Source organism: Streptomyces sp. CB01249 (assembly GCF_001905735.1).
Classification (GTDB): Bacteria; Actinomycetota; Actinomycetes; order Streptomycetales; family Streptomycetaceae; genus Streptomyces.
The window spans coordinates 1,148,801-1,205,588 of record NZ_LISW01000001.1; the positions used below are offsets into that span (position 1 = coordinate 1,148,801).

At 72.2% G+C, this 56,788-nt stretch carries 50 protein-coding genes, 1 tRNA gene and 1 riboswitch (1 of these 52 only partly in view); of the genes, 30 read left to right on the forward strand and 21 right to left on the reverse strand.

The window, feature by feature from the left end:
* On the forward strand, positions 1 to 910 hold a 910-nt coding region (locus tag AMK18_RS35135), incomplete at its 5' end, for a glyceraldehyde-3-phosphate dehydrogenase (RefSeq protein WP_241836449.1).
* Between the two features lie 57 nt (positions 911 to 967).
* Here AMK18_RS35135 and fusA read toward each other — a convergent pair.
* Positions 968 to 3,058: an elongation factor G gene (gene fusA / locus AMK18_RS04850; protein ID WP_073861760.1), complete on the reverse strand. Its 2,091-nt coding sequence runs from the start codon at positions 3,056 to 3,058 to the stop codon at positions 968 to 970.
* Between the two features lie 705 nt (positions 3,059 to 3,763).
* Positions 3,764 to 4,687 (reverse strand): DUF2510 domain-containing protein, encoded by a 924-nt coding sequence (locus AMK18_RS04860; protein ID WP_073862293.1) that lies wholly within the window; start codon positions 4,685 to 4,687, stop codon positions 3,764 to 3,766.
* A gap of 175 nt (positions 4,688 to 4,862) precedes the next feature.
* Between AMK18_RS04860 and AMK18_RS04865 the strand changes: the two genes are divergently transcribed.
* From AMK18_RS04865 to AMK18_RS04880, 4 genes are all read left to right on the forward strand, one after another.
* On the forward strand, positions 4,863 to 5,603 hold the full coding sequence (locus AMK18_RS04865; protein ID WP_073861762.1) for a class I SAM-dependent methyltransferase: 741 nt from the start codon (positions 4,863 to 4,865) through the stop codon (positions 5,601 to 5,603).
* Between the two features lie 32 nt (positions 5,604 to 5,635).
* The gene (locus AMK18_RS04870; RefSeq protein WP_073861763.1) at positions 5,636 to 6,055 is read left to right on the forward strand and encodes a nuclear transport factor 2 family protein; all 420 of its coding nucleotides are present in this window, start codon (positions 5,636 to 5,638) and stop codon (positions 6,053 to 6,055) included.
* Positions 6,056 to 6,064: 9 nt separating this feature from the next.
* Positions 6,065 to 7,108, forward strand: a complete 1,044-nt coding sequence (locus AMK18_RS04875) for a S66 family peptidase (protein ID WP_073861764.1) — start codon at positions 6,065 to 6,067, stop codon at positions 7,106 to 7,108.
* 92 nt (positions 7,109 to 7,200) lie between these two features.
* Positions 7,201 to 7,953, forward strand: coding sequence for a FadR/GntR family transcriptional regulator (locus AMK18_RS04880; RefSeq protein ID WP_073862294.1), 753 nt, complete (start codon positions 7,201 to 7,203; stop codon positions 7,951 to 7,953).
* Between the two features lie 18 nt (positions 7,954 to 7,971).
* Here the strand turns inward: AMK18_RS04880 and AMK18_RS04885 are convergent, their stop codons facing one another.
* Positions 7,972 to 9,648, reverse strand: a complete 1,677-nt coding sequence (locus AMK18_RS04885; RefSeq protein WP_073861765.1) for an L-lactate permease — start codon at positions 9,646 to 9,648, stop codon at positions 7,972 to 7,974.
* Positions 9,649 to 9,856: 208 nt separating this feature from the next.
* On the opposite strand from AMK18_RS04885, the gene AMK18_RS04890 reads away from it, so the two are divergent.
* From AMK18_RS04890 to AMK18_RS04905, 4 genes are read left to right on the forward strand one after another with little or no spacing between them, the layout of a single operon-like run.
* Positions 9,857 to 10,624 (forward strand): (Fe-S)-binding protein, encoded by a 768-nt coding sequence (locus AMK18_RS04890; RefSeq protein WP_018100069.1) that lies wholly within the window; start codon positions 9,857 to 9,859, stop codon positions 10,622 to 10,624.
* Positions 10,621 to 12,159, forward strand: a complete 1,539-nt coding sequence (locus AMK18_RS04895) for a LutB/LldF family L-lactate oxidation iron-sulfur protein (RefSeq protein WP_018100068.1) — start codon at positions 10,621 to 10,623, stop codon at positions 12,157 to 12,159. The genes AMK18_RS04890 and AMK18_RS04895 overlap by 4 nt, the downstream gene beginning before the upstream one ends.
* Positions 12,156 to 12,803, forward strand: a complete 648-nt coding sequence (locus AMK18_RS04900) for a LutC/YkgG family protein (RefSeq protein WP_018100067.1) — start codon at positions 12,156 to 12,158, stop codon at positions 12,801 to 12,803. Before AMK18_RS04895 ends, AMK18_RS04900 begins: the two co-directional genes overlap by 4 nt.
* Positions 12,804 to 12,840: 37 nt before the next feature.
* Positions 12,841 to 13,608, forward strand: coding sequence for a sulfite exporter TauE/SafE family protein (locus tag AMK18_RS04905; RefSeq protein WP_018100066.1), 768 nt, complete (start codon positions 12,841 to 12,843; stop codon positions 13,606 to 13,608).
* A gap of 69 nt (positions 13,609 to 13,677) precedes the next feature.
* Here AMK18_RS04905 and AMK18_RS04910 read toward each other — a convergent pair whose 3' ends face one another.
* Together AMK18_RS04910 and AMK18_RS04915 are read right to left on the reverse strand one after the other, a co-directional pair.
* The gene (locus AMK18_RS04910; RefSeq protein ID WP_018100065.1) at positions 13,678 to 15,207 is read right to left on the reverse strand and encodes an amino acid permease; all 1,530 of its coding nucleotides are present in this window, start codon (positions 15,205 to 15,207) and stop codon (positions 13,678 to 13,680) included.
* A 50-nt stretch (positions 15,208 to 15,257) separates the two neighbouring features.
* A complete protein-coding gene (locus AMK18_RS04915) occupies positions 15,258 to 16,244 on the reverse strand; it encodes a hypothetical protein (RefSeq protein WP_073861766.1) in 987 nt (328 codons plus the stop codon).
* 345 nt (positions 16,245 to 16,589) lie between these two features.
* On the opposite strand from AMK18_RS04915, the gene AMK18_RS04920 reads away from it, so the two are divergent.
* From AMK18_RS04920 to AMK18_RS04930, 3 genes are read left to right on the forward strand one after another with little or no spacing between them, the layout of a single operon-like run.
* The gene (locus AMK18_RS04920) at positions 16,590 to 18,023 is read left to right on the forward strand and encodes an FGGY family carbohydrate kinase (RefSeq protein WP_073861767.1); all 1,434 of its coding nucleotides are present in this window, start codon (positions 16,590 to 16,592) and stop codon (positions 18,021 to 18,023) included.
* A 40-nt stretch (positions 18,024 to 18,063) separates the two neighbouring features.
* Complete coding sequence (locus AMK18_RS04925; RefSeq protein ID WP_073861768.1) at positions 18,064 to 19,488, forward strand: NAD(P)/FAD-dependent oxidoreductase; 1,425 nt, start codon at positions 18,064 to 18,066, stop codon at positions 19,486 to 19,488.
* A complete protein-coding gene (locus tag AMK18_RS04930) occupies positions 19,485 to 20,696 on the forward strand; it encodes an NAD(P)/FAD-dependent oxidoreductase (protein ID WP_073861769.1) in 1,212 nt (403 codons plus the stop codon). The genes AMK18_RS04925 and AMK18_RS04930 overlap by 4 nt, the downstream gene beginning before the upstream one ends.
* A gap of 11 nt (positions 20,697 to 20,707) precedes the next feature.
* Here AMK18_RS04930 and AMK18_RS04935 read toward each other — a convergent pair whose 3' ends face one another.
* Both AMK18_RS04935 and AMK18_RS04940 read right to left on the reverse strand, forming a co-directional pair.
* Positions 20,708 to 21,118, reverse strand: coding sequence for a hypothetical protein (locus AMK18_RS04935; RefSeq protein WP_198956938.1), 411 nt, complete (start codon positions 21,116 to 21,118; stop codon positions 20,708 to 20,710).
* Positions 21,119 to 21,197: 79 nt separating this feature from the next.
* Entirely contained in the window at positions 21,198 to 21,692 is a 495-nt protein-coding gene (locus AMK18_RS04940) for a DUF309 domain-containing protein (protein ID WP_073861771.1), read from the reverse strand.
* A gap of 110 nt (positions 21,693 to 21,802) precedes the next feature.
* On the opposite strand from AMK18_RS04940, the gene AMK18_RS04945 reads away from it, so the two are divergent.
* From AMK18_RS04945 to AMK18_RS04955, 3 genes are all read left to right on the forward strand, one after another.
* Entirely contained in the window at positions 21,803 to 24,436 is a 2,634-nt protein-coding gene (locus tag AMK18_RS04945) for an ATP-binding protein (protein WP_020207234.1), read from the forward strand.
* Between the two features lie 50 nt (positions 24,437 to 24,486).
* Positions 24,487 to 24,560, forward strand: a tRNA-Pro gene (locus AMK18_RS04950).
* Positions 24,561 to 24,868: 308 nt separating this feature from the next.
* Positions 24,869 to 25,201 (forward strand): STAS domain-containing protein, encoded by a 333-nt coding sequence (locus AMK18_RS04955; protein ID WP_073861772.1) that lies wholly within the window; start codon positions 24,869 to 24,871, stop codon positions 25,199 to 25,201.
* A gap of 14 nt (positions 25,202 to 25,215) precedes the next feature.
* Here AMK18_RS04955 and AMK18_RS04960 read toward each other — a convergent pair whose 3' ends face one another.
* From AMK18_RS04960 to AMK18_RS04970, 3 genes are all read right to left on the reverse strand, one after another.
* The gene (locus AMK18_RS04960; RefSeq protein ID WP_198956957.1) at positions 25,216 to 25,563 is read right to left on the reverse strand and encodes an SRPBCC family protein; all 348 of its coding nucleotides are present in this window, start codon (positions 25,561 to 25,563) and stop codon (positions 25,216 to 25,218) included.
* Between the two features lie 88 nt (positions 25,564 to 25,651).
* Complete coding sequence (locus tag AMK18_RS04965; RefSeq protein ID WP_073861774.1) at positions 25,652 to 27,394, reverse strand: immunity 49 family protein; 1,743 nt, start codon at positions 27,392 to 27,394, stop codon at positions 25,652 to 25,654.
* 53 nt (positions 27,395 to 27,447) lie between these two features.
* Positions 27,448 to 28,161, reverse strand: coding sequence for an NUDIX domain-containing protein (locus tag AMK18_RS04970; RefSeq protein WP_073861775.1), 714 nt, complete (start codon positions 28,159 to 28,161; stop codon positions 27,448 to 27,450).
* A 48-nt stretch (positions 28,162 to 28,209) separates the two neighbouring features.
* Here AMK18_RS04970 and AMK18_RS04975 point away from each other — a divergent pair, with 48 nt between their 5' ends.
* The 3 genes from AMK18_RS04975 to AMK18_RS04985 all read left to right on the forward strand — a co-directional run bounded on the left by AMK18_RS04975 (position 28,210) and on the right by AMK18_RS04985 (position 32,043).
* Positions 28,210 to 28,968 (forward strand): DeoR/GlpR family DNA-binding transcription regulator, encoded by a 759-nt coding sequence (locus tag AMK18_RS04975; RefSeq protein WP_073861776.1) that lies wholly within the window; start codon positions 28,210 to 28,212, stop codon positions 28,966 to 28,968.
* A 276-nt stretch (positions 28,969 to 29,244) separates the two neighbouring features.
* Entirely contained in the window at positions 29,245 to 30,177 is a 933-nt protein-coding gene (locus tag AMK18_RS04980; protein ID WP_073861777.1) for a helix-turn-helix domain-containing protein, read from the forward strand.
* Positions 30,178 to 30,450: 273 nt separating this feature from the next.
* The gene (locus tag AMK18_RS04985; protein WP_079199221.1) at positions 30,451 to 32,043 is read left to right on the forward strand and encodes a TROVE domain-containing protein; all 1,593 of its coding nucleotides are present in this window, start codon (positions 30,451 to 30,453) and stop codon (positions 32,041 to 32,043) included.
* 1 nt (position 32,044) lies between these two features.
* On the opposite strand, the gene AMK18_RS04990 is transcribed toward AMK18_RS04985, so the two are convergent.
* The 6 genes from AMK18_RS04990 to AMK18_RS05015 all read right to left on the reverse strand — a co-directional run bounded on the left by AMK18_RS04990 (position 32,045) and on the right by AMK18_RS05015 (position 37,418).
* Positions 32,045 to 33,427, reverse strand: a complete 1,383-nt coding sequence (locus AMK18_RS04990; protein ID WP_073861778.1) for a purine-cytosine permease family protein — start codon at positions 33,425 to 33,427, stop codon at positions 32,045 to 32,047.
* Positions 33,418 to 33,511: riboswitch (TPP riboswitch) on the reverse strand. It overlaps the preceding gene by 10 nt.
* 43 nt (positions 33,512 to 33,554) lie before the next feature.
* On the reverse strand, positions 33,555 to 34,049 hold the full coding sequence (locus tag AMK18_RS04995; RefSeq protein WP_018100049.1) for an FBP domain-containing protein: 495 nt from the start codon (positions 34,047 to 34,049) through the stop codon (positions 33,555 to 33,557).
* Positions 34,050 to 34,117: 68 nt separating this feature from the next.
* Positions 34,118 to 34,606, reverse strand: coding sequence for a nucleotide triphosphate diphosphatase NUDT15 (locus tag AMK18_RS05000; protein ID WP_073861779.1), 489 nt, complete (start codon positions 34,604 to 34,606; stop codon positions 34,118 to 34,120).
* 72 nt (positions 34,607 to 34,678) lie between these two features.
* Complete coding sequence (locus tag AMK18_RS05005) at positions 34,679 to 35,578, reverse strand: NAD(+)/NADH kinase (protein WP_073861780.1); 900 nt, start codon at positions 35,576 to 35,578, stop codon at positions 34,679 to 34,681.
* Positions 35,575 to 36,582, reverse strand: a complete 1,008-nt coding sequence (locus AMK18_RS05010; protein WP_018100046.1) for an SPFH domain-containing protein — start codon at positions 36,580 to 36,582, stop codon at positions 35,575 to 35,577. The genes AMK18_RS05005 and AMK18_RS05010 overlap by 4 nt, the downstream gene beginning before the upstream one ends.
* A gap of 206 nt (positions 36,583 to 36,788) precedes the next feature.
* Positions 36,789 to 37,418 (reverse strand): TetR/AcrR family transcriptional regulator, encoded by a 630-nt coding sequence (locus AMK18_RS05015; protein WP_073861781.1) that lies wholly within the window; start codon positions 37,416 to 37,418, stop codon positions 36,789 to 36,791.
* 148 nt (positions 37,419 to 37,566) lie between these two features.
* Between AMK18_RS05015 and AMK18_RS05020 the strand changes: the two genes are divergently transcribed.
* Both AMK18_RS05020 and AMK18_RS05025 read left to right on the forward strand, forming a co-directional pair.
* A complete protein-coding gene (locus tag AMK18_RS05020; RefSeq protein ID WP_073861782.1) occupies positions 37,567 to 38,382 on the forward strand; it encodes a phosphatase PAP2 family protein in 816 nt (271 codons plus the stop codon).
* On the forward strand, positions 38,379 to 39,314 hold the full coding sequence (locus tag AMK18_RS05025; protein WP_079199222.1) for a hypothetical protein: 936 nt from the start codon (positions 38,379 to 38,381) through the stop codon (positions 39,312 to 39,314). Before AMK18_RS05020 ends, AMK18_RS05025 begins: the two co-directional genes overlap by 4 nt.
* Before the next feature lie 33 nt (positions 39,315 to 39,347).
* On the opposite strand, the gene AMK18_RS05030 is transcribed toward AMK18_RS05025, so the two are convergent.
* Positions 39,348 to 39,884 carry a PadR family transcriptional regulator gene (locus tag AMK18_RS05030; RefSeq protein WP_018100043.1) on the reverse strand — a complete coding sequence of 179 codons (537 nt, stop codon included), beginning with the start codon at positions 39,882 to 39,884 and terminating at the stop codon, positions 39,348 to 39,350.
* Between the two features lie 48 nt (positions 39,885 to 39,932).
* Complete coding sequence (locus AMK18_RS05035) at positions 39,933 to 41,948, reverse strand: NADPH-dependent 2,4-dienoyl-CoA reductase (protein WP_018100042.1); 2,016 nt, start codon at positions 41,946 to 41,948, stop codon at positions 39,933 to 39,935.
* A gap of 234 nt (positions 41,949 to 42,182) precedes the next feature.
* Here AMK18_RS05035 and AMK18_RS05040 point away from each other — a divergent pair, with 234 nt between their 5' ends.
* Entirely contained in the window at positions 42,183 to 42,707 is a 525-nt protein-coding gene (locus tag AMK18_RS05040) for a DoxX family protein (protein WP_073861783.1), read from the forward strand.
* Positions 42,708 to 42,717: 10 nt separating this feature from the next.
* On the opposite strand, the gene AMK18_RS05045 is transcribed toward AMK18_RS05040, so the two are convergent.
* Complete coding sequence (locus tag AMK18_RS05045; RefSeq protein WP_073861784.1) at positions 42,718 to 44,352, reverse strand: FAD-dependent oxidoreductase; 1,635 nt, start codon at positions 44,350 to 44,352, stop codon at positions 42,718 to 42,720.
* A 21-nt stretch (positions 44,353 to 44,373) separates the two neighbouring features.
* Positions 44,374 to 45,288 (reverse strand): AurF N-oxygenase family protein, encoded by a 915-nt coding sequence (locus AMK18_RS05050; protein ID WP_073861785.1) that lies wholly within the window; start codon positions 45,286 to 45,288, stop codon positions 44,374 to 44,376.
* Positions 45,289 to 45,604: 316 nt separating this feature from the next.
* On the opposite strand from AMK18_RS05050, the gene AMK18_RS05055 reads away from it, so the two are divergent.
* From AMK18_RS05055 to AMK18_RS05080, 6 genes are all read left to right on the forward strand, one after another.
* Positions 45,605 to 46,030 carry a DUF3592 domain-containing protein gene (locus AMK18_RS05055; RefSeq protein WP_073861786.1) on the forward strand — a complete coding sequence of 142 codons (426 nt, stop codon included), beginning with the start codon at positions 45,605 to 45,607 and terminating at the stop codon, positions 46,028 to 46,030.
* Positions 46,031 to 46,202: 172 nt separating this feature from the next.
* On the forward strand, positions 46,203 to 47,753 hold the full coding sequence (locus AMK18_RS05060) for a pectate lyase family protein (RefSeq protein ID WP_073861787.1): 1,551 nt from the start codon (positions 46,203 to 46,205) through the stop codon (positions 47,751 to 47,753).
* Positions 47,754 to 48,034: 281 nt separating this feature from the next.
* The gene (locus AMK18_RS05065; protein ID WP_018100036.1) at positions 48,035 to 48,349 is read left to right on the forward strand and encodes a hypothetical protein; all 315 of its coding nucleotides are present in this window, start codon (positions 48,035 to 48,037) and stop codon (positions 48,347 to 48,349) included.
* A complete protein-coding gene (locus AMK18_RS05070; RefSeq protein ID WP_018100035.1) occupies positions 48,346 to 48,612 on the forward strand; it encodes a DUF4235 domain-containing protein in 267 nt (88 codons plus the stop codon). The genes AMK18_RS05065 and AMK18_RS05070 overlap by 4 nt, the downstream gene beginning before the upstream one ends.
* 134 nt (positions 48,613 to 48,746) lie before the next feature.
* Positions 48,747 to 48,992, forward strand: coding sequence for a DUF6480 family protein (locus AMK18_RS05075; RefSeq protein ID WP_073861788.1), 246 nt, complete (start codon positions 48,747 to 48,749; stop codon positions 48,990 to 48,992).
* Between the two features lie 158 nt (positions 48,993 to 49,150).
* On the forward strand, positions 49,151 to 50,809 hold the full coding sequence (locus AMK18_RS05080) for a catalase (protein ID WP_073862296.1): 1,659 nt from the start codon (positions 49,151 to 49,153) through the stop codon (positions 50,807 to 50,809).
* 50 nt (positions 50,810 to 50,859) lie between these two features.
* Here the strand turns inward: AMK18_RS05080 and AMK18_RS05085 are convergent, their stop codons facing one another.
* Positions 50,860 to 52,332: a non-reducing end alpha-L-arabinofuranosidase family hydrolase gene (locus AMK18_RS05085; protein WP_073861789.1), complete on the reverse strand. Its 1,473-nt coding sequence runs from the start codon at positions 52,330 to 52,332 to the stop codon at positions 50,860 to 50,862.
* A 304-nt stretch (positions 52,333 to 52,636) separates the two neighbouring features.
* Here AMK18_RS05085 and AMK18_RS05090 point away from each other — a divergent pair, with 304 nt between their 5' ends.
* The 3 genes from AMK18_RS05090 to AMK18_RS05100 all read left to right on the forward strand — a co-directional run.
* Positions 52,637 to 54,085 (forward strand): endo-1,4-beta-xylanase, encoded by a 1,449-nt coding sequence (locus AMK18_RS05090; protein ID WP_073861790.1) that lies wholly within the window; start codon positions 52,637 to 52,639, stop codon positions 54,083 to 54,085.
* A 152-nt stretch (positions 54,086 to 54,237) separates the two neighbouring features.
* Positions 54,238 to 55,773 carry a glycoside hydrolase family 43 protein gene (locus tag AMK18_RS05095; protein ID WP_073861791.1) on the forward strand — a complete coding sequence of 512 codons (1,536 nt, stop codon included), beginning with the start codon at positions 54,238 to 54,240 and terminating at the stop codon, positions 55,771 to 55,773.
* Positions 55,774 to 55,844: 71 nt separating this feature from the next.
* On the forward strand, positions 55,845 to 56,788 hold the 5' portion of the coding sequence (locus tag AMK18_RS05100; RefSeq protein ID WP_073861792.1) for a LacI family DNA-binding transcriptional regulator. 118 nt of this gene lie beyond the right edge of the window; only the first 944 of its 1,062 coding nucleotides appear in the window; the start codon lies at positions 55,845 to 55,847; its stop codon lies beyond the right edge, outside the window.

Genomic DNA, 56,788 nt, shown 5'->3' on the forward strand with positions numbered 1-56,788 from the left:
GCGCCGCGACTCCATCCACGGCCAGTTCCAGGGCACGATCACCGTGGACGAGGCGAACAACCGGATCGTCGCCAACGGCAACGAGATCCAGGTCATCTACTCGGACGACCCGACCTCCGTCGACTACACCGCCTACGGCATCGATGACGCCATCCTCATCGACAACACCGGCAAGTGGCGCGATCGCGAGGGCCTGTCCAAGCACCTGCGCCCGGGCATCGCCAAGGTCGTGCTGACCGCCCCCGGCAAGGGCGACGTCCTCAACGTCGTGCACGGCGTCAACCACGACATGATCAAGCCCGACGAGCAGATCATCTCCTGCGCGTCCTGCACCACCAATGCGATCGTGCCGCCGCTGAAGGCGATGGCCGACGAGTACGGCGTGCTGCGCGGACACGTGGAGACCATCCACTCGTTCACCAACGACCAGAACCTGCTGGACAATTACCACGGTTCCGACCGCCGCGGCCGCTCCGCGCCGCTCAACATGGTCATCACCGAGACGGGTGCCGCCTCCGCCGTCGCGAAGGCGCTGCCCGACCTGGAGGCGACGATCACGGGCAGCTCGATCCGTGTCCCCGTCCCGGACGTGTCGATCGCCATCCTCAGCCTGAAGCTGGGCCGCGAGGCCACCCGCGGCGAGGTCCTCGACTACCTCCGCGAGGTGTCGCTGACCTCCCCGCTCAAGCGGCAGATCGACTTCACGACCGCCCCCGACGCGGTGTCGAGCGACTTCATCGGCTCGCGCCACGCCTCCATCGTGGACGCGGGACCCACCCAGGTGGACGGCGACAACGCGATCCTCTACCTCTGGTACGACAACGAGTTCGGCTACTCGTGCCAGGTCATCCGGGTCGTGCAGTACGTCTCCGGCGTCGAGTACCCGACCTTCCCGGTCCCGGTCGCCTGACCCCGGCCCGTACGACGACAGGTCCCGCCCGCCACGAAGGCGGGCGGGACCTTTCCGTCAGCCGGTCCCGGAGGCCGTGACGGCGGGCGCGGGCGCATACCCCGTCGCCCGGGTGGTGAACGTGCCCCGGCCCTGCGTACGGCTGCGCAGCCGCGTCGCGTAACCGAACAGCTCGGCCAGCGGAACGGTCGCCGTGACCACCGCCGCACCGCCCCGCGTGGTGGAGCCGGAGACCCGGCCTCGCCGGGCGGCCAGGTCGCCGAGCACCCCGCCGACCGCGTCACCGGGCACGGTGACCGTCACCTCGACCACCGGTTCCAGCAGCACCATCGCGCTCGCCCGCAGGGCCTCCCGCAGCGCGAACCGCCCCGCCGTGCGGAACGCCATCTCCGAGGAGTCCTTGGGATGCGTCGCGCCATCGGTCAGCGTCACCCGCACCCCGGTCACCGGATGCCCGCCCAGCGGCCCCTCGGACAGCGCGTCCCGGCAGCCCGCCTCGACCGCCCGCACGTACTCCTGAGGCACCCGGCCGCCGACGACCGCGGAACCGAACGCGAACTCCGCCGCCTCGCCGCCGTCCCCGCCGGTGGCTTCCAGCGGTTCGACGTCGATGACCACATGCGCGAACTGCCCGGCCCCGCCGTCCTGTTTGACGTGCCGGTAGACCAGACCGGACACCCCGCGCACCAGCGTCTCCCGGTGCGCGACCTGCGGCCGGCCGACCCGGACGTCCAGACCGTGGTCGCGGCGGATCTTCTCCGCGGCCACCTCCAGATGCAGCTCGCCCATGCCCGAGAGAACGGTCTGACCGGTCTCGGGGTCCGTTCGCACCACGAGCGACGGATCCTCCTCGGCCAGCCGGACCAGCGCGGCCATCAGCCGCTCCGTGTCCGTGCTCCGCCGCGCCTCCACCGCCACGGACACGACCGGATCGGCCACCGTGGGCGGTTCCAGCACGAGCGGGGCACCGGGCGCGCACAGCGTGGCACCGGGGCGGACGGCCTTCGGGCCGATGACCGCGACGATGTCCCCGGCCACCGCAGCGTCCACGTCCACATGCCGGTCCGCCTGGACCCGCAGGATGCGCCCGACGCGCTCACTGCGCCGGGTGGTCGCGTCCAGCACCGTCTCCCCCTTCCGGATCGTTCCCGCGTACACGCGCAGATACGTCAGCCGGCCCGTCGCGGTCGCGTTCACCTTGAACGCCAGCGCGGCGAAAGGCCCTTGAGGATCGGCGGCCCGCTCCTGCACCGCCCCGTCGAGCATGCCCCGTACCGGCGGCACGTCGAGGGGAGAGGGCAGATACGCGACGACCGCCTCCAGCAACGGTTCGACACCCCGGTTCCGGTACGCCGAACCGCAGAGCACCACGACGCCCTCACCGGTCCGCGTCAGGTCCCGCAGCGCCCCGGTCAGCGTCTGTGCCGACAGCTCGGAGCGTACGCAGAACTCCTCCAGGGCCGCCGGATGCAGCTCCGCCACCGCCTCCTCCAGGAGCCGCCGGCGCCGGGCCGCCTCCTCGCGCAGCCCGTCGGGCACCTCGCCCTCCTCGTACGCCTCGGCGCCGTCCGCCCACACCAGGGCGCGCATGCGCACCAGGTCGACCACTCCGCGGAAGGCGTCCTCCGCGCCGATGGGCAGCTGCACCACGAGCGGGACGGTGTGCAGCCGGTCCCGGATCGAGGCGACCGCCGTGTCCAGGTCCGCACCGGCCCGGTCCAGCTTGTTGACGAAGGCGATGCGCGGAACGGAGTGCCGGTCCGCCTGGTGCCACACCGACTCGCTCTGCGGCTCCACCCCGGCCACCGCGTCGAACACCGCGATCGCGCCGTCGAGCACCCGCAGTGAACGCTCGACCTCGTCGGCGAAGTCGACGTGCCCCGGGGTGTCGATGAGGTTGATCCGGTGACCGTCCCAGGTGCAGCTGACGGCCGCGGCGAAGATGGTGATGCCCCGGTCGCGCTCCTGGGAGTCGAAGTCCGTGATGGTCGTACCGTCGTGGACCTCACCGCGCTTGTGGGTGGTGCCGGTGGTGTAGAGGATCCGCTCGGTCACCGTGGTCTTGCCTGCGTCGACGTGGGCCAGGATGCCCAGGTTGCGGACGGTGGTGAGAGCGGTGACGGGAGAACGGTGCTGGTGGGTACGCACGGCCGGTGGCCTTTCGGGATGATCCGGAAGAAGACGGCGCGATACCCCCGGACGAAACGGCCCGGATGCGGGCCTGCGGGCCCCACGTGACATGACTACATGTCAGAAAAGTCGCGGGGCCCGGGTGTTCGTCACGGGGTCCGGGGCCGGCCGCGCAGCCGGCTCCGGGCGGCGCGAGACACCAGGATCACCTCGAACCGCGACGGGGGGACGACGGCAGCGGTGCGGTAACGCACGGCGGTCTCCCCTCAACGGTCACGGCGGACGCGACGGCGGACGGCCGGCGCGCGGTGTGGGGCGAGTCTAGGGAACGCGGGGCGTGCGGGGGAACCGGTTTTTCGGCCGGGTGCGTCCCGGACCCAGCGGCCGGCAGGCGCTACGGCACCGGCGCAGTGCGCTCCGGCCGCAGCCGCGCCACTCGGCGGGCGACGGGCCCACACCCCGGCCACCCCGGGTGATCAGGGCGTTCACCGGCGTGTGCGGGTCCAGGGCCATCGTGCGCGCGAACAGCACGCCGATCACGAGCGGAGCGAGCGAGAGGGCCAGAGAAGTGCCGGCATTGGTGACGTGCCGCACGCGGAGGCGCTTCGGGTCGGGAGCCATGACCCCATTTCAGCGGCGGCGCCCCGGCCCGGGATCGGGGTACGTACTCAGACCGCACGGCCCGGATACTCACCCGGGCCGTGCGGTGCGCCCGCCGGACCTTCAGGCGTTGGTGCCGGAGCCCCCGCCCGACGCCGCCTTGATGCCCTTCGTGATCGTGTCCAGGACGGACAGCGAAGGCGCCTTGGTGTTGATGTCGAAGCCGGAGCGGATCACCACCAGCATGTCCTTGGCCAGCGGGGACGGGAAGGCCAGCGACTCGACGTAGCCGTCGTCGCCGTTCTTCGTCACCACCTTCCAGCGCACCCGGTAGCCCTGCTGCCCGGCCACCGTGACCGCCTCGGACTTCAGCTCCTCGTGCGAGGTGATGCCGCCGTAGATCTTCTCGCCGTAGGACTCGTTGGCGTTGGTCTCGATGTCCTTCTCGGCGGTGGCCTTCGCCGTCTTGGTGGTCAGCTTCAGCGCCTCGGCCGGGGCGGAGAACACCCCGCCGCGTACGCACTTCTCGTCGGTGTCACCGGGGCAGGCGTACGTCCCGGTGGTCACCCCGGCGCCCATGCCCGACTCGCCCTTCCAGCCGTCGGGGACCGGGATGCTGATGCCGCTCGCCAGGTCCGTCGCGTAACCGTCCTCGATCTGCGGCCGGCCCTGCTCCGGCGACTGGTCGTCGCCGCCACCGGAGCCGCCGTCGCCGCGCTCGTCACCGTTGCCGCCGCTGCCGCCCGGGCTGCCGCCGCGCTGCCGGTCGGGTCCGGGGGACGGAGAGGCGGACGGGGTGGTGGCGGCGGTGTCGCTCTTGCCGTCCGAATCGTCCGTCAGCAGATAGACACCACCCCCGATGGCGGCCAGCACCACCACGGCAGCGGTGATGCCCGCCCCGATGCGTATGCGCCTGCTGCGGACGGCCGCCGGCGGTACGCGCAGATGGTCGGTCCACTGGGTGCCGTCCCACCAGCGCTCGTGGCGGGGGCCAAATCCTGAATACCCGGGGTCTGGATGCCAGCCGGGCGGGCTCGTCTGGGTCACGCCCGACACGGTAACCGGACTGCCTGAGAATCCTATGAACTGGGTGGGTGCACCCCGTCGGTCCACCGCCCGCAGCTGCCGCCTTCCTTGGTCTAGACATGTGGAGGGGGTGTCGCTAGCATCCGCCGACGAGGCGCGGTGGACCCGCCCGACCGCGCCCAGAAGTGAGGGCCCCATGGAAGCGACCGCCGCCGACCGTCGTTTCGCCGAGGACTACCGCCTCGCCCGGGAGATCCCGCGCGACGGGCTCACCGCCTGGCGCGCCGCCGTCGCCGCCGAGGTGGAGCTCGCACCGGGTGCCACCGTCCTGGACGTGGGCGCGGGCACCGGCTCCTTCGCCTCCGCCTTCGCCGACTGGTTCGGCGTCCGGGTCCTTGCCGTGGAACCGGCCGCCGCCATGCGGGCACTGATCCCCCGGAACGGGCTGATCGAGGCGCTGGACGGGCGGGCCGAGGCGCTGCCGGTGCCGGACGGCTGCGCGGACGCGGCCTGGCTGGGCTCGGTCGTCCACCACATCGGCGATCTGCCCGCAGCCGCCCGGGAGTTGCGCAGAGCCCTGAAGCCCGGCGCCCCCGTGCTCATCCGCAACTCCTTCCCGGGCCGGTGCGCACGGGACCTACGGGTCCGTTTCTTCCCCGGTGCCGAACGCATCGTGGACGGCTACCCCACGGTGGAGCAGACGTGCGCCGCGTTCGCCGGGGCCGGCTTCACCCGCGTCGCCCTGCACGCGGTGCCGCAGGAGAGCGCGCCGAGCCTCGCCGCGTTCGCCGACCGGATCAGGCGGGACACCGACGCGAAGCTGCGCGGCCTCGGCGACGACGAGTTCGAGCGCGGGATGCACCGACTGCGCACGGCGGCGGAGCAGGAGCCGGACCGGCCCGCAGTGAGCTGGATGGACCTGCTGGTCCTCGCCTGACCGCACGCCCCACCGACGTAAGGTCGGTCCGTATGAAGCTCAGCGACGAGGAAGGGCGGGCCGTACGGGCCGCCATGGCGGGTGAAATGCGGCTGCTCGATCCGGCGGTACGGGCGTCGCCCGAGGCGGTCACGGAATTGCTCGACCCGGAATTCGCCGAGTTCGGCGCCTCCGGACGACGCTACGACCGCGCCTCCATCCTCGCCGTCACGTCCGCCGTGGAGGACTACGGCCCCGGCCCGGACGTCACCGATCTGTCCGGCACGCTGCTCGCCCCGGACCTCGTCCACCTGACGTACGTCACCGAGCACAACGGCCTGCTGTTCAGGCGCAGTTCGCTGTGGCGCAGGACCGGCGGGCAGTGGCGGATGTACTTCCATCAGGGCACCCCGGCCGGTCCCGCGCGGACCACCGCCGGATATCCGGCGGACAGCCCCGGCGGCGCTGCATAGGCTCACCCGATGACACCTTCCCGCTACCCGTCCAAGCCCCGGCCCGGCGACCGCGTCGCCGTGCTCTCACCCTCCTCCGGTCTGCCCGGAATCCTGCCGCTGCCCTATGAGTTGGGTCTGCGCAGGCTCCGCGAGGACTTCGGCCTGGAGCCGGTGGAGTATCCCTGCACCCGGAAGATGGGCTCCACCCCGCAGGAGCGCGCCGCCGACCTCCACGCGGCGTTCGCCGACCCGGAGATCAAGGCCGTCATAGCCAGCATCGGCGGCGACGACCAGATCACCGTGCTGCCCCACCTGGACCGCGCACTGCTGCGCGCCAACCCCAAACCGTTCTTCGGCTACAGCGACAACACCAACCTGCTGGTGTTCCTCGACAACCTCGGCATCGTCGGCTACCACGGCGGCACCGTCATGGTCGAGTTCGGCCGCCCCGGCGCGCTGCACCCGCAGACGGCCGATTCCCTGCGGGCCGCGCTCTTCACCCACGGTGCGTACGAACTGACGCCCGCGAAGGAGACCCGCAGCATCAGCCGGGACTGGGGAGACCCGCACACCTTCGAGCAGGAGCCCGAACTGCTCCCCGCCGACGGCTGGACGTGGCACCACGCGGACCGGGTGGTCGAGGGGGCGAGCTGGGGCGGCAACCTGGAGATCCTGGCCTGGATGCTGATGGCCGACCGGGAGATCCTGCCCCCGGAGGCCTACGAGGGCCGGGTGCTGTTCCTCGAGACCTCCGAGGAGCTGCCGAGCGCCGACGAGGTGTACCGCATCCTGCGCAACATGGGGGAGCGGGGCCTGCTGCGGCGCTTCCCCGCCCTGCTGATGGGGCGCGCGAAGAACTGGTCCTTCGACCGGCCGCTCGACGCGGAAGCCGGGGCGGCGTACTGCCGGGAGCAGCGGGAGGCGGTGCTGCGCGCCCTCGCGGAGTACGCCCCCGACACCATGGCCGTCTTCGACGTCGACTGCGGTCACACGGACCCGCAGGTCATCATCCCGTTCGGGGGCACGATCCGGGTGGACGGTGTGGCCCGGCGCATCACCGTCACCTACTGAGCGGGCCGGCTCCCCGTTTGTGGTCCGACCACATGGTGTGTGTGACATAGTCGTGATGTACGCATACGCCCGAACGGGGAGTGGAGAAGCGGATGCCTGTCGAGTGGCAGCCCGTGCGGCAGGCCCGGACCCATGAACTCGTGCTCCAGAGCATCGAGGAGCAGGTCTTCGCCGGGAAGCTGAGGGCCGGGGACCGGCTGCCGCCGGAGCGCGAGCTGGCCCCCGTGTTCGGGGTGAGCCGGTCCGCGCTCCGGGAGGCGCTGCGGGTGCTCGAGACGATCGGCGTGCTCGTCGCGCAGCCCGGCCGGGGTCACGACTCCGGGGCCCGTATCGTGCGCAACCCGGACGACGCGCTCGGCCGGCTGCTGCGTCTGCACTTCGCCCTCGGCAGCTACAGCCTGCACGACGTGATGGAGGCCCGGGTCGCCCTGGAGCGCTCCAGCTTCGCGGCCGCCGCGGAGCACGCGTCCGACGAGGACCTGGACGCGGCGGGCGCGGTGGTCGCCCGGATGGCGCGGGAGGGCATCGGGCCGGAGGAGTTCAACGAACTCGACACGGAGTTCCACGTCAAGGTGGCGAGCGGTTCGGGCAACGCGTTGACCTCCACACTGACCGCCGCGGTACGGGAGTCGGTACGGCCCCTCATCCTGCGGGCCCTAGAAGAGGTGGACGACTGGCCCGCCACCCAGGCCCGGCTCAACGCCGAGCACACGGAGATGCTGAGGCTGGTGCGTACCGGTGACGGTGAGGCGGCGGCCGACCTGGCCGAGCGTCACATCCGCGGCTTCCACGGCACGCTGGTGGACGAGGACCGGACGGGCTCCGGCGGCGAGGGCGCCGAGTAGCACCCCCGCCGCACGGTCCTACGGCAGCATCCAGGAGAGCGCGGCCGTGGACTGGAGGTAGACCAGCACGCAGAGGACGGCCAGCATGGCCACGCTGTATCCGGCGACCTTGCGCAGCAGGATGCGTTCCGAGCCCGGCATCGCGACCGCGGTGGCGGCGATGGTCAGGTTCTGCGGGCTCACCAGCTTGGCGACCACTCCGCCGGAGGTGTTCGCGGCGACGAGCAGGGTCGGGTCGATCCCGGCGGTCTGCCCGGCCGTCTGCTGGAGGTTGGCGAACAGGGCGTTGGCCGAGGTGTCGGAGCCGGTCACGGCGGTGCCGAGCCAGCCGAGCACGGGCGAGAGCAGGGCGAACAGGCCGCCCGCCGTCGCCAGCCAGGTGCCGATGGCAACGGTCTGACCGGACTGGTTCATCACGTAGCTCAGCGCGAGCACGGTGGCGACCGTCGCGATGGCGGTCCGCATGTTCTTGAGCGTCCGGCCCGCCGCCGAGAGCGCGATGCCACCAGTCATCGGATAGACGTCGCGGTCCTTGGCGAAGCGGTAGATCAGCGTGACCAGAATGCCGGAGATGATCAGCAGGGTGCCCGGATTGCCCAGCACCTCCAGGGTGTACACCGCGCTGGACGAGGGCGTACCGCCGGTGGTCATCAGCGCGCCGTAGAGGCCCGGCCACTCGATCTTCAGGTTGGCGTGGCCCAGCACCTCGGGCATGTCGAGACCGCCCACGTTCAGCTTGGCGATACCGAAGATCGCGATCACCAGGATGTACGGGAGGACGGCATAGGTGACCCGGTGCCGGGTGAGCGGCTCGTTCTCCACCTGGGAGCGCTGGTCGTCCGGCGTCCGCGGCTTCCAGAACCGCAGCATCAGCACGGCGACGCCGAATCCGACGAGCGAGGCGACCACATCGGTCAGCTCGTACGCGAAGTGGTTGGCGCACCAGAACTGGGTCAGGGCGAAGACGCCACCGGTGACCAGCGCGATCGGCCACAGCTGACGGATGCCGCGCGTGCCGTCCACGACGAACAACAGGAGCAGCGGCACGAAAATCGCGAGCAGGGGCGACTGGCGGCCGATGACCGAGGCGATGTCCTCGGGGGGAATGCCGGTGAGGTTGCCCGCGGTGGTGACGGGGATGGCCATGGCGCCGAACGCGACCGGCGCGGTGTTGGCGAGGAGCACCGTGACCGCCGCCTTGACCGGGGGCAGGCCGAGCGCGAGCAGCATCACGGCCGTGATGGCGACGGGCGCGCCGAAGCCGGCCAGCGCCTCCAGAAGGCCGCCGAAGCAGAATGCGATGAGCATCGCCTGCACCCGCAGGTCGCCCCGGCCGACGGCGCTGAACGAACGGCGCAGGTCCTCGAACCGGCCGCTGACGACCGTGAGTTCGTAGAACCAGATGGCCGCGACGACGATCAGCATCACCGGGAAGAGGCCGAAGACCAGTCCCTGGGACGCCGAGAGCAGCCCCAGTCCGACCGGCATCCCGAAGCCGATCACGGCGACGAGCAGCGCAGTGAGGACCGAGCCCAGCGCGGACACCAGCGCCGAGCGCTTGGCCGCCATCAGGAGCACGAAGAACACGGCGAGCGGGATCAGGCTCACCAGCGCGGTCGCCAGGAGGCTGCCCCCGATGGCGTGGACGTCCGGCGTGTACGAAGCCAGCACGGTGGCGGGTGGTGCGGAAGCCACGGAATTACTCCTCGCTGAGTGACGCAGCTGATTCAGCGATCAGTAGGACACCGGAGATGTCGTATGTCAATAAGGTCAGACCAAATGCTGGCCAGGTCACTTCGCGCTCCAAGGGCTCTTCGGTTGCTTCCCGGATGCGCCTGCACCCCTGCCGGAACCGGCCGGAGGGTAGTATGGTCGGACCATAACTTGCGATCGGGGAGGTTCCATGCGTATCGGACTCTTCGCCACCTGTCTGGGAGACACGCTCTTCCCCGAGGCGGTGAAATCCACCGCGGTGCTGCTGGCCCGCCTGGGTCACGACGTGGTGTTCCCGCCGGGCCAGACCTGCTGCGGCCAGATGCACGTCAACACCGGCTACCAGCGCGAGCCCGTCCCGCTGGTCCGCAACTTCGCCGCCCAGTTCGGCGACGCCTCCATCGACGCCGTCGTGATGCCGTCGGGCTCCTGTGCCGGATCGGTCCGCCACCAGCACGAGATCGTCGCCGAGCGGTACGGGGACGCGGCGCTGCGCGCGGGCGTCGCCACCGTCAAGGCCAAGACGTACGAGCTGTCCGAACTCCTGGTGGACGTGCTGGGCGTGACCGATGTCGGCGCGTACTTCCCGCACCGGGTCACGTACCACCCCACCTGCCACTCGCTGCGCATGCTCAGGGTCGGCGACAAACCGCTGCGGCTGCTGCGCGCCGTCGACGCCATCGACCTGGTCGAGCTGGGCGAGGCCGACTCCTGCTGCGGGTTCGGCGGCACCTTCGCCGTGAAGAACGCCGACACCTCGACGGCCATGCTCCAGGACAAGATGCGCCACGTCACCGCGACCGGAGCCGACGTGTGCACCGCCGGTGACTCCTCCTGCCTGATGCACATCGGCGGCGGTCTCTCCCGCATCAAGGCCGGGACGCAGACCCTGCACCTCGCCCAGATCCTGTCCTCCACCCGCACCTCGCCGCACGTCCTGACGGAGGCCGCCCGATGAGCGCGACGTTTCTCGGCATGCCCGCGACCCCGCCCCGCTCCCCGTACGGCACGGGAAACCTGCGCGGCGACCGGAAGTTCCCCGCCGCCGCCCACGACGAGCTCGGCAACGAGCAGCTGCGCCGCAACCTCGGCCGCGCCACCCACACCATCCGGGCCAAACGCCTCCACGTCACCGGCGAACTGCCCGACTGGGAGGAGCTGCGCGACGCCGGGTCGGCCATCAAGACCGACACCATGAACCGGCTCCCCGAACTCCTGGAGGAGCTGGAACGCAACGTCACCGCACGCGGCGGCACCGTCCACTGGGCGCGCGACGGCGTCGAGGCCAACGAGATCGTCGCCCGGCTGGTCCGGGAGACGGGCAGTGACGAGGTCATCAAGGTCAAGTCGATGGCCACCCAGGAGATCGGGCTCAACGAGCACCTCGAATCCCTCGGCATCGCCGCGCACGAGACCGACCTCGCCGAGCTCATCGTCCAACTCGCCCACGACAAGCCCTCGCACATCCTCGTCCCCGCGATCCACCGCAACCGCGACGAGATCCGGGAGATCTTCCTCAAGGAGATCCCCGGCGTCGACCCGGCCCTGGACAACGTGCCCGCCCACCTGGCCGCCGCCGCCCGCGCCTATCTGCGCGAGAAGTTCATGACGACCAAGGTGGCCGTCTCCGGGGCCAACTTCGGGATCGCCGAGACCGGCACCCTCTCCGTCGTGGAGTCCGAGGGCAACGGCCGGATGTGCCTGACCCTCCCCGACACGCTGATCACCGTCATGGGCATCGAGAAGGTCCTCCCGCGCTACCAGGACCTGGAGGTCTTCCTCCAACTCCTGCCGCGCTCCTCCACGGGCGAGCGGATGAACCCGTACACCTCGATGTGGACCGGCGTCACCCCCGGGGACGGACCGCAGACCTTCCACCTGGTCCTCCTCGACAACGGTAGGACCGCAGCCCTCGCCGACCGCATCGGCCGCGAGGCGCTGAACTGCATCCGCTGCTCGGCCTGCCTCAACGTCTGCCCGGTGTACGAACGGGCCGGCGGCCACGCCTACGGTTCGACCTATCCCGGACCGATCGGGGCCGTACTCACCCCGCAGCTCGCCGGGATGCACGCCGCCAAGGACGACCCCAACAGCTCGCTGCCGTACGCCTCCAGCCTCTGCGGGGCCTGCTTCGACGCCTGTCCCGTCAAGATCGACATCCCCTCGCTGCTGGTCGAACTGCGCCACCAGCACACCGAACAGTCCGGCACCACTGCCGAGAAGCTCGCGATGAAGGCGGCGGGTGCGGTGATGGGCCGGCCCAAGGTGTACACCGCCGCGCAGAAGGCCTCGCGGCTCGGCCGGGTCCTCGCCCGGGACGGGAAGCTCCCGGCGCTGCCGCCCCCGCTCAACGGCTGGAGCGACAGCCGCGACACCCCCGCCCCGCCGAAGCAGACCTTCCGCGCCTGGCTGGCCTCGGCCGAGGGCACGGCCGCCCTGCGTGAGGCGTCCGCCGAACACACCCGCAACCAGCAGCAGGAGGACGGCGCATGACGACCGCCCGTGACACCGTGCTCGGCCGCGTCCGGGACGCGCTCGCCCTCGCGCCCGCCCGTGAGACACCCGCCGGGGAGACCCCCGTCCCGCGCGCCTACCGCACCGGGCGCACCCTCCCCGACGAGGAACGCCTCGCCCTCTTCACCGACCGGCTGGTCGACTACAAGGCGCAGGTGCACCCGTGCACCGCCGACCGGACCGCCGAGGTGATCGCCGAGGTGCTGCGGGAGCGGGGAGCCGCGCGCATCGGTGTGCCCCCGGGGCTCGACACCGGATGGCTGGCCGCGTACGACGGCGAGGTCCGGCAGGACTCCGCGGACATTCCGGCGCCGCGCCTGGACGCCCTCGACGGTGTCGTCACCGCGTCCGCCGTCAGCTGCGCCGAGACCGGCACGATCTTCCTGGACGGCTCGCCCGACCAGGGGCGACGGGCGCTGTCCCTCGTGCCCGACCTCCATGTCTGCGTGGTCGACCTGTCGACCGTGGAGGTGGGTGTGCCCGAGGCGGTGGCCCGGCTGGTGCCGGAGCGCCCGACCACGTTGATCAGCGGGCCCTCGGCCACCTCCGACATCGAGTTGGAGCGGGTCGAGGGCGTCCACGGCCCGCGTACCCTCGCGGTCGTGATTCGCACAGATGTTTAGGTGATCATGCCGGGCGGGATTACGCTCTCTGCCTGGCATGGACACTCTTACCCTCTGGCAACTGGCGGCACTGGCCGCGGCTTCCGCACTCGTCGGCTTCTCCAAGACGGCCGTCAGCGGCGCCAACACGATCAGCCTCGCGGTTTTCGCGGCGGTACTCCCCGCCCGCGAATCCACCGGGGTACTGCTCCCGATCCTGATCGCGGGCGACGTGCTCGCCGTCCTCGTCTACCGGCGCCACGCGCACTGGCCGACCCTGCTGCGGCTCTTCCCGGCCGTCGCGGCCGGTGTGGTGGCGGGCACGCTGTTCATGATGTGGGCCGACGACGCCACCGTGCGGACCTCGATCGGCGCGATCCTGGTCTTCATGGCCGGCGTCACCGTCTGGCGCCGCCGCACGGCGGAGACCGTCGCCGAACCCGGCGCCGACGACGGACCGCCGACCGCCGGTGAACGGCTCAAGGCACGTTCGTACGGGGTGCTCGGCGGTTTCACGACCATGGTCGCCAACGCGGGCGGCCCGGTGATGTCGCTCTACCTGCTTTCGGCCGGATTCCGGAAACTGGGCTTCCTGGGCACCTCGGCGTGGTTCTTCCTGATCGTCAACACCTCGAAGGTGCCGTTCAGCGTGAGCCTCGGACTGATTGACGGCCGCTCCCTGCTGCTGGACGCCTGCTTGCTGGTGTTCGTGCTGCCGGGCGCCTGGATCGGCCGCACATGCGTGGACCGCATCAACCAGCGGCTCTTCGAGCGCATCGTCCTGGCCGCCACCGTCGTCGGCGGCCTCCAGCTCCTCCTGTTCTGAAAGCCTTACGCCGACGGCCCCCGCGGACACGCGTCCGCGGGGGCCGTCGGCGTAAGGCGGCGGGGCCGGTCAGATGATGCCCTCCTCGATCTCCGCCTGCTCGCGCGCGTTCCCGTACGCCGAGGGCGTGCCGTACGAGCGCCGCGCGACAAACCACCACACCGTGGCCAGGACCAGCACCGCGACCAGGGCGATCGACGCGTAGTTCATCGAGTCGATGGTCACCGGGGACGACTGCGGCAGCAGGAACAGCACCGTCACGATCGCCACCCACACCACCGCGATCCAGCCGACCGGCTTCGACCAGCGGCCCAGGTGCCACGGCCCGCGCTGGAAGCGGTCCCCGGCGCGCAGCTTCAGGAAGATCGGGATCGCGTACGCGGGCGTGATCCCGATGACGTTGATCGCGGTCACCGCGCCGTACGCGGTCGCCGAGTACAGCGACGGCAGGGCCAGCACCCCGGCGACGATCACCGACAGCCACACCGCCGGAACCGGCGTCTGCGTCCGCGCGCTCACCTTCCGCCAGAGCGAGGAGCCGGGCAGCGCGTTGTCCCGGCTGAAGGCGAACACCATCCGGCTGGCGGCGGCGACCTCGGCGTTGCCGCAGAACAGCTGCGCCGCGATCACGATCAGCAGCATCGCCGTCGCGCCCGAGGTGCCCAGCGCGTCGATCAGGATCTGCGCGGGCGGCACACCGGTGGCGCTGTTCTGCGTACCCGCGTAGTCCTGGATGGCGAAGGTGAGCCCGGCCAGCAGGACGAAACCGGCCACCCACGACACCCAGATCGCCCGGACGATGCCGCGCGCCGCCGACACCGAGGCGTTCGAGGTCTCCTCCGACAGGTGGGCCGAGGCGTCGTAGCCGCAGAACGTGTACTGCGCGAGCAGCAGTCCGATCGCCGCCACGTACAACGGGTTGTGCCAGCCGGTGTCGTTGACGAACTCGGTGAAGACGAACGAGGGCGACTGGTGGTGCGAGGGCACGATCGCCAGCACGGAGACGATCACCGCGACACCCGCCAGGTGCCACCACACGCTGATCGAGTTGAGGATGCTGACCAGCCGCACCCCGAACAGGTTGAGGACGGCGTGCAGCAGCAGGATGCAGACGAAGATGATCATCGTCTTGCCCGGGGTGGGCGTGAAGCCCCACTGGAGGTTCATCAGCGCGCCCGTGAACAGCGCGGCGCCGTAGTCGATGCCCGCGATGGCGCCGAGCAGCCCGAGCAGATTCAGCCAGCCGGTGTACCAGCCCCACTTGCGGCCGCCCAGCCGGTCCGCCATGTAGTACAGCGCCCCCGATGTCGGATACGCGCTCGTCACCTCGGCCAGCGCCATGCCGACGCACAGCACGAACAGGCCGACCCCGGCCCAGCCCCACAGCATCACGGCCGGTCCGCCCGTCGACATGCCGAAGCCGTACAGGGTCATGCACCCCGACAGGATCGAGATGACGGAGAAGCTGATGGCGAAGTTGCCGAACCCGCCCATGCGGCGGGCCAGGACCGGTTGGTAGCCGAGCTCACGGAGCCGTTGCTCCTCGTCCTTCGGCGCACTGGTCCCGGCACCCTTGCGGGGCGAGGTGGACACGGACATGGAGGACCTCCTGGTGGGGGGTGGACGGGTGACTCGGAACGGGGGGATGCTCAGCCGGGGTCCGCCGCCAGCGCACGGGCGCGGGCCCGCACGAAGACCTCCTCGGCGCCGCCGGGGTCGTCGGGCGTACGGGAGCGGCAGGCCCAGGGCAGCGAGGTGAAGTACGGGCCCAGCTCGCGGAACACCTCGGCCGCGTCGGCGAACCGGAGTGCCCCCCACAGGGCGTGCGCCAGGTGGTTGAGATCGGGCAGGGTGCGGCCGGCGGCGGGGGAACGGCGGTACCAGACCTCAAGGGCGCGCACCGCCTCCCGCTCGGCGTCCTCGGTGACCCAGTGCAGATCGAGGGCCTTGTCGTGGTCGTGCTCGCGGCGGTAGCGCTCGACCCGGACGTACAGCGGGAGCACATGGAGGGCCGAGCCCTCGGGCGCCGTGGACGACGCCCACTGAACGAAGTTCACCGCCTCGGAGAGCGTGCCGCCCGCCCTGCGCGCGTACACGAACTGGAGCATCCGGTGGTACGCCTCGCGGTTGTGCGGGTCCCGCCGGTCGGCCTCCGCCAGCAGCCCCCACGGGCCGGGGAACAGCATGGGCCCGGGCGGCGGGAGCCGGTGCTCCGCGAGGCGCTGGTCGTCGTCCAGCTGGGACAGGGCCAGCAGGCACACCCAGGGCACCGGGTCGGCCGGTGCGGCGTGCGCCGCCGCACGGCACGCCTCCCACGCCTCCTGCCAGAGCTCCCGGCCGCTGGGGTGGCCCGAGCGGTTGGCCCGTACCGCGCGCTCCACGGCGACCCGGGCGCGCATCACGGCCCCCGCGGCGCTCTCCGGCTCCTCGGTCAGCCAGGTCCGTATCGCGTCCGTCCCCGCCGCGACCGCGCCGAGGACCTGGGTGCGCTGGGTCCACCGGGCCCAGTCCGGAGTGCCCGCCAGCAGGTCGCGCATGGCGATCCAGCGACCGGTGCGCAAGTCCTGTAACGCCGCTCGGAGTTCATTGTCGTGGCCGGCCGGATGGTAAACCGGCCGGAATTCACCGTTGGCCATGGACGCGCTCGGGACGGGGTGCTGAATTCATCGATCCTCAGGGACTATTGCGGCGGGATTATTGCGGCGGAGAAACAGTTGAAGAACGAACCGCTTTCGGGCTTCCGGTTGCTGCCCGGCGGTGAGTGTAGAGCCCTTTGCGCGGAACTCTCGAACGAATCATTGATTCCACCCAAGTCGCTTGCTGGTTACTCGTGTTGGCACCTTCCCGCCCCCTTCGAAAGGTTCCGGACAGACGGCCGGCGCGCGCTTGACGTAACCGCTGGGCTGCACCACTCTGGGTGGCCGCGACCGAAGATCACGATTCCGTTCGAGCCCTCGGGCTCGCGTACCGCTGGAGAACCGATGACAGGCCCGGTGCTGGCAATCGACCAGGGCACATCGGGAACGAAAGCGCTGGTGATCTGTCCCGAGCGCGGCGTGACCGGTTCCGGTTCCGCCCCCGTACGGCCCCGCTACGGTCCCGGCGGAGCCGTCGAGGCGGACCCGGCCGCATTACTCGCCTCGGTCGTCGCGGCAGGCCGGCAGGCGCTGGCCGAATCGGGCGGCACCGTCGACGCCGTCGGGCTCGCCAACCAGGGCGAGACGGTCCTCGCCTGGGACCCGGCCACCGGGCGGCCGCTCACCGAGGCCATCGTCTGGCAGGACCGCCGCGCCGCGGACGTCTGCGCGGAACTCGCGCCCCGCGGCGACGAACTTCACCAGCTCACCGGACTCCCTCTCGACCCGTACTTCGCCGCGCCGAAGATGGCCTGGATTCGCCGCGAACTGACCCGCGAGGGCGTCGTCACCACCAGCGACGCGTGGCTCGTCCACCAGCTCACCGGCGCGTTCGTCACGGACGCCGCCACCGCCGGACGCACCCAGCTCCTCGACCTGGACCGCGTCGCCTGGTCACCGGCCGCGCTGGAGGCGTACGGCCTCGGCGACGAGCGGCTGCCGACCGTGACCGACGCCGCCGGAACCTTCGGTACGACGGGGGTCTTCGGCGGCGACCTCCCGCTCACCGGGCTCCTGGTCGACCAGCAGGCGGCCCTGCTCGCCCAGAGCGCCCTGGACCCGTCCGTCGCCAAGTGCACCTACGGGACCGGTGCGTTCCTCCTCGCCGGGACCGGCACCACGCCGCGCCGCAGCACCGGCGGACTGGTCAGCTGCGTGGCCTGGCGGCTCGCCGGGCGCACCAGCTACTGCCTGGACGGCCAGATCTACACGGCGGCCTCGGCGGTGCGCTGGCTCACGGACCTCGGGGTGATCGCGGGCGCCGCCGACCTCGACCCGGTCGGCGCCACCGTCCCCGACACCGGCGGCGTCACCTTCGTCCCCGCACTCGCCGGCCTCGCCGCCCCCTGGTGGCGGAGCGACCTGCGCGGCTCGGTCACCGGGCTCGGCCTGGACACCTCGGCCGGGCACCTGGTGCGCGCCCTGTGCGAGGGGATCGCCGCCCAGGTGGCCGAGCTGGCTGCCGCGGTCACCGCCGACCGGGGCACCCCCCTGTCCGTCCTGCGCGTCGACGGCGGCCTCACCCGCTCCGCCCTCCTCATGCAGACCCAGGCCGACCTGCTGCAACGCCCGGTCGAGGTGTCCGCGCTCCCCGACGTCACCGCGCTCGGCGTCGGCGCGGTGGCCCGCATGGGCGCCGACCCCACGCTCCCGCTCGCCCGGGCCGTCCCCGACTGGAAACCGGCCGCGGTCTACGAACCCCGCATCGGCCCGGACGAGGCGGCCGAACGCCTCGCGAGGTTCCGGACCGCCGTGCGCGGGCTGCTGGAGCGGGCATGAGCGACCGGGTACACCGTGCTCCGAGGGGCGTGAGCACCACGTGGTAAGTCCCGCCACGCCCACCGTCACCCGCGCCGCGGACCCGCTCCCCGACGAACCGCCGTACGACGTCACCGTCATCGGTGCCGGAGTCGTCGGCACCGCCATCGCCCGCGAACTGGCCCGCCACCCCTTGCGCACCGCCCTCGTCGAGGCCACGGACGACATCGCCAACGGCACCTCCAAGGCCAACACCGCCATCCTGCACACCGGGTTCGACGCCGCCCCCGGCACCCTGGAGGCCCGCCTCGTCCGCGAGGGACAGCGGCTGCTCTCCGCGTACGCCGCCCGCACCGGCATCCCCGTCGAACGCGTCGGCGCCCTCCTCGTCGCCTGGGACCGGGAACAACTCGACGCCCTGCCCGCCCTGCTGGCCAAGGCCGAGCGCAACGGCTACCACGCGGCCCGGCTGCTGGACGCCGAGGAGACCGCCGCCCGCGAACCGCACCTCGGGCCCGGCGCGCTCGGCGCCCTGGAGATCCCCGACGAAGCCGTCATCTGCCCCTGGACCACCCCGCTCGCCTACGCCACCGAAGCCGTCCTGGCCGGGGTCCACCTCCATCTCGACTGCCCCGTCCAGGACCTCGCGTACGCCGGGGGCCTGCACACCCTCACCACCGCCCGGGGCACCCTGCGCACCCGCCTGCTCATCAACGCCGCCGGGCTGCACGCCGACGCGATCGACCGGCTGCTGGGCCTCGACACCTTCACCGTGCGCCCGCGCCGGGGCCAGCTCATCGTCTTCGACAAGCTCGCCCGCGACCTGGTCCGCCACATCCTGCTGCCCGTCCCCACCGCCGCCGGCAAGGGCGTCCTCGTCGCGCCGACCGTCTTCGGCAACGTCCTGCTCGGCCCCACCGCCGAGGACCTGGACGACAAGGACGCCACCGAGTCCACCGCCGAAGGGCTCGCCCTGCTGCGGGAGAAGGGCCGCCGCATCCTGCCCCGGCTGCTCGACGAAGAGGTCACCGCCGTCTACGCGGGCCTGCGCGCCGCCACCGGCCAGGAGGACTACCGGATCACGGCCCACCCGGACCGGGCCCTCATCACCGTCGGCGGCATCCGCTCCACCGGGCTCACCGCCTCCATGGCCATCGCCGAGTACGTCGTCTCCCTGCTCCCCGACGCCGGACTCGACCCGGGGGAGCCCGCCGAACCGGCCCCCCTCACCCTGCCCGGTCTCGGGGAGACCTCCGAGCGCCCCTACCTCGACGCCGGTCTGATCGCGCGCGATCCCGCGTACGGCACGGTCGTCTGCCACTGCGAACGCGTTACGGAGGGCGAGATCCGCGACGCCCTCGCCTCGGTGCTCCCGGCGCGCTCGGCCGCGGGGCTCGCCCGCAGGACCCGGGCCGGCAACGGACGCTGCCAGGGCTTCCACTGCGGGGCCGCGCTCCGCGCCCGGATCGAGGAGGCCCGCCCATGACCCGCCGCGAACGCCTCGTCGACGTACTGATCGTCGGCGCCGGACCGGCCGGCCTCGCGGCGGCGGCCGGTCTCGCCGCCGCCGGGGTGCCGCGCGTCGAGGTGCTGGAGCGCGACCAGGAGCCGGGCGGCATCCCCAGGCACTGCGCCCACGGCGGATTCGGTACGCGCGCGAGCGGCGATCTCACCGGTCCCGCGTACGCCCTGCGCCGCGCGGCCGAGGCCCGCACGGCCGGCGCCACGCTTCGCACCGGCATCACGGTCACCGGCTGGGCCGGGCCCCGTACCCTCGACGCCACCGGCCCCGGCGGCCTGGAACGCATCACCGCCCGGGCCGTCGTCCTCGCCACCGGCGCCCGCGAGCGCCCCCGCGCCGCCCGGCTCGTCCCCGGCACCCGCCCGGCAGGCGTCTACACCACCGGCGAACTCCAGCAGTCCGTCCACCTCCACCACCAGCCCATCGGCACCCGCGCCGTGGTCGTCGGCGACGAACCGGTCGGCCTCGCCGCTGCCGACACCCTGCGCACCGCCGGGGTCCGCCTCGTCGCCCGCGTCACGGAGCACCCGCCCCGCCCCTTCGCCGCCGTACGCCCGTCCGGCGGCGCACCCCTGCTCACCCGCACCACCGTCACCGCGCTGACCGGCCGCCCCCGCCTCACCGGCGTCCGCGTGCGCCACGCGGACGGGCGGACCGCCACCCTGGCCTGCGACACCGTGGTCTTCACCGCCGACTGGATCCCCGAGCACGAACTGGCCCGGCGCGGCGGCCTCCCGATGGACCCCGGGACCAGGGGACCCGCGCACGACCCCGCGTACCGCACCGGACAGCCCGGGGTCTTCGCCGTAGGGAACCTCCTGCACGGCGGGGAGAGCGCGGCCACCGCCGCCCGCGAGGGCCGGGCCGTCACCGGGGCCGTGCTGGCCCACCTGGACACCCGCAGCTGGCCCACCGGCGGGGCGCCCCTCGCCGTCGCCGCACCGCTGGAATGGGCCGCCCCCAACCTCATTGGGCCCGGCGGGCGCCGGCTCCTGCTGCGGACGGGCCGACGGCTGGCCGCACCGCTGCTCGTCGTCAGCCAGGACGGGGCGCTGCTGCACCGTGGACGCCTGGCGCGGTCCGTCGCGCCGGGACGCTCCTTCTCCCTGAGCGCCCACTGGCTGCGACGCGTCGATCCGCAGGGCGGCACGGTGCACCTCCGGATCGCCTGACCCCGTACCGCTCAGGGAATCAGCAGCCAGTCCGCGCTGATCGCGGCGACCAGCCCGACGGCCAGCAGCCAGCTTCCGAGCCGGGTGCGGCCGTTCCGGCTCAGCTCGATCACGATCCCGCAGAGGATCAGCGCCAGCCCGTACACCCCGACCACCAGGACGGAGGCGCGGCTCGCGAGCCGCAGCCCGAGCACCACCGCCATCGCCACCATGCCGACCGAGGAGAGCACGATGCGCAGCCGTCTCGCCTGGCGCGGGGTCAGCCGGCGCTCGCCGGTGTCCTCGCCCTCCGCCGCGAGACCGCCCTCGACGTCGTCCGCGAGGTCGTCCTGGACGTCCTCGGCCGGGTCCTCGGCGGTGGTTTCGGCGGTGTCCTCGGCTATCGGGGCGTCCACGGCTCGGTCCTGGTCAGAAGTGCTCATGACGCGGGATCGTAATGGTTCCACCCCGGCCTGTTCGCCGTTGTCAACCAACACCGTCGAAACCAGGCCGAGTTGTGGTTCACGGTTGTTCCGCCCGCAGCCTCGGTGCCTCCGCCGCCGCGTCCACCGGCCCCGCGCCCGGACGCTCCACCCGCGCCGCCAGGCCCCGCGCCCAGCCGGTGAGCTCCCCGAGCCCCATCCCGTGCGCCTCGCTCGTCCCGCACGCCTCCAGCGCCGCCGCGCCGCGCCGCAGCAGCCGTGCCCCGCCGGTCGCGTTGCCCCGTGCGGCATGGGTCAGGCCCACGGCCAGCTGGGCGAGCCCGCGCCACAACTCCCGCTCCGACTCCGGGCCCGACTTCCAGGCGTCCTCGAAGACCTCGTGCGCGTGGAACGGCATGCCCGCGTCCAGCAGCCGCTGCGCCTCCCGGACGGTCTCACCGGCGGTGCGTTCGACCCCCTCCGGCTGGCGTTCCACCCCCGGCGTCCCGTACGGCAGCGGGCGCCCCAGCCCGTCACGGGGGCGCGCGTTGTGCGCCCGTCCCTCGGAATCCCGGTCCCTGCGTGTCTCGTTCACGCCCCCGATTGTGCCCCGCACCTGCGGCGAACTGTCCGAACCACTGTCCGTGGGACCCCGCGCGCGACTAGGCTCGACCACCATGGTCACGACTTTGGGGGAGGGTAGGCATGAAGCCGTCCCGGCCGCTTTATGAGCGCGAACCGGAACTCGCCACTGCCGCACAAGCCATCGACTCGCTCTGCGGGGCACAGGCCACCGGCGGGCTGCTGATCTACAGCGGCGAGGCAGGCATCGGCAAGACCGCGCTCCTGGACGAGATCCGGGCCATGGCGGCGGACCGGTGCACCATCTGGTCGGCACGCGGCGGTGAGACGGTCACCTCGGTGCCGTTCCACGTCGTACGGCAGCTGCTCCAGCCGGCCCTGGGCCAGTTCCCGCCCGACGACGTACGGGCCCTGTTCGGCCCCTGGTTCGACAGCGCCGCCCCGGCCCTGGGGCTCGCCGAGCCCTCCGGCCCGCAGCCCGATCCGCAGGGTGTCCGCGACGGCCTCGACTACGTCGTGAAGCGGCTCGCCTCCCGGCTCAGCCACCGTCCGCTGCTCCTCATCATCGACGACGCCCACTGGGCGGACGGCGAGTCCCTGGCCTGGCTCTCCTCGTTCACCGCCCGCCTCGGCGACCTGCGCGTGCTCGTCGTCCAGGCCCACCGCCCCGAGGAGCTGGCCGCCCGCGAGGCCGCGCGCAACGCGGCCGACGGCCACCCCGCGCAGATCCGCGTCGCCCTGCGCGCCCTCACCCCGGACGCCACCGCCGAACTGGTCCGCGCCACCCTCGGCGAGCACGCCGACGACCCGTTCTGCCGTGAGGTCTGGGCCGTCACCGGCGGCAATCCCTACGAGGCGGTCGAGCTCGTCGCCAAGGTCCAGGACAAGGAGCTGGCCCCGCTGGAGGAGTCCGCCGGGCTCCTGCGTGAACTCGGCGCCTCCGCCCGGGGCAGCGGCCTCGTCGCCCGCCTCGAACGGCTGGGCACCAACGCCAACCGGTTCGCCTGGGCGGCCGCCGTCCTCGGCACCGACATCTCCCAGGACGTCGCCGCGTCCCTGGCCGGGATGAGCTCCGCCGAGGCCGCGGACTGCACGGCCCGGCTGCGCGAGGCCCGTATCGTCACCGGCTTCGACCCGCTGGAGTTCGTGCACCCGCTGATCGCCTCGGCCGTCTACCGCTCCATCCCGCCCGCCACCCGCACCGCGATGCACGGGCGGGCCGCCTGGGCCATCACCAACGCCGGGCTCGGCCCCGCCGCGGCCTCCCGCCACCTGCTCGAAGTCCACCCGGATGACGACCAGGAACTCGTCGCACAGCTGCGGGCCGCCGCGAACCAGCACCTCGCCGTCGGCGCCCCCGAGGCCGCCCGGCGCTGCCTGGAACGCGCGCTCGAAGAGCCGCCGCGCCACGACGTACGCGCCACCCTGCTGTACGAGCTGGGCTGCGCGACGCTGCTCAGCTCCCCGGCCACCACCGTGCAGCACCTGCGCGCCGCCCTGGACATGCCGGGCCTGGTGGACGAGCTGCGGGTGGACGCCACGTTCCGGCTCGCCGCCGCGCTGTCCCACAACAACCAGCTCAAGGAAGCGGCCCTGGCCCTCGCGGCCGAGGCCGAGCGCACGGCACCGGGACCCGGCCTGATGCGGCTCCAGGCCGCCCACTTCCTCTGGGAGGGCATGCAGGCCACCGAGGAGGACGGCCCCGGCCGTTCGCGCCGGCTCGCCGCCAACGCCGACCACCTCAAGGGCCGGGACAACGCCGAACGCGCCCTGCTCACGCTCCGCGCCTTCGACGCCATGCTGCGCGGCGAGAACGCCGAGGTCGTCGTCGACTTCTGCGAGCGCGCCCTGGTGAACGGCCACCCCGCACGCGGACTCGGCTGGACCGACTCCGAGTGGGGCTTCGAGCTCCCCACCATGGTCGGGATCACCTACGCCTTCACGGACCAGCTCGACCGCGCCGAGGAGCTGTTCGGCGAGGCGGTCCGGGCCTTCGAGATCTCCGGCTGGAGTGGCGCCCACCTCGCCTTCGCGCACACCCTGCTCGGCCTGGTCCACCGCCGCCGGGGCCGCCTCGCCGAGGCGGAGGGCTTCCTGCGCGAGGGACTGCGCCTCGCGGACCGCGTCGGCAGCGGGCTCCCCGTCCACTGGGACGCGGCCTGCCTGCTCATCGACACCCTGCTCGCCCGGGGCCGGGTCCCCGAGGCCCGCAAGGTCGCCGACCAGTACGACTTCGGTCTGCCGTACCCGAGCGCCATGGTGCTGCCGGACGCGCCGTGCGTCCGGGGCCGCCTGTTGCTGGCCGAAGGCCGTACGAAGGAAGCGGTGACCGAGCTGGAGGCGGCCGGGCGCTCGCTGGAACCGCGTGGCAGGTTCAACGGCATCTGGGGCCCCTGGGCCGGCGACCTGGCCCGTGCCCTCGCCGACGAGGACCCCGGCCGCGCCGCCCAGCTCGCCAACACGGCCCGGGTCCACGCGGAGCGCTTCGGCACGGAGACCGCGATCGGCGAGGCCCTGCGCTGCGTGGCCCTCTTCGCGCGCCCGGAGGAGTCCGTGCACCTCCTCGGCGAGGCGGTCCGCCATCTGGAAGCGTCACCCTCCGGTTACGAGTTCGCCCAGGCCCTGGTCGACTACGGCATCGCCACCCGCTCGCCCCGCGAACTGGCCCGCGCCCACAAGCTGGCCACCGCCTGCGGCGCGGAAGGACTGGCCGCCCGCGCCCAGCAGGCACGCGCGTCGATCCGGTCCACCGAGTGAGGTAATGTTTTCCCTGCAGCCACCACCCGGCAGGACCGGGGAAGCGGCAGCGGGACGTGGCGCAGCTTGGTAGCGCACTTGACTGGGGGTCAAGGGGTCGCAGGTTCAAATCCTGTCGTCCCGACTCATAGGAGTCGCAGGTCAAAGGCCGGTTTCGGGATCTTCCGAGACCGGCCTTCGATCGTTTTCGGGGACCGGCTGGGAAGTCTCCGTCGCACGAGGCTCCCGGGGGGACTCGCAGGACGGGGCGTAAGTGTGCGACGGTGGGCTGACACGAGACCGACCGTCGGCCCCGCCACGGGTGACGGTCTTTCGGGGAGCCGGGCGTTGCCCCCGTCCCGGGCATCCGGCCCCCTGCCATCGTCGTAGCCCCCCCCCACGGGGGTGCTTCGCCCTTGGGCTCAACAACCCCCGGAAGGGGGCGCGCCCACCATGGACATCATCACCGCCGTCCACGGCACATCCGCACGCATCACCCCGTGCGGCGACATCGACTCCGACACCCTCACCCCGCTGCGCGCGGCGGCCTCCGCGCTCCCGGCCCACGTCACCGACGTGCAGTGGGATCTGCACGGCACACCCTTCATGGACGTCTCCGGCCTCCACCTCCTGCTGCCTCCGCAGGCGCGGGAAGGCGCCCCGGAGCGCAGGATCACCGTGACCGGACTTCAGCCCCAGCCCCTGCGCCTGCTGCTCCTCGCGGCCGACATGAGCCCCGGCACCTTCGGCCCCGACCGGCTGACCGCGACACCCGCCGGGTCCTGACCGCCCGGCCCGCCTCAGCCCCGTACCAGACGGCGCAACGCACGGCGGGCCAGCGGCGCGTACGCGACCACGACCGGGGCGGGCCCGTCGAGGCGCAGCTCCGCCTCCGTGCCGGACGGCATACGGGCCCGGACGCCGTGCCACAGACGCATCCGTACGGGCCCCATCCGGACGCTCCACTGCCAGGTACGGGCCCGATGGTCGACGGCCTCGACAACGAAGTCGACGCCCGGCCCCACCACGGGCACCACCCGCCCCCGCATGCCCGCCCGCAGCTCCGCCTCCGCCTCCACGGCCCGGATCTGTGGGGCCCATGAGCTCCAGGCGGCGGTCCGGACGTACCGCTTCCACACCGCTTCCACAGGCGCCGCACCCACCGCGCGTACCGTTCTTCTCACCCTTCCAGCATGCGCACGGAAGCCCCGAGCGCGCCGGTCGGCGGGCCGTCCGCTAAAAGGGTTCGGCGGTTCGCAGGAGGTCCGGCGGCAGGTAGGGGCTGTCCACGCGGATCGCCCACCCGCGACGGCGGGCGTGGCAGGCCAGGGCGAGCACGTCCAGGTTGACGGAGGCGTCGGGGTCGTCACCTCGGTCGGCGACCTGATGGTGCGCCCGGTGGGCTTCGAGCGCGTCGGCCAGGGCGAGGTTGAAGCTCTCCTCGTCACCCTCCACGAGTTGGGAGAGCAGCACGGCGGGCGGCATGGGGAAGCCCCGGTCCTTGGCCTTCTCGGTCTCCCGCAGCGCCAGCTGAGCGGCCGTTTCGGGGTCATCGCCCGTCAAGTAGGCGTGGAGGGCCTTGCGGTACGCGGCGAACGCGGACCCGTCCGGCTGCGCGAAGACGGGGCCGGTGAGGACCAGCGGAGCAAGGTCCTCCCGTGCCCCGGTGATCAGGGCGAAGGAGACGGCCGTCTGCCAGTGGCCCGCAGTTGCCCTGTCGCCCCGCTCGGCCGCACAGCGGAGGGTGTGCCCGTCGATGACCACCTCGACGTCGGTGCCGGGTTCCGCCCTCGCGATGCGGAACAGCGCCGCCCCCAGCCGGGAGGCCAGGCGGATCGCGGCGAGCTGGGCGCCCGTGTCGTTGCCGGGGTTGCCCGCCCGCCACTTGAAGAGGCGCTCCTGGTCGTTCATCGCCTTGCCGAGACGCCAGACGGCGAGGCGCCCTTCCTCGTCGTCGGAGGCGGCGAATGCCTTCCGGAGGTTCTTCTCGTACAGGGCCTCGACCTGCGGAAGCCCCTCGCGCTCGCAGGCGGGCCGCTCCACCGTCAGCGGACCCGCGGCGAGCGCGGCGACGGCGTCCGGCCGCCGGTCCCGGCCGAGTCCCCCGACCCTCGGGCCCCGGGTCTCGAAGCCGGTGACCAGCGCGTGCGGCAGGTAGTCCGAGGCGACGGCGGGTGTCCAGCCCAGCGTCCTGTACGCGAGCGCGGCGAGAGCGAGGGGGACCAGCGGGAGCAGGGTGCTCGGGGAAGCGGCAGGGCTCTGCCGGGCGGAGTGCCGCGTCAGCAGACCGGCGAGCGCGGTGTCGAAGGCGTCCCGGTCCTCGGCGACCAGGGTGCGCAACGCGTGGAGTGCCAGGCTGTCCGGCTGATCGAGGAGTGGCCGCCCGGTCTCCGCGGCGCGGGTGCGGACGCGCTCCAGGGCCGCGTCGACGGCGGCCAGCTTGTGCTGGGTGCTCGGTGGGTATTGGTCCTCGTCGCCGGTGTCGTCCAGGACCACGGCCGTCAGCCCGGTGACGAGTTCGCCCACGGGTGTGCCCTGGGCCTCCGCGGCGAACTTCTGCCGGGCGAAGTGGAATGCCTCGCCGTGCCAGTGGGCCTTGTCCCTGAGGACGGCCAGGCAGAGGGCGTCGATCCAGTCCCAGGCGGTCACGCTCTCCTCGGGGGCGTCCTCGCCCGGCTCGTAACTCATGCCGAAGTTCACGTAGTCCAGGAACACGTGGAAGCTGCAGTGCGGGTGGTAGGCGGCGTAGGCGACCGATCCCGCCGCGGCTTCCGAGGCGTCCTTGAGGGCTGCCTTCGCCTCCGATGTGTCGAGATCCGGGGTCTCCACGGAGAGGGCGCCCAGGTAGTCGAGGAACTCGTCGGCGATCATCCTCCACTCGTAGGTGGTCATCCGGTCCGCCTTCGACATGGACCGGACCTGGCTCCCGATCCGGTTCGTGAAGTCCGTACGCGCTGCCGATACGGCGGCCCGGCCCACCTGGTGACGCTCTATTCGCACTGCCCCGCTCCTTGATCGATCTCCGCGACAGCCTAAGTCCCGGGGGAGTCCCGGTCCGGGGCGAACGGTCCGGACAGGGCTGCCCATTGCAGGAGCATGATGGTCTTGCCGTCGGTGATGCGGCCGTCGCGGGTCATGGCGAGGGCCTCGGCAAAGGGAAGTTCGAGTACTTCGATGTCCTCGCCCTCCTCCTCGACACCGCCGCCCGCTCCGGTCCGGTCGGCCGGGGTGTAGGGGGCGGCGAAGAAGTGGAGGCGCTCGGTGACGGAGCCCGGGCTCATGTAGGCGTCGAGCACGGGGACGAGCTCGCCGATACGGATGCCGAGCTCCTCGGCGCCCTCGCGGCGGATCGCGGTGTACGGGTCCTGCTCGTCCAGCAGCCCGGCGGCGGCCTCGATCAGCATGCCGTCGGGGTGGCCGTTCACGTACGCCGGGTAGCGGAACTGGCGGGTCAGCAGGACACGGCCGCGCTCCGTGTCGTAGGGCAGGACGACGGCGCCGTTGCCCCGGTCGTAGGTCTCGCGCTGCTGGGTCTCCCACCGCCCGTCGCGACGCCGGTAGTCGAAGGTGGTCCGGCGCAGCACGTGCCAGCCCTGGGAGGTGAGTTCGACGTCGCGTATCCGGACACCGGGGTTGCGGTCGAGGTCCCGTCCGGCGAGATGGAGCCCGGTGCGGCCGCGGTGATCCGGGGCGTCGACGCCCGGGATGCCGTTCGAGCCGGGGTGGGGCAGAGGTGTGTCGGTCATGGCGGCTAAGATACATGCAGAAACGTGCAAGAATAGGAAGGAACGTGAATGCTGGCAGCTGAACGACGCGAGCACCTGCTCGATCTGCTCGCCCGTACGGGAAAGATCGTGGCCAAGGACGTCGCCGCCGAACTGGGCATCTCCGAGGACAGCGTGCGGCGCGATCTCCGCGACCTGGCCGCCGAGGGCTTGTGCCAGCGGGTGTACGGGGGTGCGCTGCCCGCCTCGCCCGCGGTGGTGGACTACGACGCCCGGCGGGCGGTGGCCCCGGACGGCAAGCGGCGGGTCGCCGCGGTGGCCGCGGCGCTGGTGCGGCCGGGCGGCTCGGTGATCCTCGACGGCGGCACCACCGCCCTCGCCGTGGCGCGGGCCCTGCCGGGCGACCTCGCCTGCACGGTGATCACGCACAGCCCGACGATCGCCACGGCCCTGATCGACCACCCGCGGGCCGAGCTGTTCCTTCTCGGGGGGCGCGTCTTCAAGCACTCGGCGGTCACCTGCGGCGCCGCCGCGGTCGAGGCCGCGCAGAACGTATCCGCCGACCTGTGCCTCCTCGGCGTCACCGGCGTCCACCCCGAGGCCGGGCTGACCACGGGGGACGCCGAGGAAGCGGCGATGAAGCGCGCCCTGTCCGCACGGGCCGCCGACACCTACATCCTTGCCTCCCGCGAGAAGATCGGTACGGCGTCCCCGTACCGCGTCCTGCCGTGGGAGAAGATCACCGGCCTGATCACCGACGCCGACCCCCGCGACCCGGTGATCGAACAACTCCGGACGCTCGGAGCGGAGGTCCTTGTGGCCGAGTGACGGGGCGTCAGGGCCGGTTCTGAAAGCGGACCTTGGTGGTTCTGCGGATGCGGGAACTTGGCATCGCGTGCGCGGATTCCTGGCAACCCGCGCAGACCTTCGCGGGTGCCCGGAACGGCTCGGGGGCCGTGTGACAGGCAGGCCCGATTCCGCGCCGCGCCACGTGGCTGAGCTGCTGCGGAGCTGTCACATACCCGATCTATTGTGTCCCTCGCGCCGCGTCGGTCCGGGGGAGGAACGACGCGTGGGGGCGCACATGACGAGGGGGGCTCTTGCATGTCGAACGCGAAGTCGGATCGGAAGAACCCGGCACCGGATGCCACGGATGCGGCCCGCGCCCAACTGGGCGCGGAGATGCGGAGGATCAAGGAGGGGGCGCAGCTCAGCTTCGGCGGTCTGGCCGACCGTACGCACTACAGCCGCTCCTCGTGGGAGAGGTTCCTCAATGGCAAGCAGCTGCCGACCCCCGTGGCGGTCGAGCAGTTGGCGGCGGTGGCGGGCACCCCGCCGGAACCGCTGCTCGACCTGCTGGCCAGGGCCGGCGCCCCGGTCGCGGACCCGGTGCCGGTCGTGGCCGGCCGGGACCGGCCCACGGTCACGCACACCGCCGCCGGTGACCCGGCCGCCGAGGGGCGGGCGCCGGGCGAGCGGCCCGGGGTCTCGTGGTGGCGGCGCTGCGCGGTGATCGGGTACATCGCGGCCGGTGCCCTGATGGGCTCGGTGGCGACCGGGCTGCTCTCCCCGTATCTCGCGGGCGCGGACCAGAGCCCGGACGCCGCCAAGACCCGCACCGAGAGCAGGAAGGCGAGCGGGCAGGGAGCGGACCTCGTGCCCGGCGCGGGCGACATCAAGGTCAAGTGCACGGCGGACACCTGCTGGCGCAACGACCCCCAGGCCATGGAGTGCCAGTGGGACGCGAAGACCGCCAAGAGCACCTATCTGCGCGGGATGCAGATCGAACTCCGCTACAGCGCCGCCTGCCAGGCGGTCTGGGGCCGGATCGAGGGCGGCGCCGTCGGTGACAAGGTGATCATCAAGGACGCCCGGGGGATGGAGCTGGACGCCTTCATCCGCTTCGAGCACGACTCGTACACCAAGATGCTCGGGGTCTCCAAGGAGGCGCCGCTCGACTCCATGAGCGTGTGCGGGGAGATCCCCTCCGAGAAGCAGATGCAGTGCGCGCCGACGGGGACGGCCAGGATGCCGTGACAGACCGGGCGCCGGGACCGCCGGTCCCGGCGCCCGGCCCGTCGAAGCGGTGCGCGCGGTAAATCGGTGGTGCGCCTCTCGGCGGGTCTTGTACGTTACCGACGCGCCCGCGCCCGGCGGTGCGCCCGGCTGCGGCTCCTTCCTTCTGACACTCCAAGTGACGCCGCCGCCATGCTCCTTGATCTCGCCGGGCGCGCGCGTCTCACCATCGCTCGAATCCGGGGGGATTCACTGCCTCGTCATTCCCGACGCGTCTCGAAGGTCTGGCCCGAGATGCTGGTGGCCCCGCATGTCTCCGCCGCCGCCCGCCACTTGACCGCCACCCGGCCCGTGCCCGGCTCCACCGCACGGGAGCCCCATACCTACGAGGGTGGCCCCGCATACATCCGGGAGCCCCGCGAGGAGCTCTTCCTCCTCGCCGTCGGCAACTTCGTCTCCCAGGACACCTTTTACGAGAGCGGCGCGGACCGCGACGACCGGTACACCGCCCTCGTCACCCGCCTCGCCGTCGAGCACCCCGCCTGGACGGCCGGGCTGCTCCGCTGGCTGCGTGGCGAGGGCAACATGCGCACCGCGTCCCTGGTCGGCGCCGCCGCGTACGTCCGCGCGCGGCTCGCCGCCGGGAGCAGCGAAGGGCCCTCCAACCGGTCCGTGGTCGACGCGGTGCTCCAACGGGCCGACGAACCCGGTGAACTGCTCGCGCACTGGATCGCGACGTACGGGCGCCAGGTGCCGCAGCCCGTGAAGCGGGGCGTCGCCGACGCCGTACGCAGGCTCTACACGTCCCGCTCCCTGCTGAAGTACGACACCGCGTCCCACGGCTTCCGCTTCGGTGACGTGCTCAACCTGGTGCACGCGTCCCCCGACCCGGCCAAGCCCTGGCAGGGCGCGCTCTTCCGGTACGCCCTGGACCGCCGCCACCACCCGGACCGGGCCACCGCCCCGGCCGCCGACCGGCTGCTCACCGCGCACCGGACGCTCCTGGACACCCCGGTGGACGAGCGGCGCGCCCTGATCACCGGCCCCGGCGGCCCGGAACGGCTCATCGAGGCGGGCATGACCTGGGAGTCCGTGGCCGGGTGGCTGCACGGGCCGATGGACGCCCCCGTCTGGGAGGCGCTGATCCCCGCCATGGGCCCGATGGCCCTCCTGCGCAACCTCCGCAACTTCGACCGGGCGGGCCTTCCGGACGAGGCCGCCGAGCGCGTCGCCGCCCGCATCGCGGACCCCGAAGAGGTCGCCCGTGCCCGGCAGTTCCCGTTCCGCTACCTCGCCGCCCACCAGCACGCCGCACCCCGCTGGGCCGCCGCGCTGGAAGCCGCCCTCGGCCACTGCCTGGCCAACGTGCCCGCGCTGCCCGGCCGCACCCTGGTCCTGGTGGACCGGTCCGACTCGATGTTCTGGGACACCCACTCCGAGCGCTCCCGGCTCAACCGGGCCGACGCGGCAGCCGTGTTCGGCACCGCGCTCGCCCTGCGCGCCGAGCAGGCGGACCTGGTGGAGTTCGGCTGGCGCAGCGCGCCGGTCCCGTACGCGCCCGGCGAACCGGTCCTCGACGTGCTGAAGCGGTTCCACACGCTCGGCGGCACCGATACCACGAAGGCGCTGCGCACCCACTACCGGGACCACGACCGGGTGCTTGTCGTCACCGACGAACAGGCCCTGCCCTACGCGCCCGGCGGCCCGGACCCCGTCCCGCGCGAGGTCCCCGTCCACACCTGGAACCTCGCCGGATACCGGCCCGCGCACGGCCCCCACGGCCCGAACCGGCACACTTTCGGCGGCCTCACCGACGCCGCGTTCCGGATGGCCGGGCTCATCGAGAACGGACGCCGGGCGGCCTGGCCGTGGACCGCCGAAGGGTGAGTCAGCGCGACCGGCGCAACCGCAGCGGGGCGTACACCACGAGCGCCACGAGGAACGCCACTCCGTACGCCAGGTCCGCCCCGTGCAGCGCCTCGGCGACCGGGCCCACGTACAGGCCGGTGCTCATGAACGGCACCGCCGCCGCGAAGGCCACGGCGAACGCGGCGAGCGCCGGCCACCACGGGCGCGGGCGGGCGTGCTCGGCCGCGAGGTCGACCGGGGCGCCCCGCCGGGCCCGGGCGCGGACCAGCCAGTCCACGGACACGATCGCCACGAAGCCGGGGATCCAGTAGCCGACGAGCAGCAGCACGTTCTGGAAGCGGGCGGTCGTGTCCGCCGCGTGCATCCACAGCACCAGCGGGAACCCCAGGGCGGCGGCGAGCGCCGCGGCCACCGGACGCGGCAGGCGCACCCCCATGGTCTGCAAGGCCAGCGAACCGCTGTAGTCGTTCATCGCGTTGCTGCACAGCGCGGCCAGCGCCACTGCGAGCAGCCCGAACGCCCCGAGCGCGCCTCCGCCGAGCAGCGAGTCGATGCCGCGCGCGGTCTGGTCCGTGAAGACCGACGCACCCCACAGCCCGATCGTCTGGACCGCCACGAACGAGGCGCTGATGCCGCCCAGCGTGCACCAGAACATGCGCGGCCGGGACGTCCCGCTCGGCAGATAGCGGCTGAAGTCGCTCGCGTACGGCGCCCAGGACAGCGCCAGACTCAGGGCGATGGTGCAGGTCAGGGTGAACGCACCGGCCCGGTCTGCGCCGTGCACGGCCGAAGTGGTCACCGGGTCCACCCCGTTCAGGAGCTTCGTGGCGAGCACGGCGAAGGCGGCGGCCAAGGCGAACGTCATCACCGTCTGGAGCCGGTGGATCACCTCGTAACCCAGCACCCCGAGCGCGCCCTGCGCGGCCATCATGACCAGGACCCCCAGCCAGAACGGCCAGCCGCACAGCTGCGCCAGCGCGTCCCCGCCGAACAGGCCGATCAGGGCGTCCCAGGCGATGGACGACAGCCACTGCAGGGCGCCCGGCAGTACGACGCCAGGACCGAACGCCAGCCGGGCGAGCGGCAGTTGCCCGGACCCGGTGCGGCTGCCCCAGGTGCCCAGATACGCCGTCGGCACGGCGCCGACGAGGGTGCCGAGCACGACGGCGGCGAGCGCGGTCGCGAAGTCCAGGCCGAGCGCGACGCCGACGGTGCCGGTGAAGACACCGGTCATGGTCAGGTTGGGCGCGAACCAGACGGTGAACAGCCGGCCCGCCCGGCCGTAGCGGCGGTCCTCGGGGACCGGGGCTATCCCGTTCGCCTCGACGCGCAGATCGCCGGGGGCGGTGGGCATGCGCCCGCCGAAGGCGGCGCGCTCGTCCTGGGCATACGGCAACGACATGAAGACATCCCTCCGCCAGTGCTAACTGGTTCAGGTTCGACGGGTGTGATCTCAGCCCCGTGCGGGGCACCCCGTGTCCGGTGTGGCGGCCAGAATAGCGCCGGCCCGTCCGATGTCGTCGCAGGGGTCAGCTGAAGAGCTTCGTCACGAACGCGTGGAGGTTGTCGACCGTGCGCGCGATCTGCTCCTCCGTGGTCAGGCTCTCCTTGAAACGGGCCCCGGAGTCCACCTTCTTCTTGCCGCGCACATACAGCGAGCAGGCCAGGTCGGTGCACATGTACAGGCCGACCGAATTGCCGTCACGCCCGGCGGGACCGGTCTTGCGGGCGGTCATCAGGGAGACCCCGCTGCCCGGATGCGTGGTCAGGCAGAGCGAGCACATGCTCCGGTGCAGGAAGCCGCGCTGCTGGGACGGGAAGCGCAGCGAGATCCCGGCATGCCTGCCGTCGTGCTCGGTGACGATGTAGCTGCGTCCCGGCGCGGACAGGTCGCGCCAGCCGAGGAAGTCGAGGTCGTCCCACGGCAACTCCTCGAAGTCGCGGGGGAGCGGCAGACGCTTGGCTTCCCCCTTGGAGCAATTCACGAACGATGAGCGGATGTCCTGCTCGGTCAGGGCCTTCATACCCACGAAGCTAACTCTGCCTATGGTCCCTAGGCAAACGATTAATTTGATTAGGTGCTCACCTGGGGCTACTCGGTCGCGAGGGGGAGCCGGTGCACGGGCGGATGCGGGATGCCGAGGTCCGGGCGCCAGGTCGCGAGGATCTGCGCCGAGGGGTCGAAGAGCGGCGACGGGAGCGCGTCGAGCGGGGTCCACTCCCAGGTGCTGATCAGATGCGGTTCGGTCACCCGCGCCGTGCCGGTGTCCACGCGCACCAGGGCGGCCATCGTCACGCGGTTGATCCCGCCGAGGGCGTCGTGCAGCATCGCGAAGACGGTGACCTCGTCCTCGGGGACCGTCAGCCCGGTCTCCTCACGCAGCTCGCGCACGGCGGCCGCCGCGACGGACTCCGGCACCGGGTCGACCTTGCCGCCGGGCAGTTCCCAGGTGCCGCTGTGGTGCCGGCCGAGCAGGATCCGGCCCTGCGCGTCCTGCACGATCACCCCGACCCCCAGCGCGGCCTGGGCCTTGGGCGGCCGGGTGTTACGGGACGGGGCGAGGGGGTTCTCGGTGGTCATGCTGTCCTCCGAAGGGGGCGGGGCGGTGGGTGTTGAGGAGCCTACGGGGACACCGCGTCCGCCCCCCCGCGCTCATACCGCCAGCCGCAGCGAGGTCTCCGAGACGCCGAGCCGTATGCTCTGCCCCCACGTCAGCTCCAGCGCGTCCGCCTCCATCCCGTCGCCGAACACCACCACCCGGTCCGACTCCACGGTCAGCCGCAGCCCCTGCCCGGGTCCCAGCTCCCCCGCGACGAACGACGTCCCGGTCGACGGCGAGGGCCACGCCTCCCGGACGAACCAGAGCAGCCGGGGATCGGCGGGCCCGGGCAGCGGGAGGGTGCTGTGGCGCTCCTGCCAGAGCGAGCGCAGCCAGCCGGTCGCCCCGGTGCCAGTGCCGACCAGGACGCCGGAGGACGCCTGCGGCTCGGCGGGGGAGTCGGCCGTGTCGGGCCCGAGCCGGTAGCGGGCCGTCTGGTGGCCGGGCGGGCCGAGGTAGACCTCGTTCAGGGCGAGCAGCCGCTGCGTGTCGTCGGCCACCGCCTCCACCATCGTCAGCGCGTCGGCCCGCCCGCCCGGCGCCACGGCCGCCCGCATCAGCGCCGCCGCGTCGGCCGGGCGGTGGCGCACCAGGACGCCGGGGTTGCGGCCCGGATCGGTGTCGATGCCGATGACCGGCTGGCCGGAGAGGTACTTCGCGGCGTTGGCGACCAGGCCGTCCTGCCCGACGACCACCACCACGTCCTCCGGCGCGAACAGGAACCGGTCCAGGTCGGCCCGCTCCACCCGGCAGTGCCGCCAGGTGAGCGGAACGGCCGCCGCCACATCCGCCAGGGCCTGCCGGGTCCGCTCGTGCCGCCGGGCCACCTCCTCGATGGACCGGCCCCGCGCGGCCAGGAGGAACGCGGCCTGGCCGTGCGTGCCGTGGCGGGCCAGCAGCTCCTCGTACTCCGTGGTGCGGTGGACGAGGACCGCCCGCGGGGCCAGGCTCACGCCCCGGCCTCCGGCCGGCCCAGCTTGCTGAGCAGGCCCGTGAGCACGTCCGGCGACAGGGTGAGGCTGTCGATGTGCGGCAGGTTCTCGGCGAGCCGGGTGGCCGCCAGCGCGTGCAGCGTCGCGGCCTCCACCTCGCCGTGCGCCCGCAGCCACGCCGCCTGCGCCTCGGCGCGCGCCGCACCCACCTGGCGGGCCGCCTCCGCCTCGGCCCCCGCGAGCCGCACCGTGCGGGCGGCCTCCGCCTCGGCGCGCACCCCGTCGGCGGCGGCGCCCTCCTCGGCCTCCCGGCGGGCGTTGGTGCCGCGCTGCTCGACCAGCTGCTCCTCGCGCCGGGCGAGCTCGATCTGGCTGGCGAGCTCGTTCTCGGCGATGGTCCGCTCGCGCTCGACGGCCACGGCGCGCCGCTCGTACGTGGCCCGGTCGGCCTCCTGCTGGATCTGCTCGCGGGCGGGGGTGCGCAGGGCGCGCTCCACCTCGGCCTCGGGGCGGATGGCGACGACGCGGACGGCCACCACGTCGATGCCGGTGGCGGGGAGCCTCGGCTCGGCGGCGAGACCGGCCGCCACCCGCTCGCGGACGGCGGCGACCCCGTCGACCAGGGCGCCGGCCAGCGGGGTGCGGGCCAGCACGTCGAGGGTGTGCTGCTGGGCGGTCTCGGTGAGCAGGGTGGCGATCTGTTCGAGGGGCGCGCCGCGCCAGGCCCCGGTGTCCGGGTCGACGGAGAAGTCGAGGCGGGCGGCCGCCTCGGCCGGGTCGCTGATCCGGTAGGTGACCGTGGCCTGGACCGTGACGTCCTGGAAGTCGGAGGTGCGCGCGTGGAACGCCATGGCCAGCTCGCGGTCGTTGACCGGCACCTCGGAGAGCGCGGCGCTCAGCGACCGGTACCAGAAGCTCAGTCCGGCCCCGTCGTGGGTCAGCTTGCCGCGCTTGTGGTGGCGGATGTGCGCGGTGGGCGCCGAGCGGAGATGGCGCCAGCCGAAGCGGCGGGTGATGTCGGCCATGGGGACCCCCTGGTGTCGTTTTCGTCATGACGACGATAAGCGGAATCCCGCCTTATCGTCAAGAGGACGAATAAAGGAGGTTCCGGGTACGCGAACGGCCGGTGACTTCGCAGAAGTCACCGGCCGGCCGGGTGCGCGCCGCCCCCGTCCCCACGGTGCGGCGCGAGCGGGCCGCCGTCATCCGCTCGGACGACGGCCCACGTCTGTCAGGACCCGGACGACGGGGCGTCCAGGCCGAGTGCGGGAAGGACCGCACCCTCCACGAAGCGGACCAGGTAGGTCTCGTCCGCGTGGGTGCCGGCCAGCATCGGGCGGGCCCGCATCACGCCGAGCAGCTGCGCGGAGACGAACTCCGCCGCCGGATTGTCCGGCGCCACCTCGCCGCGCTCGACTCCACGCCGTACGAGCGCGTCGACCGCGGCCATCTCCGGCAGGATCAGCGACTCGCGCAGCGCGCACAGCAGCTCCGGGCTCTGGAGCGCCGCATGGCTCAGCGCCAGCATCAGGGGCGTGTCGCGGCCCGCGCCCTCGCCGATCGCCCGCGCCGCCTCCAGCAGGTCGCCCGCCAGCGAACCGGTGTCGATCTTCCGCAGGGCGCCGCGCCGGGTGCCGTGCAGGGCGGCCACCACCAGCTCGGGCTTCGAGCCCCACTGGCGGTAGAGCGTGGACTTGCCGCAACGGGACCGGGCGGCGACCCCCTCCATCGTCAGCGACTCGTAGCCGTTCTCCCTCAGCATGTCGAGCACGGCGGTGTAGAGCTCCTGCGCCCGCTCCGGCGTGATCTTCGAGCGGCGCTGCGCGGGGGTCTGCTCCTGCTCGGTCCGCTGCGGCGACATGTGCCTTCCCTCTCTGCGACTCTGCGACGAGGTCCATCGATACGCCAGTGTACCGATACGCGTGTGTACCGATACGCCGCCGTATCGGTACACTGGCGTATCGATAAGGGCGGACGTCCGCCGAAGCGCATCAGCAAAGGGGCACCGGGTGAAGTACGCCGGCACCACGCCCGCCGATCGGAAGCCGGACACGTTCGCCCGCCCGCCCCTGGTCCGCGAGCTTCTTCTCGTCGTCGGGCTCTTCCTGATCTACAAGCTCGGCCGCCAGGCCGCGAACGGCCATGTGGACGAGGCGTTCCGCAACGCGGGCCACGTCTGGGACGCCGAGCGCGCCGCGCACCTGCCCGGCGAGGGCGCGGTCCAGGGCCTGCTGCTGCACAACGAGACGCTGATCCACCTTGCGAACACCTACTACGCGACCGTGCACTTCCCGGCCACGCTGCTCTTCCTGGCCTGGCTCTACTGGCGCAGCCCCCGCCACTACGTCTGGGCGCGCCGCGTCCTCGCCGCGCTCACCGGCGCCGCGCTCGCCCTGCACCTGCTCTTCCCGCTCGCCCCGCCGCGCCTGCTCGCCGCCACCCACCTCGTGGACACCGGCCAGGTGTACGGACCTTCGGTGTACGGGGCCCAACCGGCCACGGACTCCATGGCCAACCAGTTCGCCGCGATGCCCTCGCTGCACTTCGGCTGGGCCGTCATGGTCGGCGTCGGCCTGGTCGTGGCCACCCGTTCCCGGTGGCGCTGGCTGTGGCTGCTGCACCCGGCGATCACCCTGTTCGTCATCGTCGGAACCGCCAATCACTACTGGCTCGACTCGATCGTGGTGGCCGCGCTGCTCTCCGTCTCGCTCGCCGCGCTCCGCCTCGCGCGCGCCGAACCGGTCCGCCCGCCGCAGCCGTGGCCGTCCGTCGTACGGCAGCGGGAGCACGGTGCGGTGTACGCCACCTCCGGGGCGCACCGGTGAACGCCACCCTGGTCGCCGTCGCGCTCTCCCTCGTCTCCGCCGCCGCCTACGCCGCCGCGGCGGTCGCCCAGGCCCGGCTGGCCGGCCGCACAGCGCCCGGCACCGGCGCGCTCCGGCTCCTGGGGCGCGGCGCCTGGTGGTGCGCGGTCGGCCTGAACGCGGGCGGCGCCCTGCTCCACGTGGCCGCCCTGAAGTACGGCCCGCTCACCCTGGTCCAGCCGCTCGGCGCGCTGACCCTGGTCGCGGCCGTCCCGCTCGGCGCCCGGGCGGCGGACCGCCGGGTCACGGTCACCGAGTGGCGCGGCACGCTGCTCACCCTGCTCGGCCTCGGCGCCCTGCTCCTGACGGCGGGCGGCGCCGCCCCGCACGAGACCCTGACCATGACCGAGGCGCTGGCCGTGGGCGCCGGAACCATGGCGCTGGTCGCCGGGCTCAGCCGCCCCGGCGCCCGCCCCGGGCTGCGGCACGCGGCGGCCTCCGGCATCACGTCCGGCGTCGCGTCCGCGCTCACCCAGACCCTGACCGTCGCGGTGACCGACCACACCGGACCGCTGCTCAGCGCGCGCCTGGTGGTCGTCGCCGTGCTGGTCTCCGCCTTCGCGATGGGCGGGCTGCTGCTCTCCCAGACCGCCTACCGGGGCGGGCTCGGGGCCCCGCTCGCCGTCGTCACCCTCGCCAACCCGGTCGCCGCCGCGGCCATCGGCCTGGCGCTGCTGGGGGAGCGGTTCCAGGGCGGACCGGCCGGACTGGTCCCGGCACTGATCGGCACGGTGGCGGCGGTCCGGGGCGTGATCCTGCTGACCCGCGCCCAGGCGCAGACCGCGCCCGCGGTGGCCGGTGCCGCGCCGCCCGCCCCGTCGCGGGTGGTCATCAGCAGCCCCCGCGTCGCCCGCCGCGAGCAGCGCCGCCGGGTCGGCGCGGGACGCCAGTGAATCCGTACGCCGTACGCGTCACGGGGCGCGCGGTCACGTCGGCCGCGGGTAGTCCTCCAGCGCCCGGGTGATCCACCCGATCCAGAAGTTCTCCAGGTCGATGCCGCCCCGCAGCACCAGATGCCGCAGCCGGTCCCCGGGGGTGTCGCGCTCCGGCGGGAAGTCGCGGACCTCGATCTCCCGGTACTCCGCCAGCTGCCGCCGGTGCAGTGCGAGGTGACGGCGCAGCTCCGCGTCGAGGCCGGGCGCCCCGACGACCGCCGCCGCCCGCATCCGCAGCAGCAGCGGATCGCGCACCTGCTTGGGGTCCTCCTGCCGGGCCACCCAGGCGGACAGCGCCTCGCGGCCCGCCGGCAGCACCTCGTACTCCTTCTTCTGCCCCCGGGCCGGCTGTGCGGGTTCCAGCGCCCTGATCTGCCCGGCCTGTTCCAGCTTGCCCAGCTCGCGGTAGATCTGCTGGTGCGTGGCGGACCAGAAGTAACCGATCGACCGGTCGAACCTGCGGGTCAGCTCAAGCCCCGACGAGGGCTTCTCCAGCAGGGCGGTGAGGATCGCGTGCGGCAGTGACATGGGGTGCATCCTAGGGACGGACGGCCGGGTCTCCCCCGGCCGTCCGGTTCAGAGGGCGGCTGCGAGCTCCGTGCCCTGCCGGATCGCGCGCTTGGCGTCCAGCTCGGCCGCGACGTCGGCGCCGCCGATCAGGTGCGCCTCGCGGCCGGCGGCGCGCAGCTCCTCGTACAGGTCCCGGCGCGGGTCCTGCCCCGCGCACAGCACGATCGTGTCGACCGGCAGTACGTGCCGCTCCTCGCCCACCGTGATGTGCAGGCCCTCGTCGTCGATCCGGTCGTACGTGACGCCCGCCGTCATCGAGACCCCGCGGTGACGGAGCTCGGTGCGGTGGATCCAGCCGGTCGTCTTGCCGAGGCCCGCGCCGACCTTGCTCGCCTTGCGCTGGAGCAGATGGACGGTGCGCGCAGTCTTCGGGCGCTCCGGGGCCGCGAGGCCGCCGCGCCCGCGGTACGCGGTGTCGACGCCCCACTGCCGGAAGAACACCTCCGGGTCCAGGCTCGCCTCCTCGCCGCCGTCCGTCAGGAACTCCGCCACGTCGAAGCCGATCCCGCCCGCGCCGACGAGCGCGACCCGGTCGCCGACCGGCGCGCCGTGGCGCAGCACGTCCAGGTAGCTGACGACGCTCGGGTGGTCGACGCCGGGGATCGCGGGCGTGCGGGGAGTGACCCCGGTGGCCAGCACGACCTCGTCGTAGCCGTCGAGGTCCCCGGCGCCGACCGGAGTGCCGAGCCGCAGGGCGACCTTCTCCTCCGCGAGCCGGGTGCGGAAGTAGCGCAGCGTCTCGTTGAACTCCTCCTTGCCGGGCACCCGGCGGGCGACGTTCAGCTGACCGCCGATCTCCTCGGCCGCGTCGAAGAGCGTCACCTCGTGGCCGCGCTCGGCGGCCGTGACCGCGCAGGCGAGACCGGCGGGACCGGCGCCGACGACGGCGACGCGCTTGCGGGTCCGGGTCGGCGACAGGACGAGTTCCGTCTCGTGGCAGGCGCGCGGATTGACCAGGCAGGAGGTGACCTTGCCGCTGAAGATGTGGTCCAGGCACGCCTGGTTGCAGCCGATGCAGGTGTTGATCGCGTCCGCGCGCCCCGCCGCCGCCTTCGCGACGAAGTCCGGGTCGGCGAGGAACGGCCGGGCCATCGACACCATGTCCGCACGGCCCGACGCGAGCACCTGCTCCGCCACCTCGGGGGTGTTGATCCGGTTGCTCGTCACCAGCGGTACGGAGACCGCCCCGCGCACCTTCTCGGTGACCCAGGTGAACGCGGCCCGGGGGACCGAGGTCGCGATGGTGGGGATACGGGCCTCGTGCCAGCCGATGCCCGTGTTGATGATCGTCGCACCGGCCGCCTCGATCTCCCGGGCCAGGTGCACGACCTCCTCCAGGGAGGAGCCGCCGGGCACCAGGTCCAGCATCGACAGCCGGTAGATGATGATGAAGTCGTCGCCCACGCGCTCGCGGACCCGGCGCACGATCTCGACGGGGAACCGGATGCGGTTCTCGTACGAGCCGCCCCAGCGGTCCTCGCGGTGATTGGTCGCCGAGGCGATGAACTCGTTGATCAGATAGCCCTCGGAGCCCATGATCTCGACGCCGTCGTACCCCGCGCTCCGGGCCAGCGCCGCCGCCGTCGCGAAGTCCTCGATCGTCGCCTCGACCTCGTCGTCGGTCAGGGCGTGCGGGGTGAACGCGCTGATCGGCGCCTGGAGCGCGCTCGGCGCCACCAGGTCCGGGTGGTGCGCGTACCGGCCGAAATGCAGGATCTGCATGGCGATCCGGCCGCCCGCCTCGTGCACCGCCGAGGTCACCCGGGCGTGCTCGGCCGCCTCCGCCTCGGTGGTCATCTTCGCCCCGCCGGGGAACGTGCAGCCGCGCTCGTTGGGCGCGATGCCGCCGGTGACCATGAGGCCGACGCCGCCCCGGGCGCGCTCGGCGTAGAAGGCCGCCATGCGCTCGAAGCCGTTCTCGACCTCCTCCAGGCCGACGTGCATCGACCCCATCAGGACCCTGTTCGGCAGGGTGGTGAACCCGAGGTCGAGCGGGCTCAGAAGGTGCGGATACGGGCTCATGCGGCGGCTCCTCGCTGTGGCGTCGCCCCAGTTCTAATCCACCGCCGCACCATTGTGCAACAAGTTGCACAATGGTGTTCGTCGCACTGTGTCACGGCTCACGGCCCGGCGTGAGTCGCCCGGATGGAGTAACACCGCGGTCCCCGTGCTCCGTGGGGCGCGGAGAGTGGTGACGTACGGAAACGAGGGGCCCGTGCCGTCCGGGCGGGGCCCCGGAACCCACCGGAGACCCCCATGGGCTGCGTCAACCGTCACGACCTCGGTCTGCTCGTCCTGCGCGCCGGCACCGGCGCGGTGCTCGCCGCGCACGGAGCGCAGAAGCTCTTCGGCTGGTTCGGCGGCGGGGGCATCGAGGGGACCACCGCCGCGATGGAGGCGATGGGCTTCCATCCGCCGAAGCACAGCGCGCTCGCCGCCGGGCTCGGCGAGGCGGGCGGCGGCGTGCTGCTCGCCCTGGGCCTGGCCACCCCCGCCGCCGGTGCGGCGGCGGCCGGGGCGATGGCGGGCGCGGTGGCCGTCCACGCCCCCGCGGGCTTCTTCGCGCAGGGCGGCGGCTACGAATACCCGGCGTTCCTCGGCTTCACCGCCGCCGCGATCGGCCTGACCGGCCCCGGCCGCTACTCCGTCGACCATGCGACGGGCCACGCGTTCAACCAGCCGTGGACGGTCGCCCTGGCCTTCGCGGGCAGCGCGGCGGCGGCCGCGGCGGTGGTCGGCAAGCGGGCGCGGGCGCGCATGCCGGAGCCGGAGGAGTTCTGAGGGGTCCCCCTCAGCGGCGCCCCTTCGACGCCGCGACCAGCTCCGGGACCGTGCCGAACTTCACCCTCGGGCGCCCGCCGTCCCGGCCCCGCGCCCGCTCGGCCCGGTCGATCGCGGCCAGACCGCGCGCGTCGACCACCTGGCGGCTGCGGCCCCGGACCAGGCGGCCGAACGCCTTGGCGGGGTGGGCGGGGGAGGGGAGCGCACCGGCGACCGCGTCCGCGAGCAGCGTGCCGACCGTCTCGGCGGCGCAGGTGCGGTTGGCACCGATGCCCCCGGAGGGCCCCCGCTTGATCCAGCCGACGACATACGTGCCGGACCGGCCCGCCACCCGGCCGCCCTCGTGCGGCACCGTGCCGCTCGCCTCGTCGAAGGGCAGCCCGGGCACCGCGAGGCCCCGGTAGCCGATGGCCCGCAGGAACAGCTGCGCCGGTATCGCGGACTCGCCCCCGTCCGCCGTGACCCGGACGCCCTCCACGTCGTCCCGGCCGGTGATCTCCACGGGCGCCGAGTGGAAGCGGAGCACGATGCGCCGCCCCTCCGCAGGCGGCCGCGTCCAGTCCACGGACTTCCGGCGCACCCCGCGCAGCACGGCGGCCGCGCTGCCCGGGACCGCGTCCTCGATCGCGTGGCCGATACGCGGATCGTGGTCGTCCACCACCAGCTCCACGCCCGGAAGATGCTTGAGCGCGAGCAGCTCGGACGACGTACAGGCGGCGTCCTCCGGGCCGCGCCGCCCGAGCAGCACGACCTCGCGCACCCCGGAGCCCCGCAGGGCGGCGAGCGCGTGGTCGGCGATGTCGGTGCCCGCGAGCCCCGCCGGGTCCGCGACGAGGATGCGCGCCACGTCGAGTGCCACGTTGCCGTTCCCGGCGACGACCACCCGCTCGGCCCGGGACAGGTCCACCGTGTCCGGAGCCACCTCCGGGTGCGCGTTGTACCAGGAGACGAACGAGGTCGCCGCGATGCTCGACGGCAGGTCCTCGCCCGGGATCGAGAGCCGGCGGTCGGCGCCCGCCCCGACCGCGTAGATCACCGCGTCGTGGTGCGCCGACAGCTCCTCGGCGGAGAGGTGCGTACCTATCTCGACCCCGAGGTGCATCCGCACCCTGGGGTGGGCGTGGAACCGTGCGAAGGTCTCGCCGACCCCCTTCGTCCCCGGGTGGTCCGGCGCGACGCCGTACCGGACGAGCCCGCCGGCCACCGGAAGCCGGTCGATCAGGGTCACCTCGGCGTTGGTGTGCAGCAGCAGGTCCTCGGCCGCGTACATCCCGGCGGGCCCGGTGCCGACGACCGCGACCCGGATCGGCGCGAAGTCGGCCGGCAGGCTCCGCTCGAAGGAAGGGGCGCCCCAGGCATGGAAGTTGGGCCCGGTGGCGGGCTCCGGCTCCCGGTCCGCGTAGTAGGCCGCGTTGATGGCGGCGTACTCCTTGCGCGCCCCGAAGAGGCTGTCCACCGGGAAGATCGCGTCCACCGGGCAGGCGTCGGCGCAGGCCCCGCAGTCGATGCAGGTCTCCGGGTCGACGTACAGCATCTCCGTACGGCCGAAGTCCGGTTCCTCCGGCGTCGGGTGGATGCAGTTGACGGGGCACACGGCGACACAGGTGGCGTCGTTGCAGCAGGTCTGGGTGATGGCGTAGGTCATGGCTCGGGCTCTCGGCTCGGGTCAGATCAGGTCGGCGCGCTTGTAGAAGAACAGGGCCGGCTTCGTCAGCAGACGGGCCGAGGCCAGGAACTCCATCAGCCCCGAACAGCTCGACCGCATCAGGGACTTGTGGTGCTCGTTGGTCTTCGCCTCGGCCCGCGCCCGGGCGGCGTCCAGACCGGCGTTCGCGTAGACGTCCCGGTTCACCATGCTGGTGACGATGTAGTACGAGGCGATGGCGACGACGAGCGCGTTGAGGTGGCGGCGCACCGGGCCCGCGTCACGCAGCCGCTTGCGGGTCTCGTCGCGGGCGAACTTCATGTGGCGGGACTCCTCCACCACATGGATGTTGTTGATCGTGCGGACGAACGGCGCGACGCGCTCGTCGCGCATCCAGTCGCGCTGCATCACGTCGAGCACCTCCTCCGCCACGAGGATCGCCGCGTACGCCGCCTCGCCGAAGGCAAGGGTCTTGAAGGCGCGGCCCAGTTCGACCACCGGGCGGCGCGGCCGGTACGCCGGTGCGCCCAGCTTCGCCGCGCCCCGGGCGAACATGATCGAGTGCCGGCACTCGTCGGCCACCTCGGTCAGCGCCCACTGGAAGCGCGGGTCGGTCGGGTCCTTGGCGTACATGTCCCGCAGCACCATCTGCTGGAGGATCATCTCGAACCAGATGCCGGTGCTGGCGACGGAAGCGGCCTCCTGCCGGGTCAGCGCCTTGCGCTGAGCCTCCGTCAGTTCGCCCCAGTACGCGGTGGCGTAGAGGGTGCTCCACTCGGGGCTCGCCCCGTGGTGGTCCGTGTCGAGGGGGGTGTCCCAGTCCACCTCGGTGGCCGGGTCGTACGAGAGCTTCGCGGACGAATCGAGCAGGCGCCGGGCGACGTCCTGCTCGGCGGCCCGGTCCTGGTCCTCCGGCCGAACGGTGCTGCTTGCCATGCTGCGGCTCCTTGACTCGAGAGATCGGCCCCGGCGCCGTCCGGCCCTCATCGGGTACGGCCCGATGAGATCGCCGGCCGTCGGACGCCGCCCTCGCTTGTTAGACGCGACGTCTAGCAAGCTGTTAGACGGAAGGTATAGCAAGAGGCACGCGCTCACTACCCCCGCGTAGGAAATTCGTACGTTCTCTCCACGGTGCGGGCGTCACCCCGGGGTTGGCGCGGGCCCTTGTCCGCGGCTCGGGGCGCGGGGGACGATGGTGATCTGCCGCGGCCCGGCGGCGCCGGCCCCGGGCAGTCCGACCCGGGGGAGCGTCATGGTCATCGCCGCCGTCTACTTCGTCATCGCCGTCTCCGCGGCCGTGTCCCTCGCGCGGAGCCTCGACCGGCAGATGGAGGGCCCCCGGCTGCGGGCCGCATGGGCCGGGCGCACCGCCGAGGCGCGGTGCACGGGCGTTCGCACGGAGGAGGCGCAGGATGCCGAGGGGGTCCTGATCACCCAGTCGCACGCCATCCTGGAGTTCCGCACGGAGGCCGGCCGGACCGTCTCCTTCGAGGAGCGCCGCCGCCAACTGGACGCAGCGGAGGGTGACTTCGTGACCGTGTACTACGCGGAGGACGCCCCCGAGGGCGCGACCGCGCAGGCTCCGGGCTTCGGTACCCGGCGCGCCAGGGAGTTGGTGGCGGGGCTGGGGTGCGCCTTCGCGCTGGTGACCGCGGCCGTTCTCGCCGACGTGCTCTGAGGAGACGCCCCGGTTGGGCCCGTAACGTCCCGGCTCCGACCGGGCGTTGACGTGCCCAAATCAAGAAAGCGCCATCTTTTCGTGTTCACATACTTGTACGGCAAGTCTTGGCACCCCTATCCTCGCCCATCAGAAAGCGCTTTCCATCTCTCTTCGACGAATGGGAACGAACATGAGGCGACCAGTCGCACTGAGACTTTCTGCGGCGCTGTCCACGATGGCCCTGGCGGCCGCGGCCGGAGCGGTCCTGACGATGCCCGCGGCATCCGCCGCCGTCGCGGGCGGCGCCACCGGCTACGCGAGCCAGAACGGCGGCACCACGGGCGGCGCGGGCGGGCAGACCGTACGGGCCACCACCGGGACCCAGATCCACCAGGCCCTGTGCGGCCGGGCCAGCAGCAGCACCCCGATCATCATCGAGGTCGAGGGCACCATCAACCACGCCAACACCGCCAAGGTGTCCGGCGACAGCTGCAACACGGCGGCCGGTGTCATCGAGCTCAAGCAGATCAGCAACGTCACCCTCGTCGGCGTCGGCAGCGGGGCCGTCTTCGACCAACTGGGCATCCACATCCGCCAGTCCAGCAACATCATCATCCAGAACGTGACCGTCAAGAACGTCAAGAAGTCCGGCTCGCCCACCTCCAACGGCGGCGACGCCATCGGCATGGAGAGCGACGTCCGCAACGTCTGGGTCGACCACGCGACCCTGGAGGCGTCCGGCGGCGAGGACGACGGCTTCGACGGCCTCTTCGACATGAAGGACAACACCCAGTACGTGACGCTGTCCTACAGCACCCTGCGCAACTCCGGCCGGGGCGGCCTCATCGGCTCCAGCGAGACCCAGCTCGACAACGGCTACGTCACGTTCCACCACAACCTGTACGAGAACGTCGACTCGCGCACACCGCTGCTGCGCGGCGGCATCGCCCACATCTACAACAACTACTACGTGAAGCTGAACAAGTCCGGGATCAACTCCCGGGCCGGTGCCCACGCCAAGGTGGACAACAACTACTTCAAGGACTCCAAGGACGTCCTGGGCACCTTCTACACCGACACCACCGGGTACTGGCAGGTCAGCGGCAACACCTTCGACAACGTCACCTGGTCCTCGCCCGGCACCGAGAACCACCCGGCCGGCCCGAACCCGCAGTCCAACACCACGGTCAGCATCCCCTACGCGTACACCCTCGACGCGTCCTCCTGCGTGCCCGCGATCGTGACCAGCACGGCGGGCGCCAACAAGGGGCTCAAGGTCTCGGACGGCAACTGCTCCACGACGAACCCGACCGATCCGACGGACCCCACCGACCCGACCGATCCCACGGACCCGACCGACCCGACCACACCCGCCGGCACCAACCTCAGCCTCGGCGCCGGTGCCGACGGCTCCAGCAAGGCGAGCGGAACCAGCTACGGCAACGTGCGCGACGGTGACCTGAACACCTACTGGTCCCCGGCCGGATCGACCGGCTCCATCTCCGTCAAGTGGCCCTCCGCCACCACGGTCTCCGCCGTCACCATCCGCGAGGCCGCGGGCGCCCAGGGCGTGACCGGCTCCTGGCGGCTCCTGAACGCCGACACCGGAGCGGTCCTCAAGACCGGCAGCGGCGCGGGCACGATCACCATCCCGGCCACCTCCCTGCGCAAGATCACCTTCGAGATCACCTCGGCCGGTGGCACGCCGAGGATCGCCGAGTTCGAGACGTACGCGGGATAGCGGCCCCGCCCGCACAGCCGGGCCGGTCCGGGGAGCTCCACCCTCCCCGGGCCGGCCCTTCGCGCACCACTGCGCCGGACGGATGGGCGCGGCCCGCGAATCGGACGATCAAGGAAGAACGCCCGGCCCCGTATGACCACCATGGAGCCGGGCAGGCGGTACGCAAGGGCACCGCCCCGGCGGGCAGCCGGCAGATCCGAGACGGGGAGCCGGCACCCGAGGAGACCATCGACAGCGTCGAGGCCCGCGACAAGGCGCAGACGCAGGAGAGGACGACCGCTGTGAAGCAGGAGACCGCGGAGAAGGCAGCCCAGGCCACCGTCCAGGTGCGCGACAAGGCGGCACTGGTCGCCCAGAAGCTGAAGGAGCGCACGCCGGACCCCGTGCTGGAGAAGACGGCCCAGGCCGCGGCCCAGGTACGCGAGAGCGCGGCGAAGGCCGGACAGTACGCGGCGGACAAGGCGCCGGAACCCCTGCGGGAGACCGCGGGCCAGGCCGCCACCGCGGCGCGCGCCCACCGCACCCCGCTGCTCGCGGCCGGGGCCCTGCTCGCGGTGGTCATGCTGGTCCGCCGCGGCCGGGGCCACCGCCGGTGAACGCGGCCAAGATCGCCTACAAGCCGGTCGGGCTCATCCTGGGCGCCGCGGGCGGCATGCTCGCGGGCATGGCGTTCAAGCAGGTGTGGAAGGTCATCGAGGGCGAGGGCGATGCCCCCGACGCCATGGACGAGGACCGCCGCTGGAGGGAGATCCTGCTCGCCGCTGCCGTCCAGGGCGCGATCTTCGCCGTGGTCAAGGCGGCGATAGAGCGTTCCGGCGCGGTGACCGCCCGCCGCCTGACGGGCAGCTGGCCGGGCTGAAGCGGCGCGGCGGAAACGGAGGGGGCCGACGCCGGATCTCGGGCGCCGGCCCCCTCCGCGTACCAGGAACCGCCGGCAGGCGCACGCGGGCCGTGCGCGGGCGAACCCGGCGTTCTTCGGGGAACGTGGATCACATGACTCCTTCGCAGACCCCCGACCCGGACCGGGAACGCCGCGAGACCACAGGACCGCAAGCCGCCGGCGGAGTGCCGCCCGGGGAGACGCCGCCCCCTGAGAGCGGCCTGTCGGGGGCGGGGCCCCAGGACACCACGTACAACCCGCCGAAGGGCTGGGCCAAGGCCCCGATGGCGCTGATCATCGGCATCACGCTGCTCATGGCGGCGTTCTTCCTGGTGTACGCGATCATCCTGCTGCTCTGACGCGGGGGAGCGGCGACCCGAACCCGAACAGCCGAACCCGCCCGGCGGGAAGGCTGTGTCCGCGCGCCCGCACGGGCGGCCCGCCCTGCCGGGTGCGTCGACCTCGCATAGCTTGAGGAAAAGGCGCATACATGCACGTTCCGAAGGAGTCGACGCACGTGACGGACGTATCGAGCAGGGGGCCCGCCGCCGGTGACGAGCGCGAGACGCTCACCAACCGGCAGGGCCACCCCGTGTACGACAACCAGAACCAGCGCACCGTCGGCGCCCGCGGCCCGGCCACGCTGGAGAACTACCAGTTCCTGGAGAAGATCAGCCACTTCGACCGCGAGCGGATCCCCGAACGCGTCGTGCACGCCCGGGGCGTGACCGCGTACGGCTACTTCGAGGCGTACGGTGCCCTCGGCGACGAGCCCGTCGCCCGCTTCACCCGCGCCAAGCTCTTCCAGGAGCGCGGAAAGCGCACGGACGTCGCGGTGCGCTTCTCGACCGTCATCGGCGGCCGGGACTCCTCCGAGGCGGCGCGCGACCCGCGCGGTTTCGCGGTGAAGTTCTACACCGAGGACGGCAACTGGGACCTCGTCGGGAACAACCTGGGGATCTTCTTCATCCGGGACGCGATCAAGTTCCCCGACGTCATCCACGCGCTCAAGCCGGACCCCGTCACGTTCGAGCAGCAGCCGAGGCGCATCTTCGACTTCATGTCGCAGACGCCCGAGTCGATGCACATGCTGGTCAACCTGTTCAGCCCGCGTGGCATCCCGGCGGACTACCGCCACATGCAGGGCTTCGGCGTCAACACGTACAAGTGGGTCAACGAGACCGGCGAGTCCTTCCTCGTGAAGTACCACTGGATGCCCAAGGCGGGCGTGCGCAGCATGACCGAGGAGGACGCGGCCAACGTACAGGCCGACGGCCTCGGTCACGCCACGAAGGACCTGTACGAGGCGGTGGGGCGCGGGGCCCACCCGGAGTGGGAACTGCTCGTCCAGCTGATGGACGACCACGACCATCCGGAGCTGGACTTCGACCCGCTGGACGACACCAAGACCTGGCCCGAGCAGGACTTCCCGCCCAAGGCGGTGGGCCGGATGGTGCTCGACCGGATGCCGGAGAACTACTTCGCGGAGAACGACCAGATCTCCTTCGGCACCGGTGTGCTGGTGGACGGGCTCGACTTCTCCGACGACAAGATGCTGGTGGGCCGCACCTTCTCGTATAGCGACACCCAGCGCTACCGGGTCGGGCCCAACTACTTGCAACTGCCGGTGAACCAGGCCAAGAACGCCACGGTGCGCACCAATCAGCGCGACGGCCTGATGACGTATCACGTGGACGGCGGCGGCGGGAACCCGATCGTCAACTACGAGCCGTCCATCACGGGCGGCCTGCGTGAGGCGCACTACCCCACGCACGACGAGGTGGGCCCCGAGGTGCGCGGCCGGCTCACCCGCAAGCGCATCCCCCGGACCAACGACTATCTCCAGGCCGGGCAGCGCTACCTCCTGATGGAGCAGTGGGAGCGCGACGACCTCGTGCTCAACCTCGTCAACCTGCTGTCGCAGTGCGACCGGCCGGTCCAGGAGCGGATGGTCTGGCACTTCCTGCTCGTGGAGAACGAACTGGGCCTCAAGATCGGTAAGGGGCTCCGCATCACTCCGGCGGACGTGAAGGACCTGGAGCCGCTGCCCGGCCAGACCCTCACCGACGAGGACCGGCAGCGCCTCTCCCGCCTCGGCGACAACCCGCCGCGCGACGTCACCGGTCTCACCATGACCCACTGCGTTCCCGACGAGCGCCACGTCGTCACCCGCTGACGCGACCGGCCCTCCCGCGCGTCCGCCGCGGGAGGGCCGGCCCGGTGCGGTCAGTGCTTGAGCGTCAGCAGACCGGGCCGGTACGGCAGGAGACCGTAGTCACCGCCGGACTGGGGGCTGCGGCCCTGGTAGAGCAGCTGCAGGTTGCAGGGGTCGACGGTCATGGTCTGGTCGGCGCTGGTGCGGATCAGTTCGCCGTGGCTGATGTCGTTGGTCCAGGTGGCGCCACTGTTGGCCTTGCCCGCGAAGGGGTTGCCCTCGGTCGCGGCCTGGGGCGTCCACGACCCGTTCAGGCTGGTGGCCGTGAACGAGCGGAAGTAGCGGCCCTGGGAACCGATCGCTTCGACGATCATGAGGTAACGGTTCTGGCCCTGCAGCTTGTACACCTGCGGGGCTTCGAACAGGTTGTTCGTGGTGTCGCTCATGACCACGGTCGAGGACGACCCGAAGCTGCCCGGGAAGTTACCGATCGGCATGCTCGCCCGGTAGATCTTGCCGTTGTCACCCGCGAAGAACAGGTACATGTTCGTCCCGTCCCCGATGATCGTCTGGTCGATCGGTCCCGTGCCGGAGCCGCTGATGCTCCCGGAGAAGAGCGTCTGCGGGGCCGACCAGCCGTTCGCGTTGGTGGGGTCGTTCGACGTCCGGTACGAGAAGGCGGTCGCGCCCCACTGGTAGGTGAGCACCCAGATGTTCTTCGGCGCGAAGTAGAAGAGCGTGGGTGCGACGGTCCCGGAGGACATCGCGTTCTGCCCGGCCGACGCCATGTCCGACCAGTTGGTGAACGGGCTGAAGTTCATGGACCCCCAGCTCGACCCCAGGTCGTGCGTCGTCGCGTAGACGAGTTGCTTGCCGTTGTACGGGACGACGGTGAAGTCCTTCAGCGAGGCCCAGCCGGACCGGGGCTGCGCCAGCGCGCCCGTGGAGCTCCAGCTGTAGGAGGACGGGAGCTCGCACGTACCGGTGCCGGGGTTCTCGTCGCCGGCCTTCACCAGCTTCCACTGCTGGTTGGCGCCGCTCCAGTCGTCGTACTGGACGATGTTCGCGCCGTCGGCGGTGGAGGCGCCCTGCACTTCGAGGGCCTTGCCGCTGTGGCGCGAGATCAGCCGCACATATCCGTCACCGCTGTCGGCGAGCCGCCACTGCTGGTTGGTGGCGTTCAGATCGGTCCACTGGACGATGGAACCGCCGTTCGCGGACGACCAGTTGTAGACGTCCAGCACCTTGCCCGAGTGGCGGGACCTGATGCGGTAGTAGCCGTCGCCGGAATCGACGAACTGCCACTGCTGCTGGGCCTGGTCGTTCCGGGACCACTGGGTGATGCGGGCGCCGTCATCGGTCGCCAGGTTGTATACGTCCAGCGCCTTGCCGCTGTTGCGGTTGACCAGCACGTACGAGGCGCTGGGGTCCACGGTCGCGGCGGCGGCGGGCTGCGCACCGAGGAACCCGGCGACGAGCAGCAGGGGCGCCAGGACGGCGAGCAACCGTCCTCGGCGGAAGGGAAACAAGGGGCGACACCGCATGGGGGGACCTCCTGAGAGCAGGGGTTTGAGGGCAGAGACATCGCCGAAATGTTTCGAGCAGGGCTCGGCGTGTGGTGCCACAAGCTAGAAATGTTAGCGCTCACAGTCAAGGTGTACGGCGGATTCTCTTGCGAAGAACTCCGCGTCAGGCGTTTCGAAATATTTCGTTTCGAACTCGGAAACATTCTTTGGCCGAAGTATTGACGAGTCACGGTCAAAGCCTCAATCATCCGTTGCTGAGCGGGCCACGCGGCCCGCCCCGCTTCGGTCCTTCCCCGATCCCCCCTACCGAGGAGGCACAGCCATGGGCTCGTATGCCCTTCCGAGATCCGCTCTCAGCCGGCCACTGCGCGCACTGCTGCCGGCCCTGCTCGTCGGCGTCCTGGGCGCTTCCGCCGCACTGGTCGCACCGTCGGACGCGCACGCCGCCGAGACCACCCTCGGTGCCGCCGCGGCGCAGAGCGGACGCTACTTCGGCACCGCCATCGCCTCGGGCAAGCTCGGCGACTCGGCCTACACCTCGATCGCGTCCCGCGAGTTCAACATGGTGACGGCCGAGAACGAGATGAAGATCGACGCCACCGAGCCGCAGCGCGGCCAGTTCAACTTCAGCGCCGGCGACCGCGTCTACAACTGGGCGGTGCAGAACGGCAAGAAGGTGCGCGGGCACACCCTCGCCTGGCACTCCCAGCAGCCCAGCTGGATGCAGAGCCTCAGCGGCAGCTCCCTGCGCCAGGCGATGATCGACCACATCAACGGTGTGATGGGCCACTACAAGGGCAAGATCGCCCAGTGGGACGTCGTGAACGAGGCGTTCGCGGACGGCAATTCGGGTGGTCGCCGCGACTCCAACCTCCAGCGCAGCGGCAACGACTGGATCGAGGTGGCCTTCCGTACCGCGCGCGCCGCCGACCCGGCCGCCAAGCTCTGCTACAACGACTACAACATCGAGAACTGGAACTGGGCCAAGACCCAGGGCGTGTACAACATGGTCAAGGACTTCAAGCAGCGCGGCGTGCCCATCGACTGCGTCGGCTTCCAGTCCCACTTCAACAGCGGCAGCCCGTACGACAGCAACTTCCGCACCACCCTGCAGAGCTTCGCCGCCCTCGGCGTGGACGTGGCCATCACCGAGCTCGACATCCAGGGCGCGTCGGCCTCGACCTACGCCAACGTGACCAACGACTGCCTGGCCGTATCGCGCTGCCTCGGTATCACCGTCTGGGGCGTCCGCGACAGCGACTCCTGGCGATCGAGTGACACGCCGCTGCTGTTCAACAACGACGGCAGCAAGAAGGCCGCCTACACCTCCGTCCTGAACGCCCTCAACGGCGGCTCCACCACGCCCCCCGACCCGGGCGGGAACGAGGGGAGCGGGCAGCTGAAGGGCGTCGCTTCCGGCCGTTGCGTGGACGTGCCCAACTCCAGCACCTCGGACGGCGCCGCGGTCCAGCTGTACGACTGCCACAACGCCACCAACCAGCAGTGGGCGTCCACCTCCGCCGGGGAACTGCGGGTCTACGGCAACAAGTGCCTGGACGCCGCCGGCAGCGGCAACGGCGCCAAGATCCAGATCTACAGCTGCTGGGGCGGCGACAACCAGAAGTGGCGGCTCAACTCCGACGGATCCATCGTCGGCGTGCAGTCGGGACTCTGCCTCGACGCCGTGGGAGCCGGCACCGCCAACGGCACCCAGCTCCAGCTCTACACCTGCTCGGGCGGCAGCAACCAGCGCTGGGCCCTGTCGTCCTGACAAGGTCCCGCCTCGGCCTCCTCGCCCGACGGGGAATCCGCTGAGAGCCCCGGGGGCCACCGCCGTCACGGCGGTGGCCCCCCGCGGCGTGGCCTCCCCGCCCCGCCCGTCGAGCAACCCCCGCACCGGCACCTCGAAAGGGAACCGCTTCCGTGCACACGTACGAAAACCCGGTGATCAGCGGCTTCCACCCCGATCCGAGCGTCTGCCGGGTCGGTGACGATTACTACCTGGTGTGCTCCAGCTTCGAGTACTTCCCGGGGCTGCCCCTTTTCCACAGCAAGGACCTGGTGCACTGGGAGCAGATCGGCAACGTCCTGGACCGCCCAGGGCAGCTGCCCCTGCCCCTCCCCGGCGCCAAGGCCTCCGGCGGCCTGTACGCGCCCACGATCCGCCACCACGACGGCCGTTACTGGGTCATCAACACCAACATCGACGGGGGCGGCAACTTCGTCGTCACGGCCGAGCGGCCCGAGGGGCCGTGGAGCGATCCGGTGTGGATCGACCTGACCGGCATCGACCCCGACCTCGCCTGGGAGGAGGACGGCACCTGCTGGTGCGCCTTCTCCGGACCCGCCGGGGGTATCAACATGGCCAGGATCGACCCGGTCACGGGGAAGGTCCTGGAGGGACCTTTCCCCACGTGGTCGGGCAGCGGTCTCAAGTTCCCCGAGGCGCCGCACCTCTACCGCATCGGCGACTGGTGGTACCTGCTGATCGCGGAAGGCGGCACGGAACGCGGCCACAGCGTGTCCATCGCCCGCAGCCGCTCGCCGCGCGGCCCCTGGGAGGGCGCACCCGGCAACCCGCTGCTTTCCCACAGCGGCACCGCCCGCGCCATTCAGAACACCGGCCACGCCGACCTGGTGGAGGCTCCGGACGGCAGTTGGTGGATGGTGCTGCTCGGCGTCCGCCCACGCGGCTTCACCCCCGACGTGCACGTGCTCGGCCGCGAGACGTACCTGACCCCCGTCGAGTGGGACGACGAGGGCTGGCCCGTGGTCGCGCCCGTCCCCGGGAAGCACCCGGCGCCGGGCGGTGCCTGGCATCCCGTCGCCGCGCCGCTGGCCCGCGACGACTTCGACGCGCCGACTCTCGCGCCGCACTGGATCTCGCCGTTCACCCGCCCGGAAGGCTCCTGGTCCCTCACCGACCAGCCCGGCCGGCTGGTTCTCCACGCCACGGGCCCCACCCTGGACACCCCCGGGTACACGTTCGTCGGCCGCCGCCAGCAGCACCACGACTGCCGGGTCACCGCACTGATCGACCCCGGCACGGGCCGCGGCGGTCTCTGCGTGCGCCTGGACGAGGCCCACCACTACGAGGTGGAGGCCGGCGACGGGGAGGTCCGCGTCGTCGCCCGCATCGGCCCCCTGCGCCGGACCGTGGCCCGCAAGGCGGTCGCCGCCGGGCCGCTGCACCTCACCGTGGCGATCCGTACGCAGGGCCTCGTTCCCGCTTCGCCCCACCTCACGGACGGCGGCACCACGGGTCCCGACACCCTCGCCTTCTGGCTCGGCGATCCTGAAGCGCCGGACGCCTCGCCGCTGGCCGAGCTGGACGGGCGCTACCTGTCCACCGAGGTCGCCTGCGGTTTCACCGGCCGGGTGATCGGCATGTACGCCACACGGGGCTCGGTCGCGTTCGACCGGTACGAGTACGTCCCGGCTCCGCCGCCCTCCGTATGAGGCCCTGGGCCTGCCCGAAGCGGCCCCCGGCCTGCGAAGAGCCCCCTCCCCGGTTGGGCTAACCTTTCCCCATGCCGCCTCGACCAGCCGCATCGCGCCCCACCCTGTCCTTGGTGGCCAAGACCGCCGGTACGAGCGTTCCCACGGTGTCCAAGGTGCTGCGAGGCGGAACGGACGTCTCGGCGGAGACCCGCGCGAAGGTCATGGAAGCAGTGCGGGCCGTGGGTTACACCCGCCGGGCCGGGGCCAAGAGTGAGAAGGGGCGGGACGACAGCGGCGGTCTGTCCCATGTGCTCGACCTGGTGGTCACCCACTTCGAGGGATCATGGGCGAACCTGCTGATAGCCGGTGTCGGACGTGAAGCGGCGGCAGCGGGGCTCGACGTCGTCCTGACCCTCGCCCAGTCGCAGGGCGACTGGGTGTCACGGTTGCTGCGAAGGCGCACCATCGGTGTGATCGGGACGCTGGTCGATCCCGCGTCACAGCAGTTCGGCGCACTCTTCGCCGCGGGTGTCCCCGTCGTGCTGATCGATCCCATGAGCACACCCCCCTCCGGGGTGGCGAGCGTCGGAGTGGCGAACTGGGAAGGTGGCCGCATGGCCGGCGAACACCTCCTGTCGCTCGGGCACGAGCGGATGGGCGTGGTCGCCGGCCATGCCCGCCACCTCTTCAGCAGGGCGCGCGTCGACGGATTCCGTGCGGCGGCCGACACCACGACCGCCGGCAGCGCCACGGTTTCGGTGGCCCACGGTGCGTGGAACCGCGCGAAGGCGGCGACCGCCACCCATGCCCTGCTCGACGGCGATCCGAAGATCACCGGAATCTTCGCCTGTGCCGACTCCATGGCACTCGGCGTCTACGACGCACTGGCGGCCCGGGGGCTGCGCATCCCCGAGGACATCAGCGTCATCGGCTTCGACGACCTGCCCGAGGCGCAGTACATCACCCCGGGCCTGACGACCGTCAGACAGCCCAGTACGGAGTTGGGCGCCGCCGCCGTCAAGCTGCTCATCGA

Coding starts and splice junctions, on each gene's coding strand:
- AMK18_RS04865 (WP_073861762.1), top strand. CDS start 4,863: ATGGAAGCGACCGCCGCCGACCGTCGTTTCGCCGAGGACTACCGCCTC.
- AMK18_RS04870 (WP_073861763.1), top strand. CDS start 5,636: ATGAAGCTCAGCGACGAGGAAGGGCGGGCCGTACGGGCCGCCATGGCG.
- AMK18_RS04875 (WP_073861764.1), top strand. CDS start 6,065: ATGACACCTTCCCGCTACCCGTCCAAGCCCCGGCCCGGCGACCGCGTC.
- AMK18_RS04880 (WP_073862294.1), top strand. CDS start 7,201: ATGCCTGTCGAGTGGCAGCCCGTGCGGCAGGCCCGGACCCATGAACTC.
- AMK18_RS04890 (WP_018100069.1), top strand. CDS start 9,857: ATGCGTATCGGACTCTTCGCCACCTGTCTGGGAGACACGCTCTTCCCC.
- AMK18_RS04895 (WP_018100068.1), top strand. CDS start 10,621: ATGAGCGCGACGTTTCTCGGCATGCCCGCGACCCCGCCCCGCTCCCCG.
- AMK18_RS04900 (WP_018100067.1), top strand. CDS start 12,156: ATGACGACCGCCCGTGACACCGTGCTCGGCCGCGTCCGGGACGCGCTC.
- AMK18_RS04905 (WP_018100066.1), top strand. CDS start 12,841: ATGGACACTCTTACCCTCTGGCAACTGGCGGCACTGGCCGCGGCTTCC.
- AMK18_RS04910 (WP_018100065.1), bottom strand. CDS start 15,207: ATGTCCGTGTCCACCTCGCCCCGCAAGGGTGCCGGGACCAGTGCGCCG.
- AMK18_RS04915 (WP_073861766.1), bottom strand. CDS start 16,244: ATGGCCAACGGTGAATTCCGGCCGGTTTACCATCCGGCCGGCCACGAC.
- AMK18_RS04920 (WP_073861767.1), top strand. CDS start 16,590: ATGACAGGCCCGGTGCTGGCAATCGACCAGGGCACATCGGGAACGAAA.
- AMK18_RS04930 (WP_073861769.1), top strand. CDS start 19,485: ATGACCCGCCGCGAACGCCTCGTCGACGTACTGATCGTCGGCGCCGGA.
- AMK18_RS04935 (WP_198956938.1), bottom strand. CDS start 21,118: ATGAGCACTTCTGACCAGGACCGAGCCGTGGACGCCCCGATAGCCGAG.
- AMK18_RS04945 (WP_020207234.1), top strand. CDS start 21,803: ATGAAGCCGTCCCGGCCGCTTTATGAGCGCGAACCGGAACTCGCCACT.
- AMK18_RS04955 (WP_073861772.1), top strand. CDS start 24,869: ATGGACATCATCACCGCCGTCCACGGCACATCCGCACGCATCACCCCG.
- AMK18_RS04970 (WP_073861775.1), bottom strand. CDS start 28,161: ATGACCGACACACCTCTGCCCCACCCCGGCTCGAACGGCATCCCGGGC.
- AMK18_RS04975 (WP_073861776.1), top strand. CDS start 28,210: ATGCTGGCAGCTGAACGACGCGAGCACCTGCTCGATCTGCTCGCCCGT.
- AMK18_RS04980 (WP_073861777.1), top strand. CDS start 29,245: ATGTCGAACGCGAAGTCGGATCGGAAGAACCCGGCACCGGATGCCACG.
- AMK18_RS04985 (WP_079199221.1), top strand. CDS start 30,451: ATGCTGGTGGCCCCGCATGTCTCCGCCGCCGCCCGCCACTTGACCGCC.
- AMK18_RS04990 (WP_073861778.1), bottom strand. CDS start 33,427: ATGTCGTTGCCGTATGCCCAGGACGAGCGCGCCGCCTTCGGCGGGCGC.
- AMK18_RS04995 (WP_018100049.1), bottom strand. CDS start 34,049: ATGAAGGCCCTGACCGAGCAGGACATCCGCTCATCGTTCGTGAATTGC.
- AMK18_RS05000 (WP_073861779.1), bottom strand. CDS start 34,606: ATGACCACCGAGAACCCCCTCGCCCCGTCCCGTAACACCCGGCCGCCC.
- AMK18_RS05010 (WP_018100046.1), bottom strand. CDS start 36,582: ATGGCCGACATCACCCGCCGCTTCGGCTGGCGCCATCTCCGCTCGGCG.
- AMK18_RS05015 (WP_073861781.1), bottom strand. CDS start 37,418: ATGTCGCCGCAGCGGACCGAGCAGGAGCAGACCCCCGCGCAGCGCCGC.
- AMK18_RS05030 (WP_018100043.1), bottom strand. CDS start 39,884: ATGTCACTGCCGCACGCGATCCTCACCGCCCTGCTGGAGAAGCCCTCG.
- AMK18_RS05035 (WP_018100042.1), bottom strand. CDS start 41,948: ATGAGCCCGTATCCGCACCTTCTGAGCCCGCTCGACCTCGGGTTCACC.
- AMK18_RS05040 (WP_073861783.1), top strand. CDS start 42,183: ATGGGCTGCGTCAACCGTCACGACCTCGGTCTGCTCGTCCTGCGCGCC.
- AMK18_RS05045 (WP_073861784.1), bottom strand. CDS start 44,352: ATGACCTACGCCATCACCCAGACCTGCTGCAACGACGCCACCTGTGTC.
- AMK18_RS05050 (WP_073861785.1), bottom strand. CDS start 45,288: ATGGCAAGCAGCACCGTTCGGCCGGAGGACCAGGACCGGGCCGCCGAG.
- AMK18_RS05055 (WP_073861786.1), top strand. CDS start 45,605: ATGGTCATCGCCGCCGTCTACTTCGTCATCGCCGTCTCCGCGGCCGTG.
- AMK18_RS05060 (WP_073861787.1), top strand. CDS start 46,203: ATGAGGCGACCAGTCGCACTGAGACTTTCTGCGGCGCTGTCCACGATG.
- AMK18_RS05075 (WP_073861788.1), top strand. CDS start 48,747: ATGACTCCTTCGCAGACCCCCGACCCGGACCGGGAACGCCGCGAGACC.
- AMK18_RS05085 (WP_073861789.1), bottom strand. CDS start 52,332: ATGCGGTGTCGCCCCTTGTTTCCCTTCCGCCGAGGACGGTTGCTCGCC.
- AMK18_RS05090 (WP_073861790.1), top strand. CDS start 52,637: ATGGGCTCGTATGCCCTTCCGAGATCCGCTCTCAGCCGGCCACTGCGC.